The following is a 52991-nucleotide window of genomic DNA, read 5'->3' on the forward strand; positions in this document are numbered from 1 at the left end:
GCGCCAACGTTCGTCGACTCAGGCCAGAACCGGGACGACGAGCGGCAACTCGACCGTCGTCCGGATCCCCGGCCGCGCCGCGCACACCGCCGCGATCGAGTTCACCGCGCGATTGGCGGTGTAGGACGGGGAGATCTCGCTCATCCGCTCGAGCGGGATGGGGAAACGCATGTCGATGTCGAGGGGCGCGTCGCCGTCGACGGTGATGTGCCAGCCGGTCGCGTGCAGGTCCCAATCGGCATCGAGCTGATCCGTGCAGTACCAGGTGGGACGGAACCGCATCAGCTCGCGGCCGTCGTGGATACCCGACACCGTGATGCGTTGCGCGGCCACCGTTCCCGCCTCGATCGTGCCCGCGGCGATGGTGACCGTCGAGCGTGCCGTGGCGAGTTCGCCCGTGGTCCGGATGGTGTCGAGGGGCAGGCCGAGCGCGTCGGCCAGGGCGGCCAGCGACGGTCCGAAATTGGACTCCACGTGGGCGAGCCGGACGTCCGCGAACTCTCCTGCATCACTGCCGAATCCCATGACGTCGAACAGGATTCCGGGGGAGTTCCGTTGGGAGAGGTCGGCGTACTCGTCGATGGCGAGGTGGTCCATTCTCCGCTGGATGGAGGTCAGCACGAGTGGCACGGCCTCCGTGACGAAACCGGGACTGCTGCCGGTGCTGTGGATCGACGTACCGCCGAGTGCGCACGCGGCCTCCACGGCTTCGCGCACCACCGGATCCATACCCGCCGGGCGGTGGAACTCTCCACGGGTGGTGACGATGTTCGTGCCGGAGGCGAGGATTCGGCACACTTCGTCGAGGTCGAACAGCAACGGCATGTACAGCACGCAGTCCGCCCCGAGATCGATGATCTCGTCGGCGTCGTTCGTGGCGCGCACACCGACCGGGTCGCGTCCGCACAACTCACCCGCATCGCGACCGGCCTTGTCGTCGCTGTGCACGTACACGCCGACGAGTTCGACGGAGGGGTGGTCGATCACTGCGCGCAGCGCGCGGGTGCCGATCGTTCCGGTCGCCCACTGCACCACGCGCAGAAGGCGCGGTGTCGGAGTCTCGACGACGGCATTGTCGGGGGCGGACTGTCGTTGCATGACACCTCGATCTCGATCGGTGTTCGTGGGAAGAACCGTCAGGGCAGGCGCAGCAGGGCTTCCTGGGCGAAAGAGGCGACGAGAGTACCCTTCTCGGTGAGCAGGTCGCCGCGGCCGAAGCACCGTCCGTGGGCGACGAGGGGACTGTGCTGACGCAGCAGCAACCAGTCGTCGCTGCGGAACGGGCGGTGGAACCACAGATTGTGCGAGGTGACCGCGGACGTGAACGCCGTTCCGTTGCCGGTGTGGTCGAAACCGGCGACGGCAAGAAGCGCGGTGCCGATGAGGTTGAGATCGGTGGCGTAGGCGGCCAGCGCCGGCGCATACGCCTCGTCGACCTCGGGGGTGCGCATCCACATCTCGAACTCGGGCGCCGAGACTCCGCGATCCTCGAGGTCGGTCGTTGCGCGGGTCTCCCACGGGATCAACGAGAACGGGGCGCGCGTGCTCTCGTCGAACACCTGGGGTACGGACGGCACGGTCTGCACCTCGGGGCCGTCCTCGCCGACGTGCATGGACACCGATGCGGTGGCGAGGACGCCCTTCGACTGGCGCGCGACCGCCGTCAACGTGGCGAAGGTCCGGCCCTCGTGCAGGCGGGTGATCTCGTAGCGGACGGGCTCGTCGGCGCGTCCTTCACGGGCGAAGACGGTGTGCAGGGATTTGATGCTCTTCTCGGGGCAGGTCAGCTCGGCGGCACGCACGAACTGACCGAGCAGCTGGCCCCCGAAGAGCCGGTGGTATTCGAGGTGCTGATTGCTGCCCTCGAACACCACCGACTCGGGGCGCTCCTCGTCCACGGGGGACGAGCGCAGATCGAGACAGGCGAGGAGGTCGTTCCACAACTCGGTCACGAGCCGAGTGTAAGTGAACTACTCCGATTTGAGAATGGTGTTCTCGTCAGCGGGCGGCGAATCCCTGCGAGCAGAAGTTCCAGACCTCGTCGGCCGTGATGGGACGGGTCGTACTGTCGTCGCCTCCGCTCGACTGAGCGATGAACATCACGGTCTGCATCGTCATGGCGGCCGTCCGCTTCGGGTTCAGCCCCTCGCGGAGGCTGCCCTCGGCGTCGACCTTCTCCATCAGCTCCGTGAACAGCGCGAGCATCGGTGCGTGCGCGACCTTCACCTCGGCAGGGTGGGTGAGCAGCAGCTGCGGCGCGAAATCGGTGAACAATGGCCGCTGGGCCGTCGGGTCGGGACGGGACGACTCGAACAACAGCTCCACTGCGACGCGCAACTGGTCGAGAGGGGCCTTCTCGCCGGCGGCAGCGGCGCGGATCTGATCGGCAGAGCGGCTCAGGGCATCTTCGAAGAGCGCCAGCAGCAGCTCGTGCTTACCGTCGAACTGCAGGTAGAAGCTGCGAAGCGACTGCTTCGAACGGTCGACGACCTCCTGGACCGTGAAGTCGGTGCTGCCCTTTTCCGTGATGATCGCCTGCGCTGCGTCGAGGAAGCGCTGTACGCGCTGCTCGGCGCGCAGTTTGGCGGTCCGGATGGAGCGCTCGACTGCGCGTTGCTTCCAGGCCGGTTCTTCGCTGGGGCCCGTCACTGCCGGGATCGCCCTGTGTCGCGTGGGGTGGACATAGGAGCACTGTACCGGAGGGTAGGGACGCATTGCGGGACTGTCCTTCCATTTCCCACGCCGATTCGAGACTATTACTATCTCGAAAAGAGAATGTTATTCTCATCGCGATACCAGGCTCAGTGCCAGGAAGGAGGCAAGTCGGAATGCTTTTCGAGTTCGACTCCGATCAGCAGTTGTGGCAGAAGACCGTCCGGGAAGTGACGGCGAAGGAATGCCCGTCGACACTCGTCCGCACCGTCGTCGACAACGGCGCCGATCCGGCCCCGTTGTGGAAGACTTATGTGGGCCTGGGATGGACGGAACTGGTCGAGTCCGAGGCCGCGGTGGAGCTCGCGATCGTCCTGGAGGAACTCGGCCGGGCAACCGACCCGACCCCCTTCCTTGCCACCACCACCCAATTCGCCCCGCTTGTCGCCGGCCGGACCCAGCCGGATCGCGCGGGCGCCGCCGTCTACGAGGGTGTCTCCGCCGTGCGCGACGCGGACGGCTGGTTGCTCAGCGGCACCGCACACCGCGTACTCGACGGCGACCGCGCCGACGACATCGCCGTCGTCACCGAGGCAGGTGTGTTCACCGTTCGGGCCGACCAGGTGTCGGCCCGCCGTACCTCCGCCTTCGACCCGGTCCTGCACCTGGCCGACATCGTCTTCGACGACGTGCGGGTCGAGACGGACCCGGACACCGACATCGACGTGGAGAAGGCACGCCACGTCGCCCTCGCAGGACTCGCCGTCACCATGGTCGGTGCCTGCCGCCGCATCCTGGATCTCGCACTCGACCACGTGCGCAACCGGCAGCAGTTCGGTGTGCCGATCGGGTCGTTCCAGGCCGTCAAGCACCGTGCTGCCGACATGCACGTCGCCGTCGAACGTGCCCGCGCCCTCGCGTATTTCGCCGCACTGACGATCGCGGAGGACGACCCGCGTCGTCGCCTCGCCGCCTCCATGGCCAAAGCCGCTGCGGGAGAATGCCAGTCGACGGTCTTCCGCAACGGTCTGCAGTTGTTCGGCGCCATGGGCTTCACCTGGGAGAACGACCTGCAGTTCGCGCTCAAGCGTGCCCGTGCGGGAGAGCACATGCTCGGATCCGCCGCGGACCACCGTGCACTGATCGCCGAGGAGTACCGTGCAACTCTCGTTTGATTCCGACGTCGAGGAGTTCCGCGCCGAGTTCGTGGCCTTCCTCGACGAGCACCTGCCCGATCCGTCCGAGGCCATCGTCCGCGCCCGATCGAGCGCCGACGTCCCCGAATGGGCACGCCGCTGGCAGCGGGTCCAGTTCGACCACGGCTGGCTGCTGCCCGGCAACCCGCCCGAGTTCGGTGGCCGCAACGCGACGATCCTGCAGCAGTACGTCCACCTCGAGGAACTGTCGAAGCGGCGGATCTATCACAGCTTCAACCCGCAGGGTCTCGGCATCATCGCAGCCTCGCTGCTGTCGTTCGGCACAGAGGAACAGAAGCAGCGCTGGGCGGTGCCCATCCTCCGTGCGGAGATCACCGCGGCCCTCGGGATGAGCGAGCCCGGTGCAGGATCCGACCTCGCCTCCCTGCGCACCCGGGCGGTGCGCGACGGCGACCACTTCGTCGTCAACGGCCAGAAGGTGTGGACCTCCGGTGCCCACGACGCCGACGTGCTGCTGACCTTCGTCCGCACCGATCCGGACGCGCCGAAGCACAAGGGGATCAGCGTCCTGCTCATCCCCACCGATCTGCCCGGCGTCGTCCGCAGACCGTTCCCGTCGGTCGCCGATGGCGACGACCGCGACTTCAACGAGGTGTTCTTCACCGACGTGCGTGTGCCCGCCGAGAACCTCATCGGCGAGCTGAACGGCGGCTGGTCGGTCGCGAACGGATCGCTCGGGCACGAACGCACCCTGCTGTGGCTCAGTTTCGCGGACCGGCTGCAGGATTTCGTCGAGGACTTCCGACCTCACACGGCGCTCGACCGCGACCGCTACGCCACACTCGTGATGGACCACCAGGCACTGAAGCTGCTCGGCTCGGCAGCTCTCGTCCGCGAATCCCGCGGAGCGCAGGACGTTCCCGCCCTGTCGGTACTCAAGCTACTCGGCTCCGAGGCGGTTCAGACCGCCGCCGAACACGCCCTCGACGCGTCCGGCCAGGACGGTCTCGTCCATCCGGCGACTACGTCGGCGTATGTGCCGTGGAATCTCGACAACTTCTCGTCGAGCTGGTTCGAGAGGTTCGTGCGGAGCTTCGCCGGCACCATCGCGGGTGGCACGTCGGAGATCCAACGCAACATCATCGCCGAACGCGTCCTGGGGTTGCCCCGTGGCTGAGGGCTACATCCTCTATGAGGTCGCGGACCGGATCGCAACGATCACGCTGAACCGGCCGGAGGTCGCCAACGCGCAGAACGGCGCCCTCCTCGACGAACTGGACGCCGCCTGGACCCGCGCCGGCGACGATCCCGAGGTCTCGGTGATCGTGCTCCGCGCCGAGGGCAAGCACTTCTCGGCCGGGCACGATCTCCGCAGCGGGGAGCCGGTTCCCGACAAGATCACCCTCGAGATGATCTACCGCAACGAATCCCGGCGCTATCTCGAGTACTCGCTGCGGTGGCGCAACATCCCGAAGCCGTCCATCGCCGCGGTGCAGGGCCGGTGCATCTCCGGTGGCCTCCTGCTGTGCTGGCCGTGCGATCTCATCGTCGCGGCCGACGACGCGTCGTTCTCCGATCCCGTGGTCCTCATGGGTATCGGCGGCGTCGAATATCACGGGCACACCTGGGAACTCGGCCCGCGCAAGGCCAAGGAGATCCTCTTCACCGGCCGGCCGGTCACCGCGGAGGAAGCGGAGCAGACGGGCATGGTGAACCGCGTCGTGCCCCGCGCCGATCTCGACACGGAAGTACGCACGCTCGCCGAGCAGATCGCGAAGATGCACCCCTTCGGGCTGCGGCAGGCCAAGCGGGCCGTCAACCAGACCCTCGACGTGCAGGGTTTCTATGCCGCGATCCAGTCGGTCTTCGACATCCACCAGACGGGCCACGGCAACGCCCTCAGTGACAGCGGATGGCCGGTCCTGATGAATCTCGACGAGATGAAGGACAACATCCGCTAGCGCACGGGGCATTCGCTACCGCTTTCGCCATTCGCCGCGGCAATTGTTGTAGCGCATGGCGATTCCGGTAGCCGATGGACAACGCAGTTACGTGTGGGGCCGCCTCCGAATCCCGGAGGCGGTCTCACACGCGTGTGTCTCAGACCTTGCGGGTGACACCACCGTCGACGCGGATGATCGCGCCGGTGGTGAAACTCGACGCGTCGCTGGCCAGATGGAGTGCGAGCGGCGCGACCTCCTCGGGCCGGCCCATGCGACGCAACGGCACGAAGGATGCCTCCTCGCCTTCCGGCGGAGCCCATGCCTTCGACAGGTCGGTGCGGAACGGACCCGGAAGGATCGAATTGACACGCACTTTCGGGGCGTAGGCCTCCGCCAGGCCCACCGTGAGGGCGTTCAGGCCGGCCTTCGCGCATGCGTAGGGGAGTTCGCGCACACTCGCCGTGAGCGACCCGGCGGTGCCGATGTTGACGATAGACCCCCCGTCGTGCTCCGCCATGTACGTGCCGGCACGGACCGCAAGTCGGAACGGGCCCTTGAGATTCACGCCGAAGGTCTTGTCGTACAGCTCTTCGGTGATGGATCCGAGATCCTGGTAGAGCGGCGACATTCCGGCATTGTTGACGAGGATGTCGAGGCGCCCGAAATGGTCGAGGGTCGTGTCGACGAGCGCATTGCAGTCGTCCCACTGCCCGACATGGCAGGCGACGGGGAGCACCTTGCTGCCGGTCGATGCCTCGATCTCCTTCGCGGCGAGTTCGCACGCGTCGAGCTTGCGGGAGGCGACGACGACGTCGGCGCCGTGTTCGGCGAGGATCTGGGCGATGGCGCGGCCGATGCCACGCGAACCACCCGTTACGACAGCGGTTTTCCCGCTCAGATCGTGAAGAGAGTCAAGTTGTCCCATATACGGATCATGCCTCAGAACAAGGGTCTTGGAAAGGTGGTTCTCTTCTGAAAGAATGAAATTCCGGACAAAGTCGAAGGAGTCTCATGACGCCCGACGAGCTGTGCGACAAGTACGCCATCACCGAACTCCTCTACCGCTATGCGACGGCGGTGGACACCAGGGACTGGAAGAAGATGGAATCGGTCTTCACCGAGGACGCCCATCTCGACTACAGCTCCGTGGGATACCAGCCCGGACCGAGGGACGAAGTGCTCGCGCAGCTGCAGAAGGCGCTGTCGTACCTGCCGATGTCGCAGCACTTCGTCACCAACGTCGAGGTCGACCTCGACGGCGACCGTGCGACTGTACGGGCGATGTTCTACAACCCCATGCAACTCCCCGGCGTCGACGGCCTGACCTATTGCGGGGGCAACTACCACCACGAGGTCGTGCGGACCTCCGAGGGCTGGAAGAGCTGTCGCCTCACCGAGGAGAGCCTGTGGTTCTCGAACCATCCCGACCCGTCGAAGAACGGGGCGCACCGATCGAGCTGATTGCAGATCGCAGGCGCGGGTAACCGACAGGCATGGACCAGTCGGAAACCCCGTTGCTCAGCGCTCTCGAGGAATACCGCCGGCTCGACCGCTACGGCTTCTCCCCGCCGGGACACCGGCAGGGCCGCGGCGTGGACGAACGCGTCGCGGAAGTGCTCGGGCGGGACTCGTTCCGTGCGGATGTCCTCGCCTCCGGTGGCCTCGACGACCGTCTGACGCGCAACGGATATCTGAGCAGAGCAGAAGAACTCATGGCCGAGGCGGTCGGAGCCGAGCAGGCCTTCTTCTCGACCTGCGGAAGCTCCCTGTCGGTCAAGGCCGCGATGATGGCCGTCGCCGGCAACGATCCCGGTGGTCTGCTGCTCGGACGCGACTCGCACAAGTCGATCGTCGCCGGACTGATCTTCAGTGGTGTCACCCCGCGTTGGATCACCCCGCAGTGGGACGAGGAGATGCACTTCTCCCATCCACCCTCACCGCAGCAGGTCCGAGAAATGTGGGACAAGTACCCCGATGCGGCCGGTGCACTGATCGTCAGCCCCAGCCCGTACGGGACGTGCGCCGACATCGCGGGCATCGCGGACGTCTGCCACGAACGCGGAAAGCCGCTCATCGTCGACGAGGCGTGGGGCGCGCACCTGCCCTTCCACGACGACCTGCCGACCTGGGCGATGGATGCCGGAGCCGATGTCTGCGTGGTGAGTGTGCACAAGATGGGTGCCGGTTTCGAGCAGGGCTCGGTGTACCACGTGCAGGGAGACCTGGTCGACGCCTCCCACCTGTCGGACTGCGCCGACCTGCTCATGACCACCAGCCCCAACGTGTTGATCTACTCGGCGATCGACGGATGGCGGCGGCAGATGGTCGAGCACGGCACCGAACTGCTCGGCAGGGCGCTCGACCTGGCCCGGACCACACGCGAACGCATCGAGAGGATCGACGGGGTCTTCGTCCTCGACGACCGGCTGCTCGGCGACGAGGCCTCGCACGATCTCGACCGCCTCCAGGTGCTCATGGACCTCGACGAACTCGGCGTCTCGGGTTATCAGTGCGCCGACTGGCTTCGGGAGAACTGTCGTCTCGACGTCGGTATGACCGACCACCGCAGGATCCTCGCCACGATGTCCATGTCCGACGACGAGGAGACTGCCGATCGGCTCGTCTCCGCGCTCGAGGCCCTGTCCCGGGCGGCGGAGTCCTTCGATCCGCCGCCCCGGATCGAGCTGCCGACTCCGGACGAACTGCAGCTCGAATCGGTGATGTCTCCGCGCGACGCGTTCTTCGGCAGGACCGAGATGGTCTCCGCCGACCGCGCCGTCGGTCGCATCGCGGCGGAACAGCTCACGCCGTACCCGCCGGGAATCCCCGCGGTCGTACCGGGTGAGCGGCTCGACCGCGCGGTCGTCGACTATCTCCACAGCGGTGTGGGTGCCGGCATGAACGTGCCCGACGCGACCGACAGCTCCCTCGACGAGTTCCGGGTGGTCGTCGAGGGCTGATCTCAGAGGTGGACCAGGCGGGGAGCCGAACCTTCCGCGCGGATGATCGCGCCGGCTTCACGGGTCAGTTCGCGTGAACTGCCGAACAGGCCGTCGAGCACCAGCGCCCGCTTGATGTGCCGGTGCAGGTCGTGCTCGGCGGTGAAGCCGATACCGCCGAGGACCTGCTGGCAGTGCCGCGCCGCGATGATCGCCGCGCGACCCGCGGCGGCCTTCGCGAGCAGAGAACCGAGTTCGTCGGTGGCCGCGCGCAGGGTGGCCTCCGCACCCTCGACGGCGACGTACGTCTCCGCGAGCCGGTGCCGCACTGCCTGGAAGCCGGCGATGGGCTTGCCGAACTGGGTGCGGTCGAGAGCGTGGGTGCGGGCCAGGTCGAGCATCGCCCGACTCGTTCCGACCAGCCACCAGCCGAGCGCACGACGTGCCGCCGCGACCGGCACCGGATCACCGGATCCGACCGTCGCGATCGGCAGTTCCGCGTCGAGTGCGGTGGTGTCCCGGTCCGCACGTGCCCACACGATCCACTGTCCGCCGGTGTAGGGGAGGGGTACGACCCCACCGGCTTCACGACCCGCGTCGACGAGCACGATGTCGTTGATCGCCGGGGCGTGCGCGCCGGTCTCGCCGAGCAGCCGGAACACCATGGGGATCGTGTCGTCGGGCATCTCGGTGAGCATGTCGTGCCAGCCCAGGTCGACCAGGGCCGCGTCGAGAGCGGCGCCGGTCGTGCTCTCCATGGTCCTGCGCAGTGCGTCCTCGAGCAGGCCGAGGTCCGAATCCGATGCCGGTGCAGTGCTGTAGGTCGTCACTCCGCCCCCAGATCGAGAAGTCGGCGCGCGACGATGTTGCGTTGGATCTCGGCGGTGCCGCCGTAGATCGTCGCCGCACGCGAGTACAGGAATTCGGTCCGCCATTCGGTGTCGGACAGTTCGAGCACGCCGGGAAGCAGATCCCGTGCGGTGTCGAACAACTGCTGTTCGGCAGTCGCGAGGAGGATCTTGTCGACGGACGTCTCGGGACCGAGGGGTGCGCCCGACGCGAGTCGCTGCTGGGTGGCGAGCGACCGGCACCGCACGGTGTGCAGCGCGAGGTAGGCCGCGCCGAGTTCGTCGTCGGCCGTCGAATCGGTCTCGCCCACAAGGCGATCCAGCCGGGTGAACAGGTAGGCGATGCGGTGCCAGAAGCACGTCGACCGTTCGTGCGGCAGCAGGTCCATCGCGAGCTTCCAGCCGTCGCCGGGATTGCCCAGCATGCGGTCGGCCGGCACGACGACGTCGTCGAAGTACACCTCGGCGAACTCGTCGACGCCGTGCATCGTGCGCAGCGGCCGGACGGTGATGCCCGGGGTGTCCATGTCGATGAAGAAGGCGGTGATGCCCTTGTGCCCCGGCGCGGTACGGGTGAGCAGCACGCAGCGGGAGGCGAACTGGGCGAGCGACGTCCAGACCTTCTGCCCGTTGATCACCCATTCGTCGCCGCGTTGCTCGGCCCGGGTGGACAGCGACGCGAGGTCGCTGCCCGAGCCGGGTTCCGAGAAGCCCTGGCACCACTGTTCCTCGCCGCGGAGCAGTTTCGGCACCATCTCCGCGGCGAGTTCGGGTCGCGCGTAGGAGATCATGGTGGGCGCGAGCACCTCGATCATCGAGTAGATGCCCGGCTCGGCGAGGGCGCGGGTCGCGACCTCCTCGCCGAGCACGGCACGCAGGACGGCCTCGCCGCCGACTCCGCCGACCTCCTCGGGCCAGCCGTAGCGCATCCAGCCCGCGTCGTAGAGTTCCCGCCGCACGCGGGCGAGTTGTTCGACCTGCGCGTCGAACGAGTGATCCGGTCCGGGGGTCAGATCGTTCTCGTCGAGCCAGGTGCGGACGGCAGTCCTGAACTCGGTGACGTTCATGCCGGTTCGAAGGCGTGGGGGATGCCGGAGTCGTGGGTTCCGCTGCGGCGGATGAAGGTCATCGCGCGGGTGCGCAGACGCCAGCCGTCGGCCGTGCGGGCGTAGGTGTCGTTGTAGTAGCCGATGCGCATGTCGTGCGTGGAATGCTCGACGAAGCACAGCGGCTGGGTGCCGGTCGCGGTGTCGCCGTCGATGTCGATGAGGGCCGTGCCCGTCATGAACAGGCCCTTCGGTGCGGCCGCGACGAGCTCGGGGAAGCGGTCGAGGGGGAATGCGTCGCCGAAGGCACTGTAGGTGCCGTCGGGGGTGAACACCGAGACGACGCCTTCGACGTCGTTCTTCGTCATGTTCACCGCGTAACGGGCGAGCAGCTGGTTGATCTCGACGAGGTCGTCGGTGATCGAACGGTCAGTTGTGGACATAGACCTTTCCGCCTTTCATCACGAACCGCACGTTCTGGGTGACGGTGATGTCTTCGGTGGGATCGCCGGGGACGGCGATGATGTCGGCGAGCAGACCTTCGGCGAGGCGACCGCGGTCGTCGACGCCGATGAGTTCTGCCGCATTGATCGTGGCGGCCTGGATCACCGCGAGGGGAGGGATCCCGCGGTCGACGAGGGCGACGATCTCGTCCGCGTTCTTGCCGTGGGGGATGGCCGGCGCGTCGGTGCCGACGGCGATCTTCACGCCGGCCTTGTATGCGGCGAGCACCGAGGTGCGTGCCTTGGGGAACATCTCGGCGGCCTTGGCCTGCAGTTCCGGCGGCGCGTGAGAGGTGTCCATCGCGTCGGCGAGGCGGGTGGTGGGCACGAGCCATGTTCCGCGCTCGACCATGAGGTCGATGGTGTCGTCGTCGATGAGGAATCCGTGTTCGATGCAGTCGATTCCGGCTTCGATCGCGTGTCGCACGGCTTCGGCGCCGTGCGTGTGCGAGGCGACCTTCATGCCGCGACGGTGGGCCTCGTCGACGATCGCCCGCAGCTCTTCGTCCGAGTAGTGCTGGGCACCTGCGGATCCGGTCATCGACATGACGCCGCCCGAGACGCACACCTTGATGAGCTGGGCGCCGTGCTTGATCTGGTAGCGCACCGCCTTGCGGACCTCGTCGACGCCGTTGGCGATGCCCTCCTCGATCGTCAGGTCGAGGACGCCGGGTGCGAACGCCGCGAACATCGTGGGGTCGAGATGGCCACCGGTGGGGGTGATGGCGTGGCCGGCAGGGACGACGCGCGGGCCGTCCACCCAGCCCTTGTCGATGGCCGTTCCGAGGGCCACGTCGAGCAGGTATCCGCCGGTCTTGACGAACAGTCCGAGATTGCGGACGGTGGTGAATCCGGCGCGCAGGGTGCGGCGGGCGTTGCCGACGGCACGCAGCATGCGCAGGGGCGGGTCGTCCTGGACCGTCGAGTAGACGGGCTTCTCGCCGCGTCCGCCCATGAGGAGGTTGACCTCCATGTCCATCAATCCGGGCATGAGGATCAGGTCGCCGAGGTCGATGACGTCCCCTTCCGGGGTTCCGCCCACTCCGACGATGCGGTCGCCGTCGACGCGGATGATTCCCGGACGGACGATCTCGCCCGTGTCGACGTCGAGCAGTCCGGCTGCCTTCAGGGTCAGCATCGCTCGTCCTTTCATCGGAGAGCGACACATCACGAGAATGCCACTCTCTATCTTGATTACGAGGTTTTCATACAACCCCGGACGGCGTCAATCGAACCATCGGTGGATGGGACGAAAAAGGGCGTCGGCCCGAACCTTTCGGTCCGGACCGACGCCCGTGTTCGGCTTCGATCGTGACTCAGTCGAGCCGGATCGCCCTCTCGGGACAACCCGCTGCGGCCTCCCGAACGGATTCCTCGTGCTCGGTCGGGACCTCGGACACGAGCGTGACGGCGTACCCGCCGTCGCTCAGGTCGAAGACCTCCGGGCAGGCGGCGAGGCAGACACCGTGTCCGCGGCAGGCGTCGTCGTCGACGAAGACCTTCACTTCGACTCACCTTCCACCGGTGCGTACTCGAGGTGCAGTGCGAGCAGGCCGCGCAGGATGAAGGTCGGTAGGTAACCGAACTTCCGGTCGTCCTCGGGGCCGTGCACCTTCTCGGAGATCCGGATCTCGCTGGTGCGCTCGAGCAGGCGCTGGATGCCCACGCGCCCTTCGGTGCGGGCGAGCGGGGCGCCGGGGCACGAGTGCACGCCGCGACCGAACGCGATGTGGGTGCGGGCGTTGCGGCGGTCGATGTCGAAGTCGTTCGGATCGGAGAACTGACGCGGGTCGCGGTTGGCGGCACCGTTGACCAGCATCATGATGGTGCCGGCCGAGACGTCGACCCCACCGATGGTGGTGGGGGTCTTCGCGAGCCGGAAGTCGCCCTTGATGGGGCTCTCGAAACGCAGCGTCTCCTCGATGAAGTTCGGGATGCGATCGGGCTCGCTGCGCAGGGTCTTCTGGAGTTCGGGCTGCTCGGCGATGATCCGCAGCGCGGAGCTCAGCAGACGCACGGTGGTCTCCTGGCCGGCGGAGAACACGTTCGCGGCGATGCGCAGGACGTCGTCGACGGGCGGCAGGGTGCCGTCGGGGAAGGTCGCGGTGGCGAGGCCCGTCAGTACGTCGTCGGTGGGGTTCGCGCGGCGGTCCTCGATGTACTGGCCGAACTTCTTGTACAGGAACTCGAGGGGGTTGAGCTTCAGTGCCTCACCCTCGGTGCTGCCGAGCGAGAATCCCTTCTCCACCTGGATGTTCAGGCCCTCGATGAACTCCTGGTGGTCGCTCTCCGGCACGCCCAGCAGGTCGGCGATGACGAGCATCGCGAACGGCGCGGCGAAGCCGGTGATGTAGTCGCCCTCGCCCCGGGCGAGCAGATCGTCGAGGAGGCGGTCGGCGATGCGCTCGATGAAGGCCTCGTTCTCCTTGAGGCGCTTGGGAGTGATGAGCCGCATCAGCAGGCCGCGATGGTCGGTGTGCTGCGGGGGATCCATGGTCGGGAGCTGGTCGTTCATCGGCAGCGAGGGACGGTGCTCCTCGATGAAGTCGGTGATGTCGTCGCTCTCGGGGCAGGCCGGCAGGCCGGAGAACGGACCGGTCACCGAGATGCACGACGAGAAGGTCTGCTCGTCGCTCAGGACCTGGATCGCCTCTTCGTAGCCGGTGACCATCATGACGTTGTGGTGGGGTTCGCGCCTGACCGGGCATCCGTCACGCAGGGCGTCGTAATAGGGGTACGGGTCCTCGACGAGATCCGGATCGGTGAAGAAGTTCTTCGTCTCGATGTCGGTCATGGTTCCTCCCGGGGCAGACGGTGGGCTGTTGCGGAGTTCGGCCTCGTCCCGCGGCCGTCCCGCGCTCGAAGCCGTGTCTCGCCCGCACATCCAACCATGGGTCGGAAAGTCCGGCGCGAGGGGATCTTTCGTGCATATCGGACTTGTGATCGATCACGTGATGACAATCGACCAACTGTGTTCGATCTTGAAATGCGGACGGCGTGGAACCGAAGAAACGACAGCGCGCCCGTACTCGAACCCCATAGGGTTCGGGTACGGGCGCGAGGTGTGCTCATCGCCGGAGTGTCCCGACGGGTGGCATCACACCACCGGTTCCTTGGTGATGGTGACCCAGGCGGCGCCGCTGTCCGGCACGCGGGGCTGCTTCCATACCTCGACGGGGAACGAGACCATCACGAGCGACTGCATCAGGTGCATGAGCGCGCGGGCATCGTCGTCGAGGTCGTCCAGATCGAACTTGTCGAGGTAGGTGATGGCGTCCTCGAGGCGGCCGAAGGCGGCGTCGTAGAACTGCTGCATCTCGGGCATGCTCGACGCCAGCCGCTTGGCGTAGCGCTCGGGCTCGGTGGCCAGAGCCCAGTCGGCATACTGTTCGAGGTCGGCGAATTCGGTGGGCAGAGTCGTCACTTCTGGTACTCCTTGACGTAATCGGCGACGGTCTTGTGGAGGTGGCGCAGGAGGATTTCCTGGTCGTTGAGCGGGAAATCGGTCACTGCGCGGGTGCCGATCATGGTCTGGGTCGCTTCGAGAGTGTTCGCGTCCTGGAGCGCGTACTCCTTGAAGGTCACCGCGGCGAGTTCCTGTGCGAGGCGGTCGCGAGCGTTCTTCGGTGGGACGAAGTACAGGCTCGTCTCGAAGATGTGCTTGTCGACGGCGGTGGGCCAGTAGGTGTAGGTGAGGTACCAGCCCGGCTTCCAGATGAGCAGCGTCATGTTCGGGAAGAACTCGAAGCTGTCCTGGCCCCAGCTGTGGAACTTGGTGGGGTTGACCGCGGGCGGCAGCTGATCCTCGGCCAGGCCCTCGATGTCCGGGACGTCCCACGGGCCGAACAGACCCGAGCGCAGGACGCGCTCGATGGGCTTGACCATGTCGAGGTCCTTGGGCGGGGCCATGCCGCCCCACGAGGAGATCATCGAGTGCGGCGACTTGATGTCGTAGTGCAGCGCCTCGTAGCCGTAGCCGGCGAGCTTCTCGGCCTCGTCCTTGACGGCCTGCTTCATGTGCAGGATCGGTGCGTGGTAGAACTCGGCGAAGGCGTCGATGAACAGCTTCCAGTTCGCGTTGATCTCCGAGCGGTAGCTGTAGACCTCGGTCATCTTGTCGAAGGGATAGCCCTCGAGGCCCTTGGCGAAGTCGCCGAGGTAGTCGACGAGCGGAGCTGCGTCGTCGTCGAGGTTGATGTAGATGAACCCTTCCCACGTCTCGCAGCGCACCGCCTTGAGTCCGAAGTCCTTCTTGTCGAGATCGAAGAATTCGCCCTCCTGCTGCACGAAGGTCAGATCGCCCTCGAGGCTGTAGCGCCAGGCGTGGTACTTGCAGGTGAACTGCTTGCAGCTACCGGCGGTCTCTTCGTTGGGGAAGTCGTTCCACACCAACTTGTTTCCGCGGTGGCGGCACACATTGTGGAACGCGCGGATGACGCCGTCGTTGCCCTTGACGATGACCAGCGAGGTGCCGGGTCCGGCCGACGGGATCTCCTTGGTGAAGTAGCTGCCGACGCGGGGCAACTGCTCGACGCGACCCATGTAGAGCCAGGTGCGCTTGAAGATCGCCTCGCGCTCCGCCTCGAAGAAGGCGGGATCGATGGAGTCGGTGTAGTCGACGGGTGCGGTGCCGAGTTCGGGATAGTGCTCGGTCCAGCTTCCCTCGGCCGGCTTGGTGAAGTGGGGCAAGGTTCTACCTTTCGTCTTCGAACTCGATACCGAAGGTGTTGTAGGCCATGGCCATCAGGCTGTAGCCACCCACGGTGAAGATGAGGTCCATCAGTTGTTTGGTGGTGAGATGCTCCGAGAGCGCTGTCCAGGTCTCCTCGGACAGACGCGAGGTCTCGGTCAACTCCCGAACGGAGTCGAGCAGGCGCTGTTCGAACGGATCCTCGGCCGACCCGTCGAGGGCCGCGTCGATCTCGTCCGGCGTGAGGCCGGCTTCGGTACCTGCGATCTCGACGTGGTGCTCACGCTCGTACGAGCAGTCGTGCAGTGCGGCGACCCGCAGAATCACGAGTTCGCGCAGCCTGGCCGGGAGTGTGGATCGGAACAGAAGATGCACGCTGAAGCCGAGAAAGGCCTTGGTCAACTCCGGATGGTGGACGAGCGTCGCCATCGCGGTGCCGGCGTGCTCCGGATTCCTCATGTGCCGGGGCATCAGACCTTTCAGTGCTGCGTCGACGTCCTCGTCCCACAGTTCCGCCGGCAGCGGGGATAGCAGTGCCACATCAACCTCCTCCCTGCTTGAGAGAATTACATTCTCATTTCTGAGCGATAGATTTCCATGTCCGCGTCGGATAGTCAACGTTCCGCGGGAAATGTCCTGTTTCCACTGGTGGGAAGCTCGCGCGCGGAGTGGCTGTCGCTCTACGCCTCCGTTGGAGGCATGAGATCTACGCGTCTCTTCCGCGTAGGGGCGGCGCCTTGCGAAGGTTGATTATCCTCAAAAGAGAGGATAGTTTTCATCGCATCAGCCATCCGGGGTCGCGCTCGCCCGCCGAGCGATCGAAAGAGAGGTACGTCGTGACCACACCCGCACCACTTCGTCCAGGAGTGCAGCTCGCCGCCGCAGAAGGTTCCACGAGGGTCGTCGTCGTCCGCGCCCCTGCGGAGAACGCGCGGGAGCTCACATGCGGTGGCGCCCCGATGATTCCGGCTCCTCCGGGTCGGCCCGAACCGTCGGCAGGCGACGCTGTCACCGTCCTCGGCAAGCGCTACGTCGATGCGGACGACACGGTCGAGGTGCTGTGCACCTCCTCGGGGCCCGGGGAACTCGGCTACGGCGGTATCCCCATGACTCTCAAGGCCGCGAAGCCGCTTCCCGCCTCCGACTGACCGACACGAAAGGGACCACCATGAACCTCGACGACGTGCAGCCCAGCCCGCAGGGCCGGAGGTGCCGACGATGAGCGGAATGAGTTTCGAACTCAGCGAGGATCAGGAGCTCATCCGCAAGTCGGTGGCCGAACTGACGAAGAGGTTCGACGACCAGTACTGGATGGAGAAGGACCTCGCCCACGAGTTCCCGTCGGAGTTCTACAAGGCCATGGCCGACGGTGGCTGGCTCGGTATCACCATGCCCGAGGAGTACGGCGGGCACGGATACGGCATCACCGAGGCCACCTTGCTGCTCGAGGAGGTCGCGCGTTCGGGCGGCGGCATGAACGCTGCGAGCTCGATCCACCTCAACATCTTCGGCATGCAGCCGGTCGTCAAGCACGGGTCCGACGAGCTCAAGGCCCGCACCCTGCCGCGCATCGTCAGCGGCGACCTGCACGTCTGCTTCGGTGTCACCGAACCCGGGGCAGGGCTCGACACCTCGCGGATCACCACCTTCGCGCGGCGGGACGGCAACCACTACGTCGTCAACGGCCGCAAGGTGTGGATCTCGAAAGCGCAGGAATCCGAGAAGATCCTGCTGCTGACCCGCACCCAGCGGTACGACGAGGTGCAGAAGAAGACCGACGGCATGACGTTGTTCCTCACCGATCTCGACCGCAGCCGCGTGGACATCCGACCCATCCGCAAGATGGGGCGCAACGCCGTCACGTCGAACGAGCTGTTCATCGACGACCTGCGGGTGCCGGTGGAGGATCGCGTGGGTGAGGAGGGGAAGGGTTTCGAGTACCTGCTCGACGGCCTCAACCCCGAACGCATGCTCATCGCCGCCGAGGCGCTCGGCATCGGCCGCGTGGCACTCGACAAGGCCGTCAAGTACGGCAACGAACGCGAGGTCTTCGGCCGCCCCATCGGCATGAATCAGGGAATCCAGTTCCCCCTCGCCGATTCGCTCGCCCATCTCGACGCCGCCGAACTCGTCCTGCGCAAGGCGACCTGGCTCTACGACAACGGCAAGCCGTGCGGACGGGAAGCCAACACCGCCAAATACCTCTGTGCGGAAGCGGGATTCACCGCTGCCGACCGTGCGCTGCAGACGCACGGCGGCATGGGCTACTCGGAGGAGTACAACGTCTCGCGGTACTTCCGCGAAGCGCGCGTCATGCGCATTGCACCGATCAGCCAGGAGATGATCCTGAATTTCCTGAGCTCACACACTCTGGGACTGCCGAGGAGCTACTGATGGCCGTGAACAACTCTCTCTTCGATCTCACCGGGCGATCGGCCGTGGTGACCGGCGCGGCCGGCGGTATCGGTTCGGCCGTCGCCGAAGCCCTCGCAGCCGCCGGTGCGGCCGTGCTCGTCACCGACGTGAACGGCGACGCCGCGGCCGCTGTCGCCGAACGGATCTCGGTGAACGGCGGTAAGGCCGACAGCGCCGCGCTCGACGTCCGCGACCGGGATGCGGCCGACGCCGCGATGGCGCGTGCCGCCGGCCTGACCGAGGGTGTGCTCCACATCCTCGTCAACAATGCGGGTGTCACCGACCCGGCGATGTTCGCCGACACCACGGTCGACTCGTTCCAGCGCATCCACGACATCCACGTGCTCGGCGCCTTCAACTGCTCGCAGGCGGCGCTGCCCTTCCTTGCCACCGACGGCAAGGGCCGCATCATCAACGTGACGTCCTCGGCGGGCATCACCGGCACGCTCGGGCAGGTGAACTACTCCGCGGCCAAGGCGGGGATCATCGGCATCACCAAGTCGCTCGCCCGCGAGTTGGCCCGCAAGAACATCCTCGTCAACGCGCTGGCCCCGCTCGCCGCGACTCCCATGACGGAGACGATCCGCACCAACGAGAAGTTCGCTGCGAACATGCTGGGCCGTATTCCGCTGCGCCGCTGGGCATCCCCGGAGGAGGTCGCCGGAGCGTTCGTCTTCCTGGCCACCGACGCGGCATCGTTCGTCACCGGGCAGGTCCTTCCGGTCGACGGCGGCATGGTGATGTGATGACCGAGACGGTGACAACAGGTTCTGTGGGCTCGGACGGCCCGCTCGCGGGCGTCACCGTCGTCACCCTCGAGCAGGCCGTGTCGGCACCGATGTGCACGCGGACGCTCGCCGACTTCGGTGCGCGGGTCATCAAGATCGAGAACCCCCGCGGTGGTGACTTCGCGCGCGACTACGACGACGTCGTCGGTGGCATGGCAGCACATTTCGTGTGGGCCAACCGCGGCAAGGAATCGGTGACACTCGACCTGAAGTCGGACGACGGGATGGCGGTGCTGCACCGGATCCTCGCCCGCTCCGACGTGCTGGTGTCGAATCTGGCGCCGGGCGCGACCGCGCGACTCGGACTGTCACCCGATCGGCTCGAGGAACGCTATCCCGAACTGATCTCGGTCGAGATCGACGGCTACGGTCCCGGCGGTCCGCTCTCGCACAAACGCGCCTACGACCTTCTGATCCAGGCGGAATCGGGGGCGTGCGCCGTCACCGGCCATCCCGGCATGCCGGCGAAACCCGGCCCGCCCGTCGCCGACATCACCACCGGCCTGTACTCGGCCGTGTCGATCCTCGCCCTGCTGTGCGGCAAGGAACGGCACCGCGGCCGCGGCGGCAGCCTGTCGAAGGTGTCGGTGAGCCTGTTCGACACGATGACCGAGCTCATGGGATATCCGCTGACCTACACACGCTATTCCGGGGTGAACCAGCAACCGCTGGGCATGTCGTCGCCCGCCGTCTCGCCGTACGGGTCGTACTGCACCGCCGACGACCAGGTGGTCGTCCTCGGCACCACCAACGACCGGGAATGGCAGCGACTCGCACGGGAGATCATCGAACGCGACGATCTGGCCGACGACGAGCGTTTCCGCTCCAATGCCGGTCGCTGCGAACACCGCGCCGTGCTCGACCAGGCGATCGCGCAGTGGTGTGCCCGGCACCCCCTCGCGCACATCCAGAAGATCGCCGACGAGGCGGGTATCGGCAACTCCCGGTACAACCTGCCCAGCGACGTGATCGCGCATCCGCAGCTGCAGGCCCGGGATCGCTGGCGGGAGGTCGCAACCCCCAACGGATCGATCGAGGCACTGCTTCCCCCACCGGTCGTCGCGGACTTCGAACTGCCCATGGGTGCGGTGCCGGGGCTCGGCGAGCACACCGACGCAGTGCTGCAGGACTTCGGGATCGCCCGCACCGAGATCGCGCGGCTGCGCGAGACCGGCGCGATCGGTCCCGCATACCGCGCACCGGATACGGAGGCAGCCGAATGAGCGCCGATTCTCTTCTCGTCGACGACCGCGACGGGGTCCGGACCCTCACGTTGAACCGGCCGCATCGCAAGAACGCGATCGACGGTCCGCTCTGGCAGGCATTACACGACGTGCTCGTCGACACCGCCGACGACCCGGACGCGCGTGTCCTCGTCATCACCGGCGCGGCCGGCGCGTTCTGTTCCGGTGCCGACATCGCCAATCCCGGTGTCGCACATCCCCTGCGGAAGCTGCGCAAACTGACGGACGTCGCGTTGCTACTCCACGAACTGCCCGTTCCCACCGTCGCGAAGATCGACGGCGTCGCCTACGGGGCGGGCTGGAACCTGGCGCTCGGATGCGATCTGGTGGTGGCGACACCGCGCTCGACCTTCTCGCAGATCTTCGCCAAGCGGGGACTGTCACCCGATCTCGGCGGTACATGGCTGCTGCCGAGGCTCGTCGGTCTGCAACAGGCGAAACGACTCGCGTTGCTGGCCGAGGCCATCGACGCCGACGAGGCGCACCGGCTGGGGCTGGTGACCTGGATCGAATCCGAGGAGGGCATCGATGCGTTCGTCGACGATCTCTGCGCTCGGCTGTCGGCCGGGCCGCCCGTCGCCCTGGCGCAGACCAAGGCATTGCTCAACGAAGCCGCCGACCGCGGCCTGCGGGATTCCCTCGCCGGTGAAGCGCGCGCCCAGGCGGTCAACTTCGGAACCGTCGACGCCCCCGAGGCGTTCCGGGCCTTCGCCGAGAAGCGCGAGGTCCGCTTCACCGGCCGGTGGGCACTGAATCCGGAACCACAGACTCCGGAACCACAGACTCCGGAACCACAGACAACGAGTGGAGAAGAAGTACATGCGTGAAGCAGTCATCGTCGAAGCCGTCCGCACGCCGGTCGGCAAGCGCAACGGGGGACTGGCGGGCGAGCATCCGGCGGATCTGTCGGCACACGTCCTGCAGGCCCTTGCCGAGCGCGCGGGGATCGATCCGGCGGTCGTCGACGACGTCGTGTGGGGCTGTGTCTCGCAGGTGGGAGACCAGTCGAGCAACATCGGCCGGTACTCGGTCCTCGCCGCCGGCTGGCCCGAATCGATTCCTGGTACGACGATCAACCGTGCGTGCGGGTCGAGCCAGCAGGCGCTCGACTTCGCGGCGCAGGCGGTGATGTCCGGGCAACAGGACGTCGTCGTCGCCGGTGGTGTCGAGGTGATGAGCCGTGTGCCGCTGGGCTCGGCGCGGGCGTCGGGTCAGCCGTACGGACCGAAGGCGCTGGCCCGGTACGACGGGTTCTCGTTCAACCAGGGCATCTCTGCCGAGAAGATCGCTCAGAAGTGGGGTTTCTCCCGGACGCGTCTCGACGAGTTCTCGGTGCTCTCGCACGAGCGGGCCGCCGCTGCGTTGGACCGCGGTGCGTTCGACGCGCAGATCGTCCCGGTGCCCACCGAGGCGGGCGTGGTGTCGGTGGATGAAGGGGTACGGCGGGGATCGACCGTCGAGAAGCTGGCCGGTCTGAAGCCGGCCTTCGCCGAGGACGGCGTCATCCATGCCGGCAACTCGTCGCAGATCTCCGACGGTGCGGCGGCGCTGCTCGTCACGACGCCGGAGAAGGCCCGGGAGCTCGGGCTCACTCCGCTGGTCCGGTACCGAGCGGGTGTCGTCGCCGGTGCCGATCCCGTCCTCATGCTGACCGGACCCATCCCCGCGACGGAGAAGGCCCTCTCGAAGGCCGGCATCGCGCTACGAGACGTCGGTGTCTTCGAGGTCAACGAGGCATTCGCGTCGGTGCCGCTGGCGTGGCTGGCCGAGACGGGCGCTGATCCGGAGAAGCTGAATCCGCTCGGTGGGGCGATCGCGCTCGGTCATCCGCTCGGCGGTTCGGGTGCGGTCCTGATGACCCGGATGATTCATCACATGCGTGACCAGGGCATTCGCTTCGGTCTCCAGACGATGTGCGAGGGCGGCGGCACTGCCAACGCGACCGTCGTCGAGCTGGTGTGACCCAGAGCGAAACAAATATGTGATGAGACCCTTGTCACACCTGCGGAAATGACCTAATGTGCGTTCAGTAGGTTGTTCTTCTTCAACGAAGTGAGGGCTGTTGTCCCAGCGTGCATACGACACTCTCCTCGCCAGAGGTGAGGATCGCAGGGAGCTGATTCTCAGCGTTGCCCAGCGGTTTCTGGCGCGGAACGGGTGGCGGAGCACGAGCCTCGCCCAGATCGCCCGGGAAGCAGGATTGACCCCGGCCGGGTTGTTGCATCACTTCGAGTCGAAGGACCAGTTGTTGCACGCGGTGCTCGATGCCCGCGACAACGACGACGACGCTCGTGTGGATCGGACGGGAGACCTCGTCGATCAGCTCAGGAAGCTCCCGAAGCGTTTCGAGGAGTCACCCGAACTGGTCGGAATGTATGCGGTGCTTCTCATCGAGAATCTCGAACCGGATGCCCCTCTGCACGATCGCCTACTCGGGCGGTATCAGGCGGCCCTCGACACGGTCGAAGCCGGCATCCGGCGTGGACAACACGCCGGACGATACCGAACGGATGTGGACCCAGCCGTCAAAGCGGTGGAGATCGTCGCTTTCCTGAATGGAATGGAAACCTCATGGCTGCTCGATCGTTCGCTCCCACTGACCGCAATATTCGAGGACTACATACAGTCGCTCGAGCAACAGCTCATGCCCGCCGCCACATCCTGAGACGAAGGGTCGCGCTCGTCGCGCCCAAGGTAACGGACGCCGTCCGGTACACCGGCGGCTGGCTGTACGACCAGGTTGCGGCAGGCTGGGAAGTGGTGGTCGTCGTTCCGCAGAGTTCCGATCTGCGTCCGTTCGAGATCCTCGGCGCGACCAAGGCCGTCGACCTCGAGTCCGCTCTGAGTTCTGCACCCTACGGTCCCATGCCCGACATGGTCGCCGTCGCCGCCGATCTCTACGCGTCCGACGAGCGGATCCGCAACGGCGTGCTCGAGGCGATGTCGGACAGTCCCACCACGGTTGCGCTGTGGGGCGAGAACGTCCCCTCCGAACTCGACTCGCGCATCGTGCCGCTGCAGCACCGCCTGAGCCGTGCGGCCCAGGTCTTCAAGTCGCACGCCCTCGCCGCTGCAGCGGCCCCGGCGTCCGCGATCGCCGCCACCGAATCGTTCCTCACCGGAGGTGCCGACACGCTCCGTATGCGCGGCAACCTCGTCTCCATGGCCTGAGTACCACGACGACTGTGGCCCGGCCTCCTTGCTCGGAGGTCGGGTCACAGCCGTAGTGCCGGAAGGTAATTGCTGCGCTGGCCGGTCCTTGCGCGCCGAACCGGGGTTCGCCCGGCGTGTAGGGCGCGCAAGGATCGGTTCGTCGCGCGAGGACGATCAGCGGGACATGTCGATGACGACCTTCCCGACCGCTCGTCCGTCGGCGACATGACGAAGCGCCCGCGCGGCGTCCTCGAGCGGATAGTCCGCGCCGATGTGCGGAACCGCCGTGCCCGAGACGAGCAGGTCCACGAGTTCGGCCTCGTTCCGCCGGTACTCCTCCGGATCGAGATCCTGGAACTGGAAGCCCATGATCCGGATGCCCTTGACCAGAACGAGATTCAGAGGGATCCGGGGGATCGACCCGGACGCGTACCCGATGGTGACGAAACGTCCACCGCGGGCGAGCGACCGGAGCGTCGGCTCCGAGAGTTCGCCGCCCACCGGATCGACGACGACGTCGGCTCCCTCCGGCAGCACGTCCTTCAGAGCCGAACGCAGGTCGCTCGTGCAGTGATCGATCGTGTGCGCGGCGCCGTAGGACGACGCGACCGCGAGTTTGTCGGCCGACGAGGCGACGGCGGTGACCGAAGCGCCCAGCGCCACACCGAGTTGCACGGCCGCGAGACCGACGCCTCCACCGGCTCCGAGGACGACGAGTCGTTCTCCCGGCTGCAGGCGCGCCACCGACCGGAGCGTGTGATAGGCCGTCCGGTGCGCCACTCCGAAGGACGCGGCGGTGCGGTCGTCGACCCCGTCCGGCGTCTTCTTCAAGGCCTTCGTGGGAGCAACCACCTCGTCAGCGAACGCTCCGACCAACCCGGTGCCGGTGACACGATCGCCCACCGAGATCCCGTCCGCGTCGTCCGCGACCTCGACGACGGTGCCCGCGTACTCGCTGCCCGGAACGAAGGGCGGCGGCACGCTGATCTGGTACCTGTTCGCCACGAGGAGGACGTCGGGGAAGTTCACCGCCGCCGCCCCCACGCGCACCCGGACGTGACCGGGCGCGAGCGGGGACGACGGCCGCGACTCCACCCGAAGGGATTCGGGTTCCCCGTATTCGGTACAGACGACGGCGCGCACGGTGCTCGTCGGCTCGGCCGGGGCAGTCACTGTCCCTGCCAGACCGGCGCTCGCTTCTCCATGAACGCGGTGGCGCCTTCCTTGGCGTCGTTGCTGGTGAAGACGACCGACTGCCAATGAGAGAGTCGCTCGCCGGCACGCTCGGGATCGGCCTGCGCGAGCCGGACGAGTTCCTTCACTGCGGACAGGCCGAGCGGGGCGTTCGCCGCGATCCGCCGGGCGTAGTCGAGTGCGGTGTCCACGACCTGATCGGGCGCCACCACGGCATTGATCAGTCCGAGTTCGTAGCCGCGCTGTGCCGTGATCGGATCCCCCGTCAGGGTCAGTTCGAGTGCCGCCCCGACGGGGATGCGGGTGCCGATGGCGGTGCCGCCGCCGGCGGGGAAGAGACCCCGCTTCACCTCGGGTAGGCCGAACTTCGCCTCGGAGGACGCCACGATGATGTCGGCGCCGAGGAGGAGTTCGAGCCCGCCGCCCACAGCGCTGCCGTTGGCGGCGCCGACGACAGGGACGGTGAGTTCGCCCCTGGACAGCCGCGCATATCCGGCGGCTTCGTCGGAGTCGGTGCCGATGTCCTCGCCTTCCGCGAACGCACGCAGGTCCATGCCCGCACAGAATGCCCGGTCGCCCGTGCCGGTGAGCACGATCGCCCGGATCTCCGGATCCGCCTCTGCCCGAAGGGCCGCAGCACCGATTCCGCGGAGCACGGCTCCGTTGAGAGCGTTACGCGCCTCGGGGCGGTCGATGCGGAGGACGAGCACCGGTCCGTGCCGTTCCTCCACCAGTCCTTCCACGACAGTCGTCATCGCAGACCCCTTCAGCCCTTGTAGTCCGTCGACTCGGCGAGATCGGCGGCCGACTTCATGAGACTGGTGATCACCGATCCGTACGACTGCAGCTTGGGATCGTCCCCGGCCCGCTGGAATCCCTGTTCGAGGACGATGGCGAGCTTCCACTCGGCGAGGATCAGGTAGTAGTCGATGTCGTCGACCTGGCGGCCGGAGACCTCGGCGTAGTGCGCGAGCATCTGCGCGCGACCGGGCATCCCGGTCAGGTCGACGTAGCTGACGGCGCTGTCCTCGTCGGCGCTCGTGTCCTCGGGCCAGTTCATGAGCATCCAGCCGAGATCGAGCTTCGGGTCGCCGACGGTACCCATCTCCCAGTCGACGAGCGCCGCGAGCTTCGCGGGGGCGCCGTGCTCGAACATCACGTTGGCGAACTGGTAGTCGCCGTGCATCAGACCGGGGATGTAGTCGAGCGGACGATGGGTCTCGAGCCACTTCGTCGCGACGTCCATGCCCTCGATCTCGCGGGCCTTGATCCGTTCGAAGAAGCGGGTCCACCGGCTCACCTGCCGGTCGTGGAAACCGTCGGGACGTCCCAGATCCTCCAGGCCCTGTGCCTTCCAGTCCACCTTCGACAGCAGGGCGATGCCCTCGGCGAGCTGGTAGGCCAGGCCGGCGCGGGCGTCGAGATCGGTGTCGAACGGTGCGGGCCAGGTGCCGCGGTGGTCCATCGGCGACCATCCGTCGACGTGGCCCATGAGGTAGAAGGAGCGGCCGAGGACGGACGTGTCCTCACACGCAGCAACGGCTTTCGTGTGCGGGACGTCGGTTCCGGCCAATCCCTGGATGATCCGCCACTCGCGCATGATCCCGCTGTCGCGGTCGGCCGGCGCACCGGCCGGAGGGATGCGGATGACGCACGTGAAGTCGTCGCGCGTGAGCTTGTAGATCTCGTTCTGTGTACCGCCGGAGAGATACTTCGCGTCGAGCGGCGCGCCCTTGCCGGGCAGGCCCTGCTCGTCCATCCAGTCGGCGAGACGCTCGGTGTCGATCACAGGTTCCCCACTTCGAGTTCGATGTAGTCGGCGTACTTCTTCCGGGCTTCTTCCTGCTTCTTCGGGATCCACTCCGAGGGCCACATGTCGTCGACCGGGCTGTAGTCGCGGAGGACCTGCTTGGCGACAGTGGTCTTGTGTACCTCGGTCGGCCCGTCGGCCAGGCCCATCACTGCTGCGCCGTGGATCATCTTGAAGAACGGCATCTCGTTGGTGACGCCCAGTGCCCCGTGCACCTGCATGGCGCGCCACGCGATGTCGTGGAGCACGGTGGGCATGATGATCTTCGCTGTCGCGATGTCCTTGCGGACCTTCTTGTAGTCGTTGTACTTGTCGATCTTCCACGCGGTGTTGAGCACGAACAGGCGGAACTGTGCGAGCTGCGCGTAGGAGTCGGCGATGTAGCCCTGCACGGCCTGCTTGTCGGAGAGACGGCTGCCGGCCGTCTCGCGACTGAGGGCGCGCTCGCACATCATGTCCAGGGCCTTCTGGGCCAGGCCGATGGTGCGCATCGCATGGTGGATGCGACCGCCACCGAGTCGCACCTGCGCGGCGGCGAACGCCTGGCCCTCCTCGCCGAGGAGCGCGTCGGCGGGCACACGCACGTTGTCGTAGTGGATCAGCGCGTGGGTGCCCTCGTTCAGCGGTTCGCCGTAGAGACCGACGTTGCGCACGATGTTCACGCCCGGGGTGTCGGTGGGGACGAGGAACATCGACGTGCCCTTGTACACGGGGACGTCGGGATCCGTCACGACCATGACGATGAGGAACTCGGCGGTGCGGGCGTTGGAGGAGAAGAACTTCCACCCGTTGATGACCCAGTGGTCGCCGTCCTTGACCGCGCGGCACCGGAACTGGGCGGGATCGGCACCGCCCTGCGGTTCGGTCATCGAGTACGAGGAGAACACCTCGCCGTCGAGCAGCGGCTGCAGGTAGCGCTCCTTCTGCTCGGGGGTGCCGAAATGGGCGATGATCTCGGCGTTCCCGGTATCGGGTGCCTGACAACCGAACACGATCGGTGCCCACGACGAGCGCCCGAGGATCTCGTTGAGCAGTGCGAGCTTCAGCTGTCCGTATCCCTGACCGCCGAGTTCGGGGCCGAGATGGGTGGCCCACAGACCTTCTGCGCGAACCTTCTCCTTGAGAGGGTCGATGGCCTTGCGGCGAAGTCCGTCGAGAGGGACGAACTGTTCGTGTTCCCACACGAGGTCGAGAGGCTCGACCTCCTCGCGCACGAACGCATCGGCCCAGTCCAGCTTCTTCTGGTACTCGGGCTCGGTTTCGAAGTCCCAGGCCATTGCGCCTCACTTCCATCGGTGAGAATATCTATCTCGATACCAAGAATCTCATTCTTACACGACCGAAGAGCAATTGGAACACGTACATCCGAAAGGCGCAGACATGAAGGCCGAAGACCTCTTCCACCTCGGGATCGTCACCGACGACCCGCGTGCCGCCCGGGACGAACTCTCGGCGCTGCTCGGCTACCAGTGGGGACCGCAGGTGGGCGGAGCCGTCGACGTGAGGCTGCCGGAGGGCGACCGGAGCGTCGATCTCCAGTGCTCCTATTCGGTCACCGAACCGCGGATCGAGATCGTCTCGGGCGTGCCCGACACACCCCTGTGGGCCGCGACCTCCGGTATCCACCACCTCGGCTACTGGTCGGACGACGTCGAGTCGGACTGCCGTCTTCTCGAGAAGGAAGGATTCGTCGTCGAGGCCACCCGCGCGCTGCCGGACGGCGGTATGTTCTTCGCGTTCGCCCGCAGCCGCCGGGGCGTGCTCGTCGAACTCGTCACCCGCACCGCCGAATCCGGACTGTCACGGTGCTGGGCGGCATCCTGATGATCCGAAAGGACTGCATGTCATGACCACCGTGGGGATCGCGACCGGAGCCGGTCGCGGAATGGGATACGCGTGCGCGCAACGCATGATCGGCACGGTCGACACCTTGCTGCTCGTCGACCTGGACGCCGACACCGTCGGTGCCACTGCCGACGAGTTGAACGGTGATCGGACACGGGTCGAACCGTTCGTCCTCGACGTCACCGACGTCGACGGACTCGAGCGATTGGCTGCGCACGTGACGGAACTCGGGACCTTGCGATCGGTCGCGCACGCGGCGGGCATCTCGCCGACCATGGCCGACTGGCGACGGATCTTCGCCGTCGACCTGGTCGGAACCGCACTGCTCGCCCGGGCGCTCCGTCCACTCGCGACCGCGGGCACCGCGTCGGTCTACTTCGCCTCGATGGCACCGAACATCGGGCGGATGCAGCCTTCACCGGAAGAGATCGCCGTGCTCGCGGATCCGCTCGCCGAGGACTTCCTCGACCGTCTCCGGGAGGTCGTGGGGGAGGCGATCGAACATCCCGGCGTCGCCTATGCATGGGCGAAATACGGTGTGCAGCAGTTCGCACGCGACGAAGCCGTGCGGCTCGGGGCGGTCGGTGCCCGCGCATGTTCAGTGTCGCCGGGCATCATCGACACTCCCCAGGGCCGGCAGGAGGCGGACCACAACGAGTCGATGGGCGAAATGGTGCGCGCGACGCCGCTCGGCCGCACGGGCCGTGCGGAGGAACTCGCCGCCGTCGTCGCATTCCTGTTGTCCGACGAGGCGAGTTTCGTCAACGGCACCGACGTGCTCGTCGACGGTGGTGTGGTCGCCTCGCTCGCCTCCGGGACGGATCGCGCGTCAGTCCGGACGTAGGCCGCGCAGGAACAGGTCCACGACGGCCCGCACGTGGGCGTCGACGTCCTCGGCCCCGCGCACGATCCCGAACGAGGCCAGACGCGCGGGACCACCCGACGCCATGGCCAGGAACAATTCCGCGAGCGTGTCGGGGTCGTCGGCGACGATGCTCCCCGTCGCGGCGTGCCGACGGAGCAGATCCGCGACCTGTTTCCTGCGCGGCCAGTAACCGGGACCGAGAGCCTTCCGGGCGATGTCCGGATAGCGCGAGGCATAGGCGATGGCGACCTGCTGCAGCTTGATCATCGACGGGTCGAGGGCACGCCGGACGGCGGCCTCCGCGATGGCGGTCAACGAGTCCCCGAGGTCGTCGTAGTCGGGGATCTCCGGTTCGGTTGCGGGCCAGTCGGTGCGCTGCATGGCCCATCCGAGGACGTACCGGAAGACGTCCTCCTTGGTCGGGAAACGCGCGTAGAGCGAAGGTTTCGTGGTGCCGGCCGCAGCGGCGATGGCGTTCATCGTCGTGCCCTCGTAACCGTTCTCGAGGAACAGCCGGAGGGCGGACTCGCGTACCGCGTCGTCGAGCCGGCTCGCTTCCTCCCTGGTGGGACGTCCACCACGGCGTCGTGTGTCCTGCTCGCTGCGGGTCGGGGTCATGAGGGAAGTGTGCCAAATCGTTCCGGGTCTGGACACAAAACTTTCCCCATGGGTATGGTTGCAGCAATTCTTTATCTATACCTCCCAGTCAAGTTATCGACGTTCCGCATCCAGAGGGCCGGAGGACACCAGATGACAGAAACAACCCTGCAGAAAGACGTCGTCGCGACGCTGAACGCGTACTTCCAGCAACGACGCGACCGGGTCCCCGTGCTCGCCCAGCGCGCCGCCGACCAGGGCATCGAGGAGATCCGCTCACGCGAGGACATGATCCCTCTGCTCTTTCCCCACACCACTTACAAGAGCTATCCCGACATGCTCATCGCCAAGGGCCGGTGGGAGCAGATGAACCGCTGGCTCGGCTCGCTGTCGAGCCGCCCGGTCGACGACGTCGACGTCTCCGGGGTCGCCGACGTCGACGACTGGATCGCCGCCCTCGAGAAGGCCGGCCACATGGTGTCGAGTTCGAGCGGGACCAGCGGCAAGGGCTCCTTCCTCAACAAGTCCCAGCGCGACCTCGAGGTCAACAAGCAGAATCTGCTCGACTGTTTCACCGCGCTCGGACTGCCGCCGGAGAAGCGCTGGCACGTCATCCCGGTCGGTCCCGAGACCGGCCAGACCCAGCACAACGGTGTCCGCGACCTGATCATCCGCGAGTTCTCCCGCCCGGACGCCCTTCCGCTTTTCGAGGGGGCGCCCGCCGAGGGCTTCCACCGTTACATGGCCAAGTTGTCGGCCATGCGCCGTGCGATGGCCGACGGCACCGCCGCCCCCGACGACATCGCACGCTTCGAGGCCGAATCCGCCGAGCGCGCCGCCCAGCAGGATCGGCGACTGCACCACTTCGCCGACCAGATCATCGCGCACAAGTCCGAGGACATCCTCTTCAGTTCCCAGTTCCCGCAACTGTTCCGGCTCTGCGAGATCCTGCGGGAGAAGGGCATCCGCGACGGCGACATCACCGGCAACAACGCGCTCACCAGCGGCGGCGGACTGAAGGGCACGAACCTTCCCGCCGACTACCAGGAACAGATCTACCGGCTCCTCAACATCGTGCCGGAGCGCTTCCTGCACTACTACTCGATGCAGGAACTCAACAACCGCATGTTCAAGTGCCCCGAGGAGGGCCGCTACCACGTGCCGGACGAGATCGTGCTGTTCGTCCTCACCAAGGACGGAAGCGCCCTCGCCGAACCGGAGGGCACCATCGTCGAAGGACGCGCGGCCTTCGTCGACACCACCGTCGACGGCCGGTGGGGCGGAACGATCTCCGGCGACCGGATCACCGTCGACCTCGGAACGTGCCCGTGCGGCCGGCCCGGCGAGACCGTGCTGCCGAACATCGTCCGCTACTCCGACCTCGGCGACGACGACAAGATCACCTGTGCCGGAACGATGGACGCCTACGTCCGCGGACTCTCGGGAGAGTGAGCCATGACCACCACCGCACCGGCCCGTACCCGCATCGAGGTCCCGCACTTCGTCCGCGGCGAGATCGTCTGGGGTGAGGACAGCGAGTACCTCTCCCGCGACTTCGGCGTCCCCTTCGTCACCCCGAAACTCGAATACAACGGTCTGTTCGCGCCGCGCTCGGAGGTCGGGCCGGCATTCGACGTGCCGATCTCCGAGATCATCGACTTCCTCGTCGAGACCGCGCAGTACCTGACCCTGGAGAAGAACGAATACCTCCAGGAATCCCTCGAGATGACCGTCCAGGTGAGCGCCCTGCCGCGCCGCATCATCGAGAACACCTTCGCGCGGCCCGGTCAGTTCCTCACCCGGCAGGCCCTCGAATACCGGCTCGAGCGCACCTTCGGCGGCCTCGACGTGCTCGACGGCTGGGCCGAGCGTACCGACCCGAACGGCAACGTCAGCCGCGTCCGCGCCTTCCCGCCGCGCCTGGTGCACATGATGGCCGGGAACTCGCCGAGCGCCGCGATCACGACGATCGCCGACGCCGCACTCACCAAGGGCGTCAACCTGTTCAAGATGCCCTCGGCCGACCCCTTCACCACCGTCGCGGTGCTGCGCACCATGGCCGACATCGCCCCCGGCCATCCGGTGTTGCGGTCGATGTCCGCCGTGTACTGGCGCGGCGGCGACGAGAAGGTCGAGAACATCCTCTACCGCTCCCAGTACTTCGACAAACTCGTCGCGTGGGGTGGTGGCACGGCCATCGAGAGCGCCGCGCGCTATGCCGGACCGGGTTTCCAGCTGATCTCCTTCGATCCCAAGGTATCGATGTCGATCGTCGGCCGCGAGGCCTTCGAATCCGAGGAGACCCTGCGCGAGGTCGCCGAACTGGCGGCCCTGGATGCGACGATCTTCAACCAGGACGCGTGCCTCGCGGCGCGGCACATCTGCGTCGAGGGCGACGACGACCAGATCGACCGGTTTTGTGCTCTGCTGCACGAACGACTCGGTGTGGACCGGGATTTCGCCGAGGCCGTCGGACCGAAGCCCGACGCCGAGATCCGCGACGCCGTCGAAGGGATGCGCTTCCTCGAACCGGATTACAAGGTGTGGGGCAAGCCCGACGGCAGCGGCCTGGTGGTGCGCTCGCCGGAGATGGTCGACTTCCACCCGACCAACAAGACCGTCAACGTCCTCCCGATCTCGACGCTCGACGAGGCCGCCTCCTACGCCACCGTGGCCACCCAGACCGTCGGTGTCTACCCGTTCCACCGCAAGGCGGAGATCCGCGACCGGCTCGCCACCGCCGGCGTGCAGCGCATCGTCCGGCTGGGCAGCGCACTGAAGGGCAGCATGGGCAGCCCGCACGACGGCATGTACCCGCTGCACCGCTTCGTCAACTGGGTGGTGGACGACGATGCCTGACGGAATCATGGCGCAACGCGTGCTCGGCTCGTCCGGTATCCGCGTGAGCGAACTGTGCCTCGGTGCGATGACCTTCGGCACCGAATGGGGCTTCGGTGCCGACGAGACCGAATCCCGCGCGGTCTACGACGAATACCGTGCTGCCGGAGGCAACTTCGTCGACACCGCGAACAACTACACGAACGGGGCGAGCGAGGAGATGCTCGGCCGGTTCATCGCCTCCGAACGCGACGCGGTGGTGGTGAGCACCAAATACACGCTCCCCACCGACCCCCGCGACGCCAACTCCGGCGGCAGCAACCGGAAGAGTCTGCGCCGGAGTGTCGAGACGAGCCTGCGACGACTCGGCACCGACTATCTCGACGTGCTGTGGGTCCACGCGTGGGACCGCTGCACGCCGGAAGCCGAAACTCTCCGTGCGCTCGACGATCTCGTACGGGCAGGCACGGTGCTCGCGATCGGGATCTCCAACACCCCGGCGTGGGTGATCTCCCGGTCGAACGCCATCGCCGAGCTGCGTGGTTGGACTTCGTTCTGCGCTCTGCAGGTCGAGTACTCCCTCCTGGCCCGTACACCCGAACGCGAACTGCTGCCGATGGCAGAGCATCTCGGGCTCCCGGTGTACGCGTGGAGTCCGCTCGCGCGGGGTGCACTGGCCCGTGACCACACGGACGAATCCCTGGCCGCCCTCACCCTCCGGATGCAACGCATCGTGAAGATGACCCGGGAGATCGCCGACGAACTCGGCACGTCCAGCGCCCGGGTGGCTCTCGCCTGGGTGCGTCGACAGGGGCTGCTGCTCTCGGTCGGGGCCCGCACGGCCGACCAGCTCCGCGACAACCTCGGAGCGTTGTCCCTGCAGTTGAGCGACGACCAGCTGGCGCGACTGGAAGAGGCCTCGGCGATCTCGGCCGGATATCCGCACGACTTCCTGAACCAGCGCCGGGCCATGTTCGAACCGGACGCTCTGCCGTCGATGGCCGGTGCTCTCCAGAGCACCGGCGGGAGGTGACATCGTGGAGACACTCGACCATTGGATCGACGGGGCGTCGACGGGGCCGTCCGGCGGCGACTACCTCGACGTCACCGATCCCGCGACCGGCCGTCCCGTCCGACGTATCGCCCGGGGCAATGCCATCGACGTCGGTGCGGCAGTGCGCGCGGCCTCCGCAGCCGGCGCGCAATGGTTGCGGATCCCCGCACTCGACCGCGGGCGTCTGCTCGTCGACCTCGCACGCGCGATCCGGGCCGACGCACCGAGGCTCGCCGCACTCGAGGTCAGCGAGACCGGGAAACCGGAGAAGGTCGCGCTGGCCGAGGTGGAGAACTCGGCGACCTACTTCGAGTTCTACGGCGGTCTCGTGGGCATGCCCGTGGGGGAGACCCTCGACATCGCCCCCGACCAGCACGTCTACACGGTGCGGGAACCCTACGGGGTGATCGGCGTGGTCACTCCGTGGAACCTGCCGCTCAACCAGTCGGCGCGGGCGTGCGCACCGGCGCTCGCGGCGGGGAACACCGTGGTGCTCAAGCCGTCCGAGAACACTTCGGCATCGAGCGTGCGCCTCGCGGAACTCGCGAGTGCGGTGGGCTTCCCACCCGGCGTCCTCGGCGTCGTGCTGGGCACCGGTGGGGAGGCCGGTGCCGCTCTCGTCCACCATCCCGACGTGGCCAAGGTGGCCTTCACCGGATCCGTGCCGACGGGACGGGTCATCGGCGGGATCGCCGCCGACCGGATCGTGCCTGTCACTCTCGAACTCGGGGGCAAGTCGGCGAACATCGTGTTCGCCGATGCGGATCTCGATGCTGCCGTGGCCGGCGCGGTGCAGGCGTTCACCGCCAACGCCGGGCAGGTGTGCTCGGCCGGGACGCGACTGCTCGTGCAGCGCGAGGTGCACGACGAGGTCGTCCGCCGTCTGGTCGATCGCGTGTCGGAACTGCGCGTCGGCGTCGACATCGGCCCGATCATCACCCGTGCCCAGTTCGAGAAGGTGCAGCAGTACTTCGGGATCGCCGAGGCGGAAGGTGTGCGCCTCGAGACGGGCGGAAAGGTCTCCGCCGTGGCCGAGGAGACCGGTGGCTTCTTCGTCGAGCCCACCGTCTACACCGAGGTGGACAACTCGATGCGGATCGCGCGCGAGGAGATCTTCGGACCGGTACTCGTCGTCGTTCCCTTCGACACCGCCGACGACGCCGTGAAGATCGCGAACGATTCCGACTACGGACTCGTCGCCGGGGTGTGGACCCGCGACGTCTCCCGCGCACTCACCGTGAGCGGACGCCTGCGTACCGGGCAGGTGTTCGTCAACACCTGGTCCACCGGCTCCGTGCAGACCCCCTTCGGGGGATGGAAGAACAGTGGCTACGGACGCGAGAAGGGCGTCGAGGCGCTGCACCACTACGGTCAGGTCAAATGCGTGACCGTCAAGCTCGATTCGTCGTGGATGTGAAAGGGCAACGATGACAACACAGGTCGCGCTCGACGACGCCGTGCAGGCGGCGCACCGGACGGTCCTCGACTCCGGGCTCGCGGTACGCCGCGAGGTCCTCGGCGACGAGTACGTCGACGCCGCGCTGTCGCGCAACGCCGGCACCGACGGTGAGGGACTGCAGGAGTACGTCAGCGAATTCGTCTGGGGTGGCGTATGGACCCGGGACGGTCTCGAACGCCGCGACCGGTCGCTCGTGACGATCTCGCTGCTGATCGCCCTCGGTCAGCACAACGAACTCGCCACCCACGTCCGTACCGGGATCCGGAACGGATTGTCGCGGAAGGAGATCTCCGAGACGGTGGTCCACGCGACGGCGTATGTCGGATGCCCCGCGGGCATCGCCACGATGCGCGTCGTGCAGCAGGTCCTCGTCGAGGAACTCGGCCCGCTGCAGGCCGACGAGACGACGGAGGAGGACGCGTGAGCGACCGGAGTGCGCCGGTGACCCTCAGGACCGTCGGTCATATCGGTCTCGGCGCGATGGGACGCCCCATCGCCCGGAACTTCGTCCGCGGCGGCCGGAGCCTGATCGTGCGCGACGCCGATCCCGCCGCCCAGCAGCGGTTCGTCGACAAGCACCCCACCGCAGTCGGTGCCGGTGGCACCGAGGACTTCGCCGACTGCGACGTCGTTGTCCTGATGCTGCCCACGAGCGACATCGTCGACTCCGTCGTGCTCTCCGAGGACGGTCTGCTGCAACACCTGCGACCGGGCTCGGTCATCGTCGACATGGGCTCGAGCGTGCCGACCCGCACGCAACGCCTCGCCGAGATCGCAGCGGAGAAGGGCATGCGTGTCGTCGACGCCCCCGTGAGCGGCGGTGTTGCGCGCGCCGAACAGGGCACCCTCGCCGTGATGGCCGGTGGCGACGCCGCCGTGGTCGACGGGGTGACGCCGTTGTTGCAGGAGACGGGCAGCGAGATCATCCGGGTCGGACCCGTCGGATCGGGTCATGCCGCCAAGGCGCTGAACAATCTCCTCGCGGCGAACAACGTGCTCGTCGCGGCAGAGGTCCTGCTGGTGGGGAAGAAGTTCGGGATCGACCCGGCGACCCTGCTCTCGGTCTTCAATGCCGGCAGCGGCCGCAACCAGGCCACCGAGACGAAGTACGAGAAGTTCGTGCTCTCACGCACCTTCGATTCGGGGTTCGCGGCGGCGTTGATGCGCAAGGATGTCGGGATTGCACTCGACCTCGCCCACGACCAGGGGATCAGCCCCGTGCTCGGGGAGGCGATCGGGCAGGTGTGGAACGCCGCCGTCGAGTCGTTGGAGCCGGGGGTGGACCAGATGGCCGTGGTGCGTCATCTCGAGCAGGTGTACGGGGTGTCGCTCGACGAGCCGTAGGGCTCGCGTCAGCGGGAGGACGATACGTCGTGAGGCACCCTCGAGGAGGGTGCCTCACCCTTTCGGGCACGGGACCGGACGTGGTTGACCACGAGCGCGGCGAACACGATCACGCTGCCGCACGCCCCGAGGGCGAACGCGAGGGTGATACCTCCGTCGGTCGGATGGAGGTCGGCGCCCATGTGTGCGGCGAGGACGGCGCCGGACAGGGCGCTGCCGAAGGCACCACCGACGGTGCGGAGGACCTGGTTGAAGCTGACGGCGCTGCCGAGTTCGGTGTCGGCCACGCTGCGTGCGATGAGCGCGGGCATCGCGGCGTAGGTCGTGCCCATGCCGATGCCGAACAGGAACATTCCGACGAGGATCTCCCACAGCCGGTCGTGTTCGAACCACAGTAGGAAGGCCGAGACCGTCATGACGCCGGCGCCGAGGGGGAGGAGCGTCGTCAGTCGGATGCGACGCGCGAGTGCGCGCACCACACGGTTGGCGCCGAAGCTTCCCACCGACAGCGGAAGCATGACGAAGCCGGCCCAGAACAGCGGCAGGGCGATGCCGTAACCGGTGGAGGTCGGCGACTGCGCGATGAGGCTGCTCACCGACAACCCGATGTACATCGCGGCGCCGAGGCTGATGGCGGTGCCGTTGGCGAGCAGCACGTCCTTGTTGCGGACCACCCGCAGGTTGACGAGCGGATTCGGGATGCGCAGTTCGACGAACGACCACCCGGCCAGCAGGACCGCCGCGATGAGGAAGCAGGAGAGGGTCCACCCTGAGGACCAACCCCAGTTGGCGCCTTCGCTGACCGCGACGAGCAGGGCCGCGAGCCCCGCACCGAGGAGGAGGGCGCCGACGGTGTCGAACCTCGTGCGGAGGCCACGCTCGTCCGGTCCGTTCGGAACGATGCGCCACACCACGATCGACGCGGTCACGAGGAAGACGGCGGCGAACGCGAAGGCGGCGCGGAAACCGGCGGCACTGGCCAGGATGCCGGTGAGCGGATAGCCGATTCCGAGACCGGTGGAGACGGTGACCGACAGGCTGGAGATGCCCACACGCACCTTGTCCTCCGCCAGGTATCGGCGGGCGAGGGCGATGGTCACGGGCACGATGCCGTAGGACAGCCCCTGCAGGGCCCGGCCGATGAGGAAGACGGTGAAGTTCGGGGCGCACGCCGCAAGGACGGAGCCCACCAGGATGGTCGCCAGGGACACCAACAGCAGCCGCTTCTTGTGCGGGCCGTCGCTGAGCCGCCCCATGATCGGGGTGGCGACGGCGCCGACGAGCAGATTGATCGTGAGCATCCACTGTGCGGAGCTGACGGACACCGACAACTCCTCGGCGATGGTCGGCACGAGCAGCATGCCCAGGGAACTGACGATCGCACTGGTCAGAGCGGTGTAGACGAGGGCGGGAAGCAGCAGGGATCGTTCGGTGCGCTCACTCAACGGCAGCACCGCCCGTCAGCTTCCGCAGGAGTGGGACGGCGGCGCCGAGCAGTTGTCTCTCGTCGTCGGTCAGCTGTTCGGCGATCGCCCGTTCGAGCCACGCGTTGCCGATCGAGCGTTCGTGGGCGAGCCGTTCCCGGCCGGCCTCGGTGAGTTCGATCCACACCCGACGCCGGTCGCGGTCGTCGGGAGTGCGAGTGATGAGCCCGAGGCTCTCGATTTCGCGGACGGCGGTGGCGATCGCCTGCGGGCTGATCTTCGCCGCCGTCGCGAGTTCTGCGGACGTGGCACGGCCGCGGTCGGCCAGGTGGACGAGCACGTCGAGTTTGCCCGTGGAGAGCGTCTTGTGTGCGTTGAGCTGTCTCCACAGCGGCCTCAGGGATTCCCTGAGGGACTGGGCGAGGGTTCCTTCGATCGTGTCCACCCGGCCGAATATACAACCGGATTTATCAACCTGATTGATTAATTGGGCGAATCACCCGGTGAGACCCGTCACCGGAGCACGGTGCCGCCGTCGACGTTGACCACTTGGCCGTTGATCCAGGAGCCGTCGTCGGACATCAGGTAGGCGACCATGCTCGAGATGTCGGAGGCCTCACCGAGCCGGGTGCTGCGCGTGCGCGCGAGCATGCCTGCCAGCAGTTCCGGTGCCGCTCCGTTCCGGATCTCGTCGGTGAGGATCAGTCCCGGGGTCACCGCGTTGGCCCGGATGCCCTCCCTGCCCCATCGCGACGCGACGTGCCGTGCGAGCGCATTGATGCTTGCCTTCGTCGCCGAATAGGCCGGCCGTTGCGGGTCGCCGGTGAACGAGGCGATGGACGAGGTGTACACGATCGCGCCGCCGCCGCGTTCGAGCAGCTTCGGGACGCTGTGACGGGTGACGAGCATGTGGCCGCGCAGATTCACGGCAACCGTGCGGTCCCAGATCTCGAGGTCGATGTCGACGACATCGGTGTCCTTCGTGACGGCACCCATGTCGCCGGCATTGATGTGGACGGCGTCGAGCCCGCCGTACGTCTCGACCGTCCTCGCGACCAGCTCCCGCACGGAGTCGTCGTCGGAGATGTCGAACTCGACCGCGACGGCCGTGCTGCCGGTCTCCGTGATGGACGCGGCGGTGCTCTGTGCACCAGCGTGGTTCAGGTCACCGACGACCACCCGGGCACCCTCGCGGGCGAGGCGGCGGGCGGAATCGGCGCCGAGACCCGTTGCGGCACCGGCGACCAGCACGATCTTGTCCTTCAGGCCTTCCATGGAATGCCCTTTCGCTTCGATGGGATGTCCCGGGGTGAGCGTTTGCGTATCCCGGCGGACGGAAACTCGGTGTACACCAGGTGCATCTGTCCGCACCGGTGTGCAAACGCGGGATACGACGGCGCGGACGGCGTCCCGTGCAGTGGAGCAGGACCACCACCCGGGACGCCTCGCCGGACCGCCTACCGGGTGTGTGCGTCGATGGCCGTGTCGAGGACCCCGAGGTCTCCTCCGAGCTCCGACACAGCGGCCCGCACCACCGCCACGTCCTTGGTGAGGAATTCATCCACGGCACTGCGGAATTCCGACACCGATCCGCGCATCGCGATGTTCCCCATGACCTTGCACGACGAACTGCCATGGGGAAGGGCGGAGAACAGTGCCGCTTCGTCGACCCCGAGCTGACGGCCCAGCTCGGCCGCCTCGCCGAGCAGGCCGATCTCCGCCGCGAACAGGGCGTTGTTGACCAGCTTGACCTTCTGCCCGCTCCCGGGAGTACCGACGTGCAGGACGGGATCACCGTAGCTCTTCAGCACCGACGTCACGGCGGCGACAGCGTCGTCCGTCCCGCCGAGGAACAACGTCAGCGCACCGGCCGCGATGTCGTGCGGACCGCCGCTGACGGCGGCGTCGATCACCGCGACTCCGTACGGCTCGGCCGCGGCAGCCAGTGTCTCCACGGTGCGCGGGCTGATCGTGGTGTGGACGACGAGGGTCGAACCTCGCGGCATCTGTCCGAGCACACCGCCGTCGAGGCACACCTGCCGTACCTGCTCGTCGGTGAACACGCAGACGACGACGAGTTCGGCGTCGATGCCGATACCGGTGATGTCGCCGACCGCGGTCGCACCGGTCTTCTCCACGGCCGCCCGGGCGTCGTCGCGCCGCGCGAGCACGTGCACGTCGTGTCCGTCGGCCACCAGGCGTTCGACCATCGGCAGCCCCATACGTCCGGCGCCGACGAAGTGCACGCGGTTCATCGCGGGTGCCCCATCCGCTCGAGGCTCGCATCGGCGGTGGTGAAGGTGATGCCCTCCGAGGCCCCGGCCGCCGCGGCCAGACCTGCCACGAGACTCACGTCCTTCTTCAGCAGCTCACCGGCGTGCCCGCCGATCCGGTCGAGGCTGCCCCCGGCCGAGACCACGCGTCCGAGCGCGAAACTGTTCGCGGAGCCGTGCGAGACGACCTCACCGAGGCGGGCGGGATCGACGCCGAGTTCCGCGCCGAGCGCCAGGGTGTTCTCGGCCAGTGCCAGGTTCGCCGTGAACAACAGGTTGTTGAGGAGCTTGGCGACCAGGCCCGCTCCGAGGTCCCCGAGGTGCACCACCGGATCGCCGTAGGTGGAGAACACCGGCCGACACCGCTCCACGATGTCGCTCTCACCACCGACCATGACGAGCAGAGTGCCTGCGGCAGCGCCCATTCCGCCTCCGCTGACCGGGGCGTCGACGAGCGACACGCCGCGTTCGCGTGCGGCTGCGGCGAGTTCGCGGCAGGTGTCCGGATGGATCGTGCTGTGGACGGCGATGATGCCGCCCTCGTTCATGCCTTCGAGGACACCGTTCTCACCGGTGATCACCTGGCGCACGTCGTCGTCGTTCACCACGCACAGGCAGACGAGGTCGCTGACCGCGCCGAGCTCGGCGGGTGACTCCGCGTACTTCGCGGCCGTATCGGCGTAGGGATCAAGGGATTCCGGGCGGCGGGCCCACAGCGTCGTCTCGTATCCCGACTCGACGATCCGGCGTGCCATCGGCCCGCCCTGGCTTCCGAGTCCGATGAATCCGACACGCATCACAGTGCCTCCGATCGGGGATGGGACGTCATAGGGCCGGTACCTCCTGGTGTGCGATGCACTCGTCGACGAATGCGAACACCGTCCGGTGGTAGGCCGGCCCGGCGTAACCGATGCTGAGATTGTGTCCACCGCCGGGATGGAGGTGCAGGGTCACGCCCGGCGCTGCCGTGAACATCGCAGCGACGTCCTCGAGCGCGTGCGGATCGTTGCGCCAGACCTTCTCGTGCTCGGCGGCGGTGAAGTGCACGGGCACGCGGACCTGCGCGGCGAGGGCGGGGAAGTCGACGGTCGGCCAACCGGCCGTCACGTCGGCCTCGTAGTCGGGTGTGCGTGCGGCGATCACGGCGCCACCGACGATGTCGGGCGGGTACAGCTCGGCGGGTGTCCACAGCAGTTCGCCGACCCCGCGAGCGTTCGCGTACCGTTCGCGCGTGCCGAGGATCCCGGCGGCGAGGGCGTGGTGTTCGCGACCCGTGCCGGACAGCTCGATGCCGAGTACCTCGTCGTGCCGGTTCTCGACGGCCATGCGCGTCGTCAGCTCGCTTCCCACCGAATGCCCCCACAGGAAGAGGCCGGCGCCACGGGGTGCTGTGCCGAGCAGCGCGTCGACGGTGCGGTAGGCGAGATCGACACGCACATCCGGAGCACCCAGCTCCTCACGGTGCGGTCGCGACTCGCCGTAGCCGGGACGATCCGGGGCGATCACAGTGAAACCGTGCGCCACGGCCTCGCGCATCATCGACAGCTCGGGGTGGCCGGGGCAGTCCCAGTAGGCCGCGCGGGCGGCACCACCGTGCAACGCCACGATCACGGCGCGCGGTTCGGGTGCTTCGGCGACCAGAGCGGACATCGGGATGCCCTCGACATCGACGACGCGGACTACGGGTGAGTCGTCTCCCGCGCCGCCGATGTGAGCCTCCTCGATCGGTGAGGACTGTGTGCGGGCAGTGCTCATGTGTCGCTCCGCAGCAGCATCGCACTGCCGGGAGTGAGCCCGCCGCTGCTGACCACGGCGACGCGGGCGTCGCGCACCTGGCGGTCGCCGGCCTCGCCGCGCAGCTGGGTGACCGCTTCGTGGACGAGGCCCATTCCGTGGGTGCGGCCGTGCGAAAGCTGCCCGCCGTGGGTGTTGAGGGGGAGGATGCCGTCGCGGGCGATGTTCTTCCCGCCGTCGAGGAAGTCCTTCGCCTCGCCGATCCCGCAGAAGCCGAGGGCCTCGATCCACGACAGCGCGTTGAAGGTGAAGCCGTCGTAGAGCTGTGCGACGTCGACATCCTCGGGTCGCAGCGACGTGCGGGTCCACAGATGGGCGGCCGGTCCGAGGACCTGCGGTTCGTGGGTGAGCGTGCTCTGATCCCACTCGATGCGTTCGACGACCTGGGTGCCGACGGCCTCCACGCGGATCGCCGGGCCGGGCAGGTCCCTCACGGTGTCGACGGCGGAGACGATCACCGCGACGGCGCCGTCGCAGGGCACGTCGCAGTCGTACAGGCCGAAGGGGGTGGTGACCGGTCGCGCCGACAGGTAGTCGTCCATCGTCAACGGGTCGCGGTAGATCGCACCGGGATTGAGGGCGGCGTTCGCACGTTGGTTGAGCGCGATCCAGCCGAGGGTCTCGCGGGTGGTGCCGTAGCGGTGGAAGTGTCGCTGGGCGTTCTGGGCGAGGGTGTGGGCGGCGGAGACACCGCCGAAGGGCACCATCCAGCTGGGGGTGCGTCCGCCGGGCGGCGTGATCTGCCCGGCCTTGACGAGTTCGTTGTAGGTCGATTCCCACAGGGTGCGGTAGCAGAGCACGTGCCGGGCGAGACCGCTCGCGACGGCGAGCATCGCGGCGATCACCGAGCCGCTGGGCCCGGGGGTCTCGATGCCGCCGTTGAACCAGGTGGGACGCAGTCCGAGAGCGGATTCGACGGCGGCGACACCGCCTTCGCCGAAACCGATGATCGGGCCGGCACCGGGATAGGTCGACAGGCCGTCGATGTCGTCCATCGTCAGTCCGGCGTCGGCGACGGCACGTTCGCACGCCTGCACGGTGAGCGAGACGGGATCGACCATGAGGCGGCGCCCGATGTCGGACATGCCGATACCGGTGATGGCGACTTTGTCCTCGAACTTGTCCGGGCTCGCGGGCGGACGGATGTGGAAACGGATCTGCTCGGGTTCGATGTCGTCCACGGGCAGCGGAGCAGGTGTGCCCTGTTCCGCTGCCGGGCGGAAGAGCGGCAGCCAGACGTCGCCGTCCCGATGGAAGACGACCTCCATGCGCATGCCGAGTTCGAGCTGCTCGGCATCGCATTCGACCGCGTTGGTGGTCAGGCGCACTCGCGAATCCTCCTCGAGTGCGACCTGCGCGATGACGAACGGAGGAGGAAGGCCGGGCAGCCCGAAACGGTGGTTGACGGTGAACCCGATGAGCGTCGCGTAGCCGGAGACGACGCGCACACCCATCTGCTTCTCCCGGCAGTACCGGCAGACCGGTTGGGGCGGATGGATGAGAGCCGAGCACGACTCGCATTCCTGGATCCGCAACCGGCCGTCCTCGCCGGAGGTCCAGAAGAACTTGTTCTGCAGGGTCAGTTGAGGGAGAGGGCGTCCGGACGCCTTCGCCGGGGCATCGCCCGTCTCCCGCTCGACCACCGTCGTCTCAGCCACCGATACCGGCCTTCCTCACTCCTGGTTCACGTTCGAGCGGTGTTACTTGGCAGCCGTGATGGGTGCCGCGAGTTCCTGCTCGTCGATTTGGACCTGCAGCTTCTCCAGCGTCTCGTCGAGGCCGGCGCCGAGGCGCTTGCCCGGTGTGAACGTCGCCGGGAGGTGCCGCATGCCCTGGATGACGCCGATGGAGTCGTAGTGCACCGTCGTCTCCGGATCGCACGTGTAATCGGGCATCCGGTCGAGAACGGCGAGCAGCATTCGCTTGAACACCGTGCGCGCCAGGTTCGATCCGATGCACCGGTGGACACCCAGACCGAAGCTGAAGTGGCGGTTTCCCTTCCGCTCGAGGTCGATCGAGTTCGGGTCGTCGAACAGAGCGGGGTCGCGGTTGGCCATCGCCCACGACAGCCACAGACGCTCGCCTTCCTTGAACTGCGTGCCCTCGAACTCGCAGTCGGCGGAGAAGGTACGACCGTCACCCGGCGAGGGGGTGAAGTACCGCAGGAATTCCTCGGTGGCACTGTCGAGCAGGCTGTCGCGTTCCCGGCTGAGACGCTCGCGCTCGTCGGGGTTCTGGCTCAGCCATTCGAGGGCGTGCGAGGTCAGTGCCGTGGTGGTGTCGAATCCGCCACCGATCAGCAGGCTCAGGATGCCGAGGAGCTCCATGTCGTCGGGCTTCTCGCCGAGCACCTCGACGTCGGCGATCGCGTTGATCAGGCCGGGACGGGGATTCTCGCGGATCTCGAACAGGTTCGTGATCAGGTCGATGCCCATGTTGCGGTGCAGTTCGCTGACGCGGGCGACGTCCGGCGAGTCCGGCGGGGTGTAGATCGCGGCGTGGACCGGCTCGCAGTACACCTCCCACTTCTTGATCGGCACACCGAGCATGGCCAGGGTGATGACGGCCGGCACGATGTTCGCGAGATCGTCGACGAAGTCGATCCGTCCGCTCTCGATCTTCTCGTCGAGGCTCGCGCGCACGACCTCGTCGATGACGGGGATCCACTTCTTGATCGCCGCGGGGGAGAGGTAGGGGTTGAGCAGGGCGCGGAACTCCCGGTGCTCGGGGTCGTCCATCTCGAGGATTCCGCCGCGCACGCCGGAGGCGCGCTCGGCCGTCGGAATCATGATGCCCTTGTAGCCTTTTCGGACACCCTTGATGTCGTGGTCGTTGGAGACGTTCGGGGACCGGACGAGGTTGAACACCTCGTCGCTGCCCGCGGCGACCCAGTGGCCGCCGTGGGTGTCCGACCAGGCCATCGGGCATTTCGACTGCATCTCTTCCGTGATCGGAAGGAAGTTGTCGCGATAGTCGGGTGCGTGCCGGTCGAACTGGTGGACCGGAGTGCGGTGGGATGTGTCGGCAACGACGTCGTCGACGCTCATGACTGTCCTCTCTGACGCTTCGATCGGGGCTGTCGAAACGTTGGTGGTCAGGAGATCTCGATGGCCTGCTCAGGGCAGGACCGGGCTGCTTCGCGTACGTTCTCCTCGAGATGCGCGGGCACGTCCTCCACGACGGCGGTCGCGTGGCCGTCGATGTCGCTCAGTTCGAATACTTCTGGTGCGGCCATGGCACACAGGGTGTGGCCCTGGCAGCGGTCGGGGTCGACTCTGACCTTCACGATGTTCCTCCCGGTCGATGATGTGTACTGGTCCGGTCCGGCAACGTCCTGCCGCGTGCGGGGGTCGCCCGCCACGATCGAACGGTCAGATGTGGTAGTCGTACCACTTGAGGTAGCCGCCACCGTCGACGCGCATCTGCATGCCGGTCACGTAGCGCGATTCGTCGGACGCGAGGAAGAGCACCATGTTGCTCGAATCCTCGGGCTCGATGTACGGGATCGGCATGGCCTGCTGCACACCGAAGGCGGGCTCCGCATCCTCACGCCGGGGGTGCTCGAGGTCGGGGCGGAAGGAGCGGTACATCGGTTCGCTCTGCAGCATGTCGGTGTTGCAGTTGGTGGGGTGCAGAACGTTCGCGCGGATCATGCGCGGCGCGAGATGGGTTGCGAGCGTGTCGATGAACTGGGACAGGGCCCGCTTGGAGAACACGTAGGCGACGCCACCGAGATCCTTGCCGGGCTGGTCGACCTTCGACACGTCCATCAGTGCCGCGGTGGAACCGGTGGCGATGATGGAGGCGCCTGCCTTCAGGTGCGGCAGGGCGGCGTGGACGGCGTTCATCGTGCCCACGAGGTTGGTATTGACGACGTCGGTCCAGGCCTGGGTCTGGGGCTCGCCCTTCATGCCGGCGACACCGGCCTGCGCGACGACGACGTCGAGCCTGCCGAACTCGGTGATGCCCCGCGCCACAGCGTCTTCCATCTGGGCTGCGTCGCGGACGTCGGCCTGGATCGCGACGATCCGGCGGCCTTCCTTCTCGACAAGCCGTACGGTTTCCTCGAGGTCCTCCGGCGTGGCCATGGAGTAACCCATCGAGTCGATGTCCGTGCAGATGTCGACAGCGATGATGTCGGCGCCCTCGGACGCGAGCTTGACCGCGTGGCTGCGGCCCTGGCCGCGCGCCGCACCGGTGACGAACGCGACCTTGCCTTCGACACGTCCCACTGGTTTGTCCTTTCGATCGGGTTTCGGCGGAGAGGGTGGATCAGGTGTTGCGTCCGCCGTTGACCCCGAGGATCTGGCCGGTGATGTATCCGGCCTCCTCGGAGATCAGGAAGGAGCAGGCGGCAGCGATGTCCTCGGGTTGCCCGACTCGGCGGACGGGGGTGCGCTGGACGTGTTCCTCGATGGTGCCGCCGAGCAGACCCTTCTCGGCGGAGCGGTGCAGCATGGGGGTCTCGACGAAGCCGGGGGGTACGGCGTTGACGGTGATGCCGGACGGACCGTATTCCAGCGCAAGTGATTTGGTGAGTCCGTTGACGCCGGCCTTGGACGAGACGTAGGCGGTCATGAACTGCTGACCCGACTGCGCGCTCGACGACGAGATGTTGACGATGCGTCCCCAGCCGGCCTCGAGCATGTCGGGCAGGGCGGCCTGCACGCAGTGGAAGACGCCGCCGAGGTTGACGTCGACGACCTTCTGCCAGGTCGCGTAGTCGATGTTGTGGAAGCGCTTGTAGAGCTCGAGTCCTGCGCCGTTGACGAGAATCGTGACGGGGCCGAGCTGCTCGCGGATCCGGGTGAATGCGTCGTCGACCTGTGCGCGGTCGGAGACGTCGACCTTGTACTCGAGCTCCTCACCGGAGGGGTTGAGATCGAGCACCGCGACCTGGTGGCCGTCCTTGCGCAGGCGTTCGGCGATCGCCTTGCCGATTCCGGAGCTTCCGCCCGTGACGACCGCTGTCTTCACTGCCACGGCTCGTCACCGACGATCGTGGTGCGGCGCATGAGGCGCTCGGACGACGGGTCGTAGGGCAGTGCCCGGTGCAGCATGCCGGTGTTGTCCCAGACGACGAGGTCGCCGACCTGCCATTCGTGGGAGTAGGAGAAGCGTTCCTGCGTGGTCCACGCGAGCAGCTCGTCGAGGAGTTCGCGGCTCTCCTCGGGGCGCATGCCGACGATGTGATCGGCCGTGGCGCCGATGACGAGGGAGCGTCGTCCGTCGCGGCGCTCCCAGACCAGGGAGGACTCGCGGGGCGGAAGCGCACGCCAGCGTGCGACCTGCTCCTCGGTGGGGTCGGGGTAGACCAGACGCTGGGCGGCCTCGAAGCTGTGGATGACGCGCAGACCTTCGTACCGCTTCTTCTCGTGGTCGGGAAGATTCTCGTAGGCGGCGTAGGTGCTGGCGAATTCCGTTCCCCCGCCGACCATTGCGACGTGGCGGGCGGTGAGCGTGGTGGCCTTCGCCGGCACCTCGTTGGTGGTGTCGTCGATGTGCCAGTGGAACGTGCCCTTGAGGTATTCGGCCGACGGCGTCTTGGCGGGGTCGAGCGAGACGGTGAAGATCTCCTGCCCGGGGGCGGGCATGACGACCTTGCCGAGCTTGCGGCTGAAGGCGAGCTGGGCCTCGTCGTCGAGGTCGATACCGCGAACGAGAAGTACGCCACGCCATTTGAGTGCTTCGAGCAGCTGGGCGACCACACGCTCGTCGTCGAGGCTGTCCAGGCCGGTGACTTCCACACCGAGTGACGGGCTGAGGGCTGTAGTGCTGATCACAAGAATCTCCCTTCCGGTTGCGAGAACCATACTCTCGCGCGATTGCGGGCCGCAAGACCCGGTGAATTCGCCCATGTAGGCCGTTGTCAAGTGGTGGGGATCACTTTCGGGACTATCCTGCCGGACTGCTCCTTGCTAAAGTTCTCGAAAGTCGAACAGATTTATTCTCTGATCTGAGAATGTGATTTCCACACGATGCGAGGAGATGGGATGTCAGTGCAGGAGAACGGAGCCACCGCTGTGGCCGACGCCGCGACCACCGAAGTGGCGAAGCGGCTGCTGATCGACGGGAAGCTCACCGCCACCGAGCGCACCTTCGCTTCCTACAATCCGGCGACCGGTGAACTGGTGGGTCACGCCCCCGACGCGGGTGTCGAGGAGGCGGAAGCTGCCATCCGCGCAGCGCGACGCGCATTCGACACGACCACCTGGTCGACCGACGTCGAGTTCCGGATCAAGTGCCTCGATCAGCTCTACAAGGCCCTGCGCGACAACGTCGAGGAACTGCGCGAGCTGACGATCGCCGAGGTCGGTGCCCCGCGCATCCTCACCCACGGCAACCAGGTCGACGCACCGCTCGAGATCGTGAAGTATTACGCCGACCTGCTGCGCAACACCGAGTTCACGGAGGATCTCGGCGACGTCGAGTTCCGTGGACAGCCGCACCGCCGCTGGGTGGAGAAGGAAGCGGCCGGCGTCGTCGCCGCGATCGTCGCCTACAACTACCCGACCCAGCTGGCCATGGCGAAGCTGCCGGCTGCGCTCGCCGCGGGCTGCACGGTGGTGCTCAAGGGCGCACCCGACACCCCGCTCGTCACCCAGGCACTCGCCGAGATCATCGCCGAGCACACCGACATCCCGGCCGGTGTCGTCAACATCCTCTCGTCGTCGCAGATCGCGCCGGGCGAGCTCATGACCACCCATCCGGACGTCGACGTCGTCACCTTCACCGGCTCGACTCCCGTGGGCAAGAAGATCATGGCTGCGGCCGCGGACTCGCTGAAGAAGGTCTTCCTCGAACTCGGCGGCAAGTCGGCGCTCATCGTCCTCGAGGACGCCGACTTCGCGACCGCCGCGCAGTTCGCCGCCTTCAGCATCTGCTCGCACGCCGGCCAGGGCTGCGCTCTGACCTCGCGTCTTCTCGTCCCCCGCAACAAGCACGACGAGATCGTCGCGCAGGTCGCCGGGATGATGCAGAACGTGCCCTACGGCGATCCGTCGAACCCGAAGATCTACATGGGCCCGGTCATCAGCGAGAAGCAGCGCGAGAAGATCCACGGCATGGTCGAGCGCGCCGTGGCCGACGGTGCCACCCTCGTCACCGGTGGCGAGAAGGTCGATCCGGGCTGGTTCTACAAGCCCACCCTGCTCGCGAACGTCGACCCCGACAGCGAGATCGCACAGGAGGAGGTCTTCGGACCGGTCCTCGCCGTCATCCCGTTCGACGACGACGACGATGCCGTGCGGATCGCCAACAACTCCAAGTACGGCCTGTCCGGTGGCGTGCTCACCGCCGATGAGGAGCGCGGCATCGCGATCGGTCGCCGCATCCGCACCGGTACCTTCTCCGTCAACGGCGGCAACTACTTCAGCCCCGACGTCCCGTTCGGCGGCTACAAGCAGTCCGGCATCGGCCGTGAGATGGGCAGGGCCGGACTCGAGGAGTTCCAGCAGCTCAAGGCGTTCTCGAAGGCGGTGACGTCGTGAAGCCACTCGAAGGCGTCCGCGTCGTCGAGGTCGCGATGTACGGTTTCGTTCCCTCTGCGGGCGCAGTGCTCGCGGAGTGGGGCGCCGACGTCGTCAAGATCGAGCACGCGGTGACCGGCGACCCACAACGGGGTCTGCGGCAGACGGGAACCCTTCGCGTCGAGGGTGATCCGAATCCCAACGTCGAGCATGCCAACCGCGGCAAGCGCAGCCTCGGCCTGGACATCTCGATCCCCGAGGGTCGCGAGGTGCTGCTCGAGCTCGTGCGCACCGCCGACGTCTTCCTCACCAGCTTCCTGCCCAAGGTGCGGACGAAGCTGCAGATCGACGTCGACGACATCCGCGCGGTCAACTCGAAGATCGTCTACGCGCGGGGGAGTGCGCTCGGCCCGCGTGGTGTCGAGTCCGGCAAGGGCGGATACGACATGACGGCCTTCTGGGCGCGCGCCGGTATCGCCGCCACGCTCACCCCGCCCGGCATCGACGGGATGATCGCGCCTCCCGGACCCGCCTTCGGCGACACGATCTCGGGCACGAACCTCGCCGGCGGGATCGCGGCGGCGTTGTTCAAGCGTGAACGCACGGGCGAACCCTCGGTGGTCGACGTCTCGCTGCTCAGCAGCGGGGTGTGGGCGATGGGCCACACCATCGCACTGTCCGCACATCTCGGGCAGCACATGGAAGCACCGAAGGCCGGTGGCCACGGTGCCCCGACGAACCCGCTCTCGGGTGTCTACGGCACCGCGGACGGACGCTACATCTCGTTCGTGATGCTGCAGCCGGCGAGGTTCTGGGCCGATGTGTGCACGCACATCGACCGCCCCGACCTCATCGACGATCCGCGTTTCGCGGACGCACAGTCGATCGCCGCGAACACCGTCGAGGCCGTCGAGATCCTGCGCGAGGTCATCGGCAGCCGCCCGCTCGCGGAATGGGTCCAGCGGTTCGGCACGCTCGCCGGGCCGTGGGCGCCGGTCCAGGACTCGCTGCAGGTCGTGAGCGACCCGCAGGTCCGCGACAACGAATATCTGGTCAAGGCAGGGGAACTCGAACTCGTCGCCAATCCGGTGCAGTTCGACGTGGCGCCACCGCAGACCGGACCGGCACCCGAGTTCGCCGCCCAGACGGAGGAGATCCTGCAGGAGATCGGTCTGGACTGGGAGCGCATCATCGAGCTCAAGACAGCGGGCGCAGTCACCTAGTCGGGGGCTGCACCCGGTTCAGGGAGGGGCCAATGCCTTACATCGCATCGATCGGAACGTACCTGCCGTGCTGGGGTAACCCCGACGCCAGGATCGCCGGTGACGACGAGGACGCCGTCACCCTCGCCGTCGAGGCGGGCCGCGCCGCGCTCGAAGCGGGCGGATCCGTCGAGTACGTCGTCCTCGTCAGCCGGGACCTGCCGCTGACCGAGAGCAGCAACGCCGCGGTTCTGCTCGCCGGCCTCGGGCTCGACCCGGAGCTCGAGGTGATCGAACGGCTCGGAGGAGCTCCGGCGACGTTGGACGCCCTCGGCTCGGCGCGACCACGGACACTGGTCATCGGGGTCGACCTGAACTCGGCCGGTGCGGCGGCGGCCCTCACCTCCGACCACGGGCTGCAGGTGCGGACCGCCGCGCGCGTGTCGCGCAGCCTGCCCGTACGTACGCGGAACGCCTCCGGCGACATCCACGACTACGGGGACCCGAGACTGCTCCGGAAGCGGGGTTATCTCGCCTCGCTCGCGACGGCCTGGGTGGACACCCCGGCCGTCGTGGCGGGGGTCCCGGCGCAGCGTGCAGCCTCGCTCGCGGCCACACAGACCACGGATCTGCCCACGACGGGCGCGAGTTCGGCGCTCTTCGCCCTGGCCGCGATGGCGGAGGCCGGTCTCACCGGACCTCTCGTCGGCGTCGAACAGGCCAGCCTGTCGGGACTGACCGTCGCGGAGGGGACGGCCGAGGTCCGTCGCCGGGAGAGACCGGCGCGGCCCGTGCTCGATTCGGCGCAGACCCTGCCCGGGGAGATCCCGATCTCGCTGGCGGCCTACGAGCGGGCCTTCGAAGCCAAGGTGCGATGGGAGGGCGGGCGTTTCCTCGACAGCAACCAGGTCGACTTCCCGCCGCGCTACCGGGTCGACGAGGACGGCTCGCTCGACACCGAGTACACCTTCGTCGAACTGCCGCGCACCGGGACGGTCTACACCGAGGTCACCGTGCACGTGCCGGTGCCGGGTCTGCGCACCCCGTACTCGCTCGTCGTCGTCGACCTCGACGGTGTCGGAGTGCGTGCGCTGGTGCGGGTCACCGGCACCGTCGCAGGCAGCGTCGACATCGGTGACCGGGGACGGCTGGTGCTCCGCCGCATCGCGGTGCGCTCGGGTGTCCCCGACTACGGATACGCCTTCGAACCCGATTCGGATCCCGTGGACGAGGAGGAAGCGGCATGAGAAAGGTCGCGATCGTCGGCGCAGGAATGACACCCTTCGCCGAACATTTCGCTCTGGGCATCCGGGACCTGCTTCCGATGGCCTTCGCCGAATGCGCGGCGAGCGTCGACAAGGGCGTGAGGAAGTCGGACATCGACGCGGCGTGGTTCGGATCGATGGGGACGACGGACGGTTTCCCGTCCGGGATCCTCGCCGACACCCTGGGTCTGCACGACGTTCCGGTGACGCGGGTCGAGAACTCCTGCGCGACCGGACACGACGCGATCCGCAACGCCGTCTACGGCATCGCGTCGGGGGCGTGCGACGTCGCGCTCGTGATGGGTGCCGACAAACTCCGGGAGACGGCCTCGAAGGGCATGCTCTGGGAGTGGGAATCCATGACGCGCGACATGGCATGGGATTTCCCGCTCGGCCTCGCGCAAGCGGGTTTCGCGCTGCACATGCGCCGCTATCTGTACGAGTCGCCGGCCACCCGTGAACACATGGCGATGGTCGCGGTGAAGAACCACCGCAATGCTCTGAACAACCCCAAGGCGTGCCGCCGATTCGAGCTGTCGGTGGAGGAGGTTCTCGCTGCCGATACCGTGGTGACCCCCTTCGGGGTCTACGACTGCGCACCGCAGAGCGACGGTGCGGCCGCGCTGATCCTGGTGGCGGACGACGTCGTCGACCGCTACACCGACAGGCCCGTGTGGATCCGCGGCACCGGTCTGGGTTTCGACGCCGTGATGCACCAGCACAAGCGCGATCTCACGTCTTTCGCGGCGACCCGGCGCGCGGCGAAGCAGGCGTTCGGCACCGCGGGCCTGTCGCCGGGGGACATCGACGTCGCCGAGATCCACGACTACTTCACCGGAATCGAGATCATCAGCTACGAGGATCTCGGATTCGCCGAACGCTTCGAGAGTTTCAAGCTTCTCGAGGCGGGAGTCACCGAGGTCGGTGGGTCGCTGCCGGTCAATCCCAGTGGCGGTCTGAACACGAAGGGTCATCCGCCGGGAGCGACCGGTGTCGCCCAGTGCGTGGAGTTGTTCGAGCAGCTCCGCGGACAGGCGGTCAATCAGGTCGACGGAGCGCGAACGGGTCTCGCGCACAATGTCGGAGGGCCGACGGCCGTTGCCGCCGTGACGATCCTGGAGGGCCCCGGGGACTGATCCGTAACTCCACCCGGCATCGCTGTTCGGCGAGGACCCGTGCA

55 protein-coding genes are annotated in these 52991 nt (G+C 67.2%); 25 read left to right on the forward strand and 30 right to left on the reverse strand.

Going from position 1 to position 52991, the window contains the following annotated elements:
- Nucleotides 1–18: 18 nt before the first annotated feature.
- From ACLBYD_RS24295 to ACLBYD_RS24305, 3 genes are read right to left on the reverse strand one after another with little or no spacing between them, the layout of a single operon-like run.
- Nucleotides 19–1098, reverse strand: a complete 1080-nt coding sequence (locus ACLBYD_RS24295; RefSeq protein WP_447818425.1) for an NAD(P)H-dependent amine dehydrogenase family protein — start codon at nt 1096–1098, stop codon at nt 19–21.
- Between the two features lie 38 nt (nt 1099–1136).
- Nucleotides 1137–1952, reverse strand: coding sequence for an acyl-CoA thioesterase (locus tag ACLBYD_RS24300; protein ID WP_447818426.1), 816 nt, complete (start codon nt 1950–1952; stop codon nt 1137–1139).
- A gap of 46 nt (nt 1953–1998) precedes the next feature.
- On the reverse strand, nt 1999–2649 hold the full coding sequence (locus ACLBYD_RS24305; protein WP_447818427.1) for a TetR/AcrR family transcriptional regulator: 651 nt from the start codon (nt 2647–2649) through the stop codon (nt 1999–2001).
- Nucleotides 2650–2828: 179 nt separating this feature from the next.
- Between ACLBYD_RS24305 and ACLBYD_RS24310 the strand changes: the two genes are divergently transcribed.
- From ACLBYD_RS24310 to ACLBYD_RS24320, 3 genes are read left to right on the forward strand one after another with little or no spacing between them, the layout of a single operon-like run.
- A complete protein-coding gene (locus ACLBYD_RS24310; protein ID WP_447818428.1) occupies nt 2829–3827 on the forward strand; it encodes an acyl-CoA dehydrogenase family protein in 999 nt (332 codons plus the stop codon).
- Nucleotides 3811–4986, forward strand: a complete 1176-nt coding sequence (locus ACLBYD_RS24315) for an acyl-CoA dehydrogenase family protein (RefSeq protein WP_447818429.1) — start codon at nt 3811–3813, stop codon at nt 4984–4986. The genes ACLBYD_RS24310 and ACLBYD_RS24315 overlap by 17 nt, the downstream gene beginning before the upstream one ends.
- A complete protein-coding gene (locus tag ACLBYD_RS24320) occupies nt 4979–5770 on the forward strand; it encodes an enoyl-CoA hydratase (protein ID WP_447818430.1) in 792 nt (263 codons plus the stop codon). Before ACLBYD_RS24315 ends, ACLBYD_RS24320 begins: the two co-directional genes overlap by 8 nt.
- Nucleotides 5771–5909: 139 nt before the next feature.
- Here the strand turns inward: ACLBYD_RS24320 and ACLBYD_RS24325 are convergent, their stop codons facing one another.
- Nucleotides 5910–6677 (reverse strand): SDR family NAD(P)-dependent oxidoreductase, encoded by a 768-nt coding sequence (locus tag ACLBYD_RS24325; protein WP_447818431.1) that lies wholly within the window; start codon nt 6675–6677, stop codon nt 5910–5912.
- Nucleotides 6678–6763: 86 nt separating this feature from the next.
- Between ACLBYD_RS24325 and ACLBYD_RS24330 the strand changes: the two genes are divergently transcribed.
- Nucleotides 6764–7213 (forward strand): nuclear transport factor 2 family protein, encoded by a 450-nt coding sequence (locus ACLBYD_RS24330; protein ID WP_447818432.1) that lies wholly within the window; start codon nt 6764–6766, stop codon nt 7211–7213.
- Nucleotides 7214–7245: 32 nt separating this feature from the next.
- Nucleotides 7246–8712 (forward strand): aminotransferase class I/II-fold pyridoxal phosphate-dependent enzyme, encoded by a 1467-nt coding sequence (locus tag ACLBYD_RS24335; RefSeq protein WP_447818433.1) that lies wholly within the window; start codon nt 7246–7248, stop codon nt 8710–8712.
- 2 nt (nt 8713–8714) lie between these two features.
- On the opposite strand, the gene ACLBYD_RS24340 is transcribed toward ACLBYD_RS24335, so the two are convergent.
- From ACLBYD_RS24340 to ACLBYD_RS24380, 9 genes are all read right to left on the reverse strand, one after another.
- Nucleotides 8715–9449 (reverse strand): acyl-CoA dehydrogenase family protein, encoded by a 735-nt coding sequence (locus ACLBYD_RS24340; RefSeq protein ID WP_447818465.1) that lies wholly within the window; start codon nt 9447–9449, stop codon nt 8715–8717.
- Nucleotides 9450–9517: 68 nt separating this feature from the next.
- Entirely contained in the window at nt 9518–10606 is a 1089-nt protein-coding gene (locus tag ACLBYD_RS24345; protein ID WP_447818434.1) for an acyl-CoA dehydrogenase family protein, read from the reverse strand.
- Nucleotides 10603–11028 (reverse strand): nuclear transport factor 2 family protein, encoded by a 426-nt coding sequence (locus ACLBYD_RS24350; RefSeq protein ID WP_447818435.1) that lies wholly within the window; start codon nt 11026–11028, stop codon nt 10603–10605. Before ACLBYD_RS24350 ends, ACLBYD_RS24345 begins: the two co-directional genes overlap by 4 nt.
- Nucleotides 11015–12226 (reverse strand): amidohydrolase family protein, encoded by a 1212-nt coding sequence (locus tag ACLBYD_RS24355; RefSeq protein WP_447818436.1) that lies wholly within the window; start codon nt 12224–12226, stop codon nt 11015–11017. Before ACLBYD_RS24355 ends, ACLBYD_RS24350 begins: the two co-directional genes overlap by 14 nt.
- Nucleotides 12227–12404: 178 nt before the next feature.
- The gene (locus ACLBYD_RS24360) at nt 12405–12593 is read right to left on the reverse strand and encodes a ferredoxin (protein WP_447818437.1); all 189 of its coding nucleotides are present in this window, start codon (nt 12591–12593) and stop codon (nt 12405–12407) included.
- Nucleotides 12590–13882 (reverse strand): cytochrome P450, encoded by a 1293-nt coding sequence (locus ACLBYD_RS24365; protein WP_145690840.1) that lies wholly within the window; start codon nt 13880–13882, stop codon nt 12590–12592. The genes ACLBYD_RS24360 and ACLBYD_RS24365 overlap by 4 nt, the downstream gene beginning before the upstream one ends.
- A 303-nt stretch (nt 13883–14185) precedes the next feature.
- The gene (locus ACLBYD_RS24370) at nt 14186–14512 is read right to left on the reverse strand and encodes a hypothetical protein (RefSeq protein ID WP_447818438.1); all 327 of its coding nucleotides are present in this window, start codon (nt 14510–14512) and stop codon (nt 14186–14188) included.
- Nucleotides 14509–15777 (reverse strand): aromatic ring-hydroxylating dioxygenase subunit alpha, encoded by a 1269-nt coding sequence (locus tag ACLBYD_RS24375; RefSeq protein WP_258260197.1) that lies wholly within the window; start codon nt 15775–15777, stop codon nt 14509–14511. Before ACLBYD_RS24375 ends, ACLBYD_RS24370 begins: the two co-directional genes overlap by 4 nt.
- Nucleotides 15778–15781: 4 nt before the next feature.
- Nucleotides 15782–16318: a carboxymuconolactone decarboxylase family protein gene (locus ACLBYD_RS24380; protein ID WP_447818439.1), complete on the reverse strand. Its 537-nt coding sequence runs from the start codon at nt 16316–16318 to the stop codon at nt 15782–15784.
- 296 nt (nt 16319–16614) lie between these two features.
- Here ACLBYD_RS24380 and ACLBYD_RS24385 point away from each other — a divergent pair, with 296 nt between their 5' ends.
- The 8 genes from ACLBYD_RS24385 to ACLBYD_RS24420 all read left to right on the forward strand — a co-directional run bounded on the left by ACLBYD_RS24385 (nt 16615) and on the right by ACLBYD_RS24420 (nt 23396).
- Nucleotides 16615–16926 (forward strand): hypothetical protein, encoded by a 312-nt coding sequence (locus tag ACLBYD_RS24385; RefSeq protein ID WP_447818440.1) that lies wholly within the window; start codon nt 16615–16617, stop codon nt 16924–16926.
- A gap of 79 nt (nt 16927–17005) precedes the next feature.
- A complete protein-coding gene (locus tag ACLBYD_RS24390; RefSeq protein WP_447818466.1) occupies nt 17006–18172 on the forward strand; it encodes an acyl-CoA dehydrogenase family protein in 1167 nt (388 codons plus the stop codon).
- A complete protein-coding gene (locus tag ACLBYD_RS24395) occupies nt 18172–18939 on the forward strand; it encodes an SDR family NAD(P)-dependent oxidoreductase (RefSeq protein ID WP_120280518.1) in 768 nt (255 codons plus the stop codon). The genes ACLBYD_RS24390 and ACLBYD_RS24395 overlap by 1 nt, the downstream gene beginning before the upstream one ends.
- Nucleotides 18939–20204, forward strand: a complete 1266-nt coding sequence (locus tag ACLBYD_RS24400) for a CaiB/BaiF CoA transferase family protein (RefSeq protein ID WP_447818441.1) — start codon at nt 18939–18941, stop codon at nt 20202–20204. Before ACLBYD_RS24395 ends, ACLBYD_RS24400 begins: the two co-directional genes overlap by 1 nt.
- The gene (locus tag ACLBYD_RS24405) at nt 20201–21052 is read left to right on the forward strand and encodes an enoyl-CoA hydratase/isomerase family protein (protein WP_447818442.1); all 852 of its coding nucleotides are present in this window, start codon (nt 20201–20203) and stop codon (nt 21050–21052) included. Before ACLBYD_RS24400 ends, ACLBYD_RS24405 begins: the two co-directional genes overlap by 4 nt.
- The gene (locus ACLBYD_RS24410; protein WP_447818443.1) at nt 21045–22187 is read left to right on the forward strand and encodes a thiolase family protein; all 1143 of its coding nucleotides are present in this window, start codon (nt 21045–21047) and stop codon (nt 22185–22187) included. The genes ACLBYD_RS24405 and ACLBYD_RS24410 overlap by 8 nt, the downstream gene beginning before the upstream one ends.
- A gap of 97 nt (nt 22188–22284) precedes the next feature.
- On the forward strand, nt 22285–22890 hold the full coding sequence (locus ACLBYD_RS24415; protein ID WP_447818467.1) for a TetR/AcrR family transcriptional regulator: 606 nt from the start codon (nt 22285–22287) through the stop codon (nt 22888–22890).
- Nucleotides 22891–22985: 95 nt separating this feature from the next.
- Nucleotides 22986–23396, forward strand: a complete 411-nt coding sequence (locus ACLBYD_RS24420) for a hypothetical protein (RefSeq protein WP_447818444.1) — start codon at nt 22986–22988, stop codon at nt 23394–23396.
- A 156-nt stretch (nt 23397–23552) separates the two neighbouring features.
- Here the strand turns inward: ACLBYD_RS24420 and ACLBYD_RS24425 are convergent, their stop codons facing one another.
- The 4 genes from ACLBYD_RS24425 to ACLBYD_RS24440 are packed head-to-tail and all read right to left on the reverse strand — an operon-like array spanning nt 23553 to nt 27659.
- Nucleotides 23553–24521, reverse strand: a complete 969-nt coding sequence (locus ACLBYD_RS24425) for an NADPH:quinone oxidoreductase family protein (protein ID WP_447818468.1) — start codon at nt 24519–24521, stop codon at nt 23553–23555.
- Between the two features lie 26 nt (nt 24522–24547).
- Nucleotides 24548–25327, reverse strand: a complete 780-nt coding sequence (locus ACLBYD_RS24430; protein WP_447818445.1) for an enoyl-CoA hydratase-related protein — start codon at nt 25325–25327, stop codon at nt 24548–24550.
- A gap of 11 nt (nt 25328–25338) precedes the next feature.
- Nucleotides 25339–26331: a phosphotransferase family protein gene (locus ACLBYD_RS24435; protein ID WP_447818469.1), complete on the reverse strand. Its 993-nt coding sequence runs from the start codon at nt 26329–26331 to the stop codon at nt 25339–25341.
- A gap of 26 nt (nt 26332–26357) precedes the next feature.
- On the reverse strand, nt 26358–27659 hold the full coding sequence (locus ACLBYD_RS24440) for an acyl-CoA dehydrogenase family protein (RefSeq protein ID WP_059384044.1): 1302 nt from the start codon (nt 27657–27659) through the stop codon (nt 26358–26360).
- 103 nt (nt 27660–27762) lie between these two features.
- On the opposite strand from ACLBYD_RS24440, the gene ACLBYD_RS24445 reads away from it, so the two are divergent.
- Complete coding sequence (locus tag ACLBYD_RS24445) at nt 27763–28206, forward strand: VOC family protein (RefSeq protein ID WP_447818446.1); 444 nt, start codon at nt 27763–27765, stop codon at nt 28204–28206.
- Nucleotides 28207–28228: 22 nt separating this feature from the next.
- The gene (locus ACLBYD_RS24450) at nt 28229–29071 is read left to right on the forward strand and encodes an SDR family oxidoreductase (RefSeq protein WP_447818447.1); all 843 of its coding nucleotides are present in this window, start codon (nt 28229–28231) and stop codon (nt 29069–29071) included.
- On the opposite strand, the gene ACLBYD_RS24455 is transcribed toward ACLBYD_RS24450, so the two are convergent.
- Nucleotides 29057–29710, reverse strand: a complete 654-nt coding sequence (locus ACLBYD_RS24455; RefSeq protein WP_447818448.1) for a TetR/AcrR family transcriptional regulator — start codon at nt 29708–29710, stop codon at nt 29057–29059. The two genes, ACLBYD_RS24450 and ACLBYD_RS24455, sit on opposite strands and share 15 nt — an antisense overlap.
- Nucleotides 29711–29842: 132 nt before the next feature.
- Between ACLBYD_RS24455 and ACLBYD_RS24460 the strand changes: the two genes are divergently transcribed.
- The 6 genes from ACLBYD_RS24460 to ACLBYD_RS24485 are packed head-to-tail and all read left to right on the forward strand — an operon-like array spanning nt 29843 to nt 36384.
- Nucleotides 29843–31141 (forward strand): hypothetical protein, encoded by a 1299-nt coding sequence (locus tag ACLBYD_RS24460; RefSeq protein WP_447818449.1) that lies wholly within the window; start codon nt 29843–29845, stop codon nt 31139–31141.
- Between the two features lie 3 nt (nt 31142–31144).
- Complete coding sequence (locus ACLBYD_RS24465; RefSeq protein WP_447818450.1) at nt 31145–32548, forward strand: acyl-CoA reductase; 1404 nt, start codon at nt 31145–31147, stop codon at nt 32546–32548.
- Nucleotides 32541–33560, forward strand: coding sequence for an aldo/keto reductase (locus tag ACLBYD_RS24470; protein WP_447818451.1), 1020 nt, complete (start codon nt 32541–32543; stop codon nt 33558–33560). Before ACLBYD_RS24465 ends, ACLBYD_RS24470 begins: the two co-directional genes overlap by 8 nt.
- Nucleotide 33561: 1 nt before the next feature.
- Nucleotides 33562–34998 carry an aldehyde dehydrogenase family protein gene (locus ACLBYD_RS24475; RefSeq protein ID WP_447818470.1) on the forward strand — a complete coding sequence of 479 codons (1437 nt, stop codon included), beginning with the start codon at nt 33562–33564 and terminating at the stop codon, nt 34996–34998.
- 10 nt (nt 34999–35008) lie between these two features.
- Nucleotides 35009–35464 carry a carboxymuconolactone decarboxylase family protein gene (locus ACLBYD_RS24480; protein WP_447818452.1) on the forward strand — a complete coding sequence of 152 codons (456 nt, stop codon included), beginning with the start codon at nt 35009–35011 and terminating at the stop codon, nt 35462–35464.
- Nucleotides 35461–36384: an NAD(P)-dependent oxidoreductase gene (locus ACLBYD_RS24485; RefSeq protein WP_447818453.1), complete on the forward strand. Its 924-nt coding sequence runs from the start codon at nt 35461–35463 to the stop codon at nt 36382–36384. The genes ACLBYD_RS24480 and ACLBYD_RS24485 overlap by 4 nt, the downstream gene beginning before the upstream one ends.
- 8 nt (nt 36385–36392) lie before the next feature.
- Here ACLBYD_RS24485 and ACLBYD_RS24490 read toward each other — a convergent pair whose 3' ends face one another.
- The 12 genes from ACLBYD_RS24490 to ACLBYD_RS24545 all read right to left on the reverse strand — a co-directional run bounded on the left by ACLBYD_RS24490 (nt 36393) and on the right by ACLBYD_RS24545 (nt 47658).
- A complete protein-coding gene (locus ACLBYD_RS24490) occupies nt 36393–37838 on the reverse strand; it encodes an MFS transporter (RefSeq protein ID WP_447818454.1) in 1446 nt (481 codons plus the stop codon).
- On the reverse strand, nt 37822–38253 hold the full coding sequence (locus tag ACLBYD_RS24495) for a MarR family winged helix-turn-helix transcriptional regulator (RefSeq protein ID WP_349536010.1): 432 nt from the start codon (nt 38251–38253) through the stop codon (nt 37822–37824). The genes ACLBYD_RS24490 and ACLBYD_RS24495 overlap by 17 nt, the downstream gene beginning before the upstream one ends.
- 68 nt (nt 38254–38321) lie before the next feature.
- Nucleotides 38322–39083, reverse strand: a complete 762-nt coding sequence (locus tag ACLBYD_RS24500) for an SDR family NAD(P)-dependent oxidoreductase (RefSeq protein WP_447818455.1) — start codon at nt 39081–39083, stop codon at nt 38322–38324.
- A 182-nt stretch (nt 39084–39265) separates the two neighbouring features.
- A complete protein-coding gene (locus ACLBYD_RS24505; protein WP_447818456.1) occupies nt 39266–40063 on the reverse strand; it encodes an NAD(P)-dependent oxidoreductase in 798 nt (265 codons plus the stop codon).
- Nucleotides 40060–40878: an NAD(P)-dependent oxidoreductase gene (locus ACLBYD_RS24510; RefSeq protein WP_447818457.1), complete on the reverse strand. Its 819-nt coding sequence runs from the start codon at nt 40876–40878 to the stop codon at nt 40060–40062. Before ACLBYD_RS24510 ends, ACLBYD_RS24505 begins: the two co-directional genes overlap by 4 nt.
- 28 nt (nt 40879–40906) lie before the next feature.
- On the reverse strand, nt 40907–41836 hold the full coding sequence (locus ACLBYD_RS24515; RefSeq protein WP_447818458.1) for an alpha/beta hydrolase: 930 nt from the start codon (nt 41834–41836) through the stop codon (nt 40907–40909).
- Nucleotides 41833–43518: a thiolase C-terminal domain-containing protein gene (locus ACLBYD_RS24520; protein ID WP_447818471.1), complete on the reverse strand. Its 1686-nt coding sequence runs from the start codon at nt 43516–43518 to the stop codon at nt 41833–41835. The genes ACLBYD_RS24515 and ACLBYD_RS24520 overlap by 4 nt, the downstream gene beginning before the upstream one ends.
- 57 nt (nt 43519–43575) lie before the next feature.
- A complete protein-coding gene (locus tag ACLBYD_RS24525) occupies nt 43576–44922 on the reverse strand; it encodes a cytochrome P450 (RefSeq protein WP_447818459.1) in 1347 nt (448 codons plus the stop codon).
- Nucleotides 44923–44969: 47 nt separating this feature from the next.
- The gene (locus ACLBYD_RS24530; protein WP_016692314.1) at nt 44970–45161 is read right to left on the reverse strand and encodes a ferredoxin; all 192 of its coding nucleotides are present in this window, start codon (nt 45159–45161) and stop codon (nt 44970–44972) included.
- 85 nt (nt 45162–45246) lie between these two features.
- On the reverse strand, nt 45247–46107 hold the full coding sequence (locus ACLBYD_RS24535) for a mycofactocin-coupled SDR family oxidoreductase (RefSeq protein WP_423658148.1): 861 nt from the start codon (nt 46105–46107) through the stop codon (nt 45247–45249).
- A gap of 40 nt (nt 46108–46147) precedes the next feature.
- Nucleotides 46148–46852 carry an SDR family NAD(P)-dependent oxidoreductase gene (locus ACLBYD_RS24540; protein WP_447818472.1) on the reverse strand — a complete coding sequence of 235 codons (705 nt, stop codon included), beginning with the start codon at nt 46850–46852 and terminating at the stop codon, nt 46148–46150.
- The gene (locus tag ACLBYD_RS24545; RefSeq protein ID WP_447818460.1) at nt 46849–47658 is read right to left on the reverse strand and encodes a TauD/TfdA dioxygenase family protein; all 810 of its coding nucleotides are present in this window, start codon (nt 47656–47658) and stop codon (nt 46849–46851) included. The genes ACLBYD_RS24540 and ACLBYD_RS24545 overlap by 4 nt, the downstream gene beginning before the upstream one ends.
- A gap of 210 nt (nt 47659–47868) precedes the next feature.
- Here ACLBYD_RS24545 and ACLBYD_RS24550 point away from each other — a divergent pair, with 210 nt between their 5' ends.
- The 4 genes from ACLBYD_RS24550 to ACLBYD_RS24565 are packed head-to-tail and all read left to right on the forward strand — an operon-like array spanning nt 47869 to nt 52947.
- The gene (locus ACLBYD_RS24550; protein ID WP_447818461.1) at nt 47869–49365 is read left to right on the forward strand and encodes an aldehyde dehydrogenase family protein; all 1497 of its coding nucleotides are present in this window, start codon (nt 47869–47871) and stop codon (nt 49363–49365) included.
- A complete protein-coding gene (locus tag ACLBYD_RS24555) occupies nt 49362–50567 on the forward strand; it encodes a CaiB/BaiF CoA transferase family protein (RefSeq protein ID WP_447818462.1) in 1206 nt (401 codons plus the stop codon). Before ACLBYD_RS24550 ends, ACLBYD_RS24555 begins: the two co-directional genes overlap by 4 nt.
- 32 nt (nt 50568–50599) lie before the next feature.
- Nucleotides 50600–51793, forward strand: coding sequence for an OB-fold domain-containing protein (locus tag ACLBYD_RS24560; RefSeq protein ID WP_447818463.1), 1194 nt, complete (start codon nt 50600–50602; stop codon nt 51791–51793).
- Nucleotides 51790–52947 (forward strand): thiolase family protein, encoded by a 1158-nt coding sequence (locus ACLBYD_RS24565; RefSeq protein ID WP_447818464.1) that lies wholly within the window; start codon nt 51790–51792, stop codon nt 52945–52947. Before ACLBYD_RS24560 ends, ACLBYD_RS24565 begins: the two co-directional genes overlap by 4 nt.
- Nucleotides 52948–52991: the final 44 nt, after the last annotated feature.

Source organism: Rhodococcus sp. C26F (genome assembly GCF_053345925.1).

Excerpts from the sequence above, each read along its gene's own strand:
- ACLBYD_RS24480 (WP_447818452.1), top strand. The coding sequence starts at position 35,009 with ATGACAACACAGGTCGCGCTCGACGACGCCGTGCAGGCGGCGCACCGG.
- ACLBYD_RS24455 (WP_447818448.1), bottom strand. The coding sequence starts at position 29,710 with ATGACCCCGACCCGCAGCGAGCAGGACACACGACGCCGTGGTGGACGT.
- ACLBYD_RS24445 (WP_447818446.1), top strand. The coding sequence starts at position 27,763 with ATGAAGGCCGAAGACCTCTTCCACCTCGGGATCGTCACCGACGACCCG.
- ACLBYD_RS24340 (WP_447818465.1), bottom strand. The coding sequence starts at position 9,449 with ATGGAGAGCACGACCGGCGCCGCTCTCGACGCGGCCCTGGTCGACCTG.
- ACLBYD_RS24560 (WP_447818463.1), top strand. The coding sequence starts at position 50,600 with ATGCCTTACATCGCATCGATCGGAACGTACCTGCCGTGCTGGGGTAAC.
- ACLBYD_RS24410 (WP_447818443.1), top strand. The coding sequence starts at position 21,045 with ATGCGTGAAGCAGTCATCGTCGAAGCCGTCCGCACGCCGGTCGGCAAG.
- ACLBYD_RS24435 (WP_447818469.1), bottom strand. The coding sequence starts at position 26,331 with ATGGACGAGCAGGGCCTGCCCGGCAAGGGCGCGCCGCTCGACGCGAAG.
- ACLBYD_RS24550 (WP_447818461.1), top strand. The coding sequence starts at position 47,869 with ATGTCAGTGCAGGAGAACGGAGCCACCGCTGTGGCCGACGCCGCGACC.
- ACLBYD_RS24515 (WP_447818458.1), bottom strand. The coding sequence starts at position 41,836 with ATGAGCACTGCCCGCACACAGTCCTCACCGATCGAGGAGGCTCACATC.
- ACLBYD_RS24325 (WP_447818431.1), bottom strand. The coding sequence starts at position 6,677 with ATGGGACAACTTGACTCTCTTCACGATCTGAGCGGGAAAACCGCTGTC.
- ACLBYD_RS24505 (WP_447818456.1), bottom strand. The coding sequence starts at position 40,063 with ATGAACCGCGTGCACTTCGTCGGCGCCGGACGTATGGGGCTGCCGATG.
- ACLBYD_RS24310 (WP_447818428.1), top strand. The coding sequence starts at position 2,829 with ATGCTTTTCGAGTTCGACTCCGATCAGCAGTTGTGGCAGAAGACCGTC.
- ACLBYD_RS24335 (WP_447818433.1), top strand. The coding sequence starts at position 7,246 with ATGGACCAGTCGGAAACCCCGTTGCTCAGCGCTCTCGAGGAATACCGC.
- ACLBYD_RS24565 (WP_447818464.1), top strand. The coding sequence starts at position 51,790 with ATGAGAAAGGTCGCGATCGTCGGCGCAGGAATGACACCCTTCGCCGAA.
- ACLBYD_RS24525 (WP_447818459.1), bottom strand. The coding sequence starts at position 44,922 with ATGAGCGTCGACGACGTCGTTGCCGACACATCCCACCGCACTCCGGTC.
- ACLBYD_RS24365 (WP_145690840.1), bottom strand. The coding sequence starts at position 13,882 with ATGACCGACATCGAGACGAAGAACTTCTTCACCGATCCGGATCTCGTC.
- ACLBYD_RS24500 (WP_447818455.1), bottom strand. The coding sequence starts at position 39,083 with ATGGAAGGCCTGAAGGACAAGATCGTGCTGGTCGCCGGTGCCGCAACG.
- ACLBYD_RS24465 (WP_447818450.1), top strand. The coding sequence starts at position 31,145 with ATGACCACCACCGCACCGGCCCGTACCCGCATCGAGGTCCCGCACTTC.
- ACLBYD_RS24460 (WP_447818449.1), top strand. The coding sequence starts at position 29,843 with ATGACAGAAACAACCCTGCAGAAAGACGTCGTCGCGACGCTGAACGCG.
- ACLBYD_RS24350 (WP_447818435.1), bottom strand. The coding sequence starts at position 11,028 with ATGTCCACAACTGACCGTTCGATCACCGACGACCTCGTCGAGATCAAC.
- ACLBYD_RS24440 (WP_059384044.1), bottom strand. The coding sequence starts at position 27,659 with ATGGCCTGGGACTTCGAAACCGAGCCCGAGTACCAGAAGAAGCTGGAC.
- ACLBYD_RS24330 (WP_447818432.1), top strand. The coding sequence starts at position 6,764 with ATGACGCCCGACGAGCTGTGCGACAAGTACGCCATCACCGAACTCCTC.
- ACLBYD_RS24345 (WP_447818434.1), bottom strand. The coding sequence starts at position 10,606 with ATGAACGTCACCGAGTTCAGGACTGCCGTCCGCACCTGGCTCGACGAG.
- ACLBYD_RS24295 (WP_447818425.1), bottom strand. The coding sequence starts at position 1,098 with ATGCAACGACAGTCCGCCCCCGACAATGCCGTCGTCGAGACTCCGACA.
- ACLBYD_RS24450 (WP_447818447.1), top strand. The coding sequence starts at position 28,229 with ATGACCACCGTGGGGATCGCGACCGGAGCCGGTCGCGGAATGGGATAC.
- ACLBYD_RS24400 (WP_447818441.1), top strand. The coding sequence starts at position 18,939 with ATGACCGAGACGGTGACAACAGGTTCTGTGGGCTCGGACGGCCCGCTC.
- ACLBYD_RS24390 (WP_447818466.1), top strand. The coding sequence starts at position 17,006 with ATGAGTTTCGAACTCAGCGAGGATCAGGAGCTCATCCGCAAGTCGGTG.
- ACLBYD_RS24355 (WP_447818436.1), bottom strand. The coding sequence starts at position 12,226 with ATGCTGACCCTGAAGGCAGCCGGACTGCTCGACGTCGACACGGGCGAG.
- ACLBYD_RS24510 (WP_447818457.1), bottom strand. The coding sequence starts at position 40,878 with ATGCGTGTCGGATTCATCGGACTCGGAAGCCAGGGCGGGCCGATGGCA.
- ACLBYD_RS24395 (WP_120280518.1), top strand. The coding sequence starts at position 18,172 with ATGGCCGTGAACAACTCTCTCTTCGATCTCACCGGGCGATCGGCCGTG.
- ACLBYD_RS24405 (WP_447818442.1), top strand. The coding sequence starts at position 20,201 with ATGAGCGCCGATTCTCTTCTCGTCGACGACCGCGACGGGGTCCGGACC.
- ACLBYD_RS24430 (WP_447818445.1), bottom strand. The coding sequence starts at position 25,327 with ATGACGACTGTCGTGGAAGGACTGGTGGAGGAACGGCACGGACCGGTG.
- ACLBYD_RS24470 (WP_447818451.1), top strand. The coding sequence starts at position 32,541 with ATGCCTGACGGAATCATGGCGCAACGCGTGCTCGGCTCGTCCGGTATC.